The organism is Rhodocyclus tenuis, from assembly GCF_014197755.1.
In the GTDB taxonomy this organism is placed as follows: domain Bacteria; phylum Pseudomonadota; class Gammaproteobacteria; order Burkholderiales; family Rhodocyclaceae; genus Rhodocyclus; species Rhodocyclus tenuis.
The window spans coordinates 1-56,573 of sequence record NZ_JACIGE010000013.1; the positions used below are offsets into that span (position 1 = coordinate 1).

The following is a 56,573-nucleotide window of genomic DNA, read 5'->3' on the forward strand; positions in this document are numbered from 1 at the left end:
GTGGTGCTGGCGGTGATCACCGTCGCCCAGTTCCCGGAACTGAAACTCTTGATGCCGCTGACGGCGTGGGTGGTGATCTGGACGCTGACCCTGCTACCAGCCATCACCCCATGGTGGGCGAGGAAACTCGGCGTCGTGCAGTAGGCTTTCTTTTGGCGGGCAGGCGCGTGAATCCTAGGGCAATCCCGGCGCGCTCAGTAGGGCACGTCGGCTGCGGCACAAAGAAACGCCATCAGCGGCACGGCCGCGGCAAAGCGGCCGCTGGCGAGCGCGACCAGATCGCCGCCGACGATTTCGCCGCGCGAAAGCGGCGCCAGCGCGATGAAGTCCTTGCGCTTCAGGTCATCGATCGCCGGATGGTCGGCGGCATAACCGCGCGGCGGCCGCGCCAGGCTGTCGCCCGCCAACGCCCAGGCGGCGCGGAATTCCGGCTGGTCGCGCACGGCAAACCAGCGCTCGGGCTTGGCCACGATCCAGTCGCGAATCCTGCCCAGCGCAGCCGCTTCCGGACGCCAGCAGCCGGCGCCGAGAAAACATTCGTCGCCGGCGACATGCAGATAGAAGCCCGGCGCGTGCACGTCCTTGCCGAGCGAATGGCGAAACTGGATGCCGATGTTGGTCTTGTAAGGCGTCTTGTCGCGCGCAAAGCGCGTGTCGCGGAAGACGCGCATCAGCGAGCCACCCATGCGCCGCGGATCGGCCCTGAAATTCGGCGCGATTCCGGTCAATGGCGCCTGCATCGCACAAATGAAATCTAGCGCAGGGTCACGCACCAGATCTTCGTAGCGATCACGGTTCGCCGCGAACCAGGCCCGATCATTGTTCGCCGCCAGTTCGTCGAGAAACGCGAAGGTCGCGCTGGAAAACATCTTTCACTCCGCCGTCAGCCGGCCGGACAGCGGCCGTGCCGACGATTCTGCGCGAATTCATCGCCCACGTGAACGGAAGTCACCGGAAGAACCGGTACTTCGTCGGCCATCCGGCCGCTGTCACTGACAGCCTTACTCTTCCTCTTCACCGGCAAGGTCGCGCCGCGGCACGGTCTGCGGATCGCAGATGATCGGGCGGTAGATTTCAACGCGGTCGCCGGCACGCAGCGAGGCGTCGAGCGTCGTCGCCCGGCTGAAGATGCCGACGCGCTGCGTCTCCAGATCGATGTGCGGGAACATGCGCAGCACGCCCGATTTTTCGATCGCCTGCAGCACGGTCGCGTCGTCGGCAACCTCGATATTCAGCCAGACCTGGTTGCCCGGCTCGGAATAGGCCACTCCTACTTGCATCAGACTTCCTCCTTCGCTGCTTCGCTCGCTGCCGCCGCAGCTGCTGCAGCGGCAGCCTTCGCCGCCGCGCGTTCGGCCTTGCGCCGCGCCGCGGCTTCAGCCTTCTCGCGTGCCTCGCGCTCAAGCCGCTCGGCGCGCGCCTTGACCAGCGCCCGCGAGGCGTCGCTGCGCAGCTGCGCCCGCTGCTTGGTCTGCAGTTCGCCCTTGGCATGCGCAAAATACTGCACCAGCCGGATCGCCGACGGACAGGTCCAGGCACAACAGGCGCAGGAGATGCAGTCCTTCAGCCCGAGCGCAGTTGCGCCGTCGAGATCGCCAACGCGGATGTGCGCCGCCATTTCCAGCGGCAACAGCCCCATCGGGCAGGCCTTGACGCAGGAACCGCAGCGGATGCACGGGCCTTCGTCAGGGCGCGCCACTTCGGCGGCGGCCAGCGCGAGAATGCCGCTCGTTCCCTTGATCACCGGCACCCGCGCATGCGGCAGCTGCGTGCCCATCATCGGGCCGCCCATGACCAGTCGCGCCGGCGCGGACTTGAGAGCGCAGAAGGCGAGCACGTCTTCGACCAGCGTACCGATGCGCACGCGGATGTTGCCCGGTTGGCCGACGGCTGCACCATTGACGGTGAGCAGGCGCTCGACCAGCGGTTCGCCGAAGCGGATGGCGCGATGCACGGCAGCGGCGGTACCGACGTTGTGCACCAGCACGCCACAGTCCGACGACAGCCCGTCGGCCGGCACTTCGCGCCCGGTGAGTACCTTGATCAGCTGCTTTTCCGAGCCCATCGGGTAGCGCGCCGGCAGCGAACGCACGCTGAGGCCGGCCACACCGGCGATGGCCGCGCGCATCGCGGCGATCGCCTCGGGCTTGTTTTCCTCGATGCCGATCACTGCATCGCTGGCGCCGGTGGCGTGCAGCAGGATGCGCACGCCGTCGACGATGTCGGCGGCGCAATCGCGCATCAGCCGGTCGTCGCAGGACAGATACGGTTCGCATTCGCCACCGTTCAAGATCAGCGTCTTGACTTCGGTGCGCTGGCCGAGCGCCAGTTTCACTGCCGCCGGGAAGGTGGCGCCACCGAGGCCGACGATGCCGGCTGCCGCAACGCGGTTGGCAATCTCGGTCGGCGACAAGGCGAAAGGATCGTCACAGCCGGTGAATTCGGCGGGACGATCCTCGCCATCGGACTCGATGGTGATCGCCGGATAAGCGAGTCCGGAAGGATGCGGCGCGGCAATCTCGCCGATCGCGGCGACGACGCCCGAAGTCGGCGCATGGATCGGTGCCGAGACCTTGCCCTGCGCCTCGGCAATCAGCTGGCCGCGCAGCACGCGCTGACCGACCACCACCGCCGGCCGCGCCGGTGCTCCGATGTGCTGCTGCAGCGGCACGTAAAGTTTCGCCGGCAGCGGCAGCGTGCGCACCGCGAGATCGGCAGCGGGCCGCTTGTGTTCGTCGTCGGGGTGAATCCCCCAGCCCGGCGCAGCCAACAGTTTGTCGATGAATCCCATGGTCTCTCCGTCGTGATCGAGCTTGCCGTTCAGGCTTGGGCGGAAATCGAGCAGTTTTTATGCCACGCTGAATCCCGGCGCCTTGAACCCGGCCGCCGACCGCCGCCGCCGCGCGATTGTTGTTGCCCACGCCGCCGCAGGCTATGCTTGCCGCCGATTTACCGGCATGCGGCCGCAGCAGGGCACGACAGACATGGATGTCGCAGTGCTTGGGCAGGCTTGTTTCAAGTGCGACAGCCTTGGAGCAATCACGACACTCAGCCGATTGCGGCAGTGCCAGCAGTTCCCCGGCGTACAATGTTCCTGGCGTGAAAACTGCTTTTGCGTGCAGTCGCCCGGAATTCCATCGGCAGGAGCCCCAGATGAATCCAGAATCCAAACCTTCGGCGGCGCCGGAGGCCATGCAGCAGACCGCACTCGATTCGAGCGTTTTCCGGGAAACGCTTGAACAGGCCGACGTTGCCGTATCGATCACCGACGGCAAGGCCAACATCCTCTACGTCAATCCCGCGTTTACCCGCGTCACCGGCTATTCGGCGGAGGATGCGGTCGGTCGCAACCAGTCGCTGATCTCCAACAAGACGACGCCGCGCACGGTCTATACCTCGCTCTGGCGCAAGATCACCAACGGCCAGAGCTGGTCGGGGCGGCTGGTCAACCGCCGGCGCGACGGCACCCCCTACCTCGCCGACCTGACCATCACGCCGGTACAGGACGCCAGCGGCGTCACCGTCAATTACCTCGGCATGCACCGCGACATCACCCTGCTGCATGAACTCGAGTGCCAGGTGCGCAACCAGAAGGCATTGATCGAATCGGTGGTCGACACGGCACCGGTGCTGATCGCCCTGCTCGACGCGAATCGTCGCGTCGTTCTCGACAACCACGCCTACAAGAAACTGATGGCCGACCTCGGCATGCAGGAACCGGCGCAGCAGATCCTCGCCGCCGCCGGCTTTGCGTCGACCACGCTGATCGAGGAAGAGCCCGGCGAATTCATTTTCCACGACCGCGAAGTCTGCCTTGAGCGCAGCGGCTGGGCGACACCGCGCTGGTTCTCGTGCTCGCTGGTCAGCGTCGAGGAAGACGATGCGACCGCCGACGCTTTCTTTGTCCGCCAGCGTCGGCGTTACCTGTTGCTGACCGCAATCGAAATCACCAATCTGCGCGCCGAACAGGAAAAGTCGCGCATGGCCGCGCTGCGCGCTGTTCTTGCCGAAGCCGAACGTATCGACGGCTTGCGCGAAAGCCTGTCGGCAGCGATCTACCAACTGGAAGGACCGATCAACGTGATCTCCTCTGCGGTGGCGATGCTCGCCCGGCGCAGCCAGAGCGAGCCGATGGCGCAGGCACTCGCCGACGCCGTCGCCGCCGGTCAGGCGGCACTGGAGAACCTGCGCAGCGAAATTCCGCCGGCGCGCTTTGAAGAGCGCGAGGCGGTGAGCGTCAACGAACTGCTGCGTGACGTCCTCGAACTGTCGACGCGCTCGCTGCTCGCCGCCGGCATCGTCGTGAACTGGACGCCGGCCTCGCGCCTGCCGTCGCTGCTCGGCTACCCGAACCGCCTGCGCACGATGTTCAAGGCACTCGTCGACAATGCGCTCGAAGCAATGAACGTCAAGGGCTGGCGCGAACGCGAACTGCATCTGTCGACGCGCGCGACACGCGGCGGCATCGAAGTGCTGATCGAAGACAGCGGCCCGGGAATTCCGGCCGAACTGCGCCTGCGCGCCTTCGAACCTTTCTTCTCGACCAAGAAGGGCGGCGGCCGTCATCTCGGCACCGGCCTGTCGGCGGCGCAGCAGACCGCCAACGACCACGGCGGGCTGATTGAAATCGACGAGGCCGCTGGCCGCGGCTGTCGCATCCGTCTGAGTTTTCCGCTGCGCAACAGCGATGGAGGGCTGGCATGACTGGCGGCCACGCAGACAGCGCGCTCTCGCATGTCCAGCTCGACGCGCTCTACCGCGTCAGCCAGATCCTCTCGCGCTCGCTCGACTATCGGCGAACGCTGCAGCAGGTACTCGAGGCGCTCGACGACCATGCCGGACTGACGCGCGGCTCGGTCAGCGTCGTCGACCCGCAGAGCGGCGACCTTTTCGTCAATTCGGTACATGGCATCGACGTCGGCAGCGAGCCGGTGCGTTACCAGTCCGGCGAAGGCATCCTCGGACTGATTCTCGAGAACGACCAGACCATCGCCCTTGCCAGCGTCGACTCGGAGCCGCGCTTTCTCAACCGGCTTGGCATCTACGACACCGCGCTGCCCTTCATCGCCGCACCGATCCGCGCCGGCGGCGCGCTGCACGGCGTGCTCGCGGTGCAGCCGGGAGAGGCCGACGACGGACGACTGAAGGATCGGGCGCGCTTTGTCGAAATGGTGGCCAACCTGATCGGCCTGTCGGTGCGCCTGTCGCTGGAAAACGAGCAGGAAAAACAGAGCCTCGCCGAAGAGCGCGACAGCCTGCGGCGGACGGTGCGCAGCCAGCACGGCTTCGAGAACATCGTCGGCCGCTCGATGGCGATGCGCCGCGTCTTCGACCAGATCCGCATGGTGTCGAAGTGGAACACGACGGTGCTCATCCGCGGCGAAACCGGCACCGGCAAGGAACTGATCGCCAACGCCATCCATTACAACTCGCCGCGCGCGCGCGGCGCCTACGTGCGCCTCAACTGCGCGGCGCTGCCGGAAACCCTGCTCGAGAGCGAACTCTTCGGCCATGAGCGCGGCGCCTTCACCGGTGCCGTCGCGGCACGGCGCGGCCGCTTCGAGCAGGCCGACGGCGGCACCATTTTCCTCGACGAAATCGGCGAAATCTCGCCGGCTTTCCAGGCCAAGCTGCTGCGCGTGCTGCAGGAAGGCGAGCTTGAGCGCGTCGGCGGTACGCGTACGGTCAAGATCGACGTTCGCGTCATCACCGCGACGCACCGCGATCTCGAAGCTGCGGTGCAGGCCGGGCAGTTCCGCGAGGACTTGTACTACCGCCTCAACGTCATGCCGATCTCGCTGCCGCCCTTGCGCCAGCGCACCGAAGACATCGCCGAAATCGCCCGTCACCTGGCCACGCGCATCGGCACGGCGCAGGGACGGCCGGTGTCGCTGGCCGAATCAGCACTGCGCCGGCTGATCGAGTATCCGTGGCCGGGCAATGTGCGCGAGCTGGAAAATTGCCTCGAACGTGCGGCGGTGATGTCGGAATCGGGCGTCATCGACGCCAGCCTGATCCAGGTCGACCGTCACCGCGACGGTGGCGGCATGCGCAGCGAAGCGCCACGCACAGCGCCACCGGCTGAGGCAGCGGCGGCGCCGTCGGCCGCGCCGGCGCACAGTACCGGCGCACTCAACGATCCGGGGCTCGACGAGCGCGAACGCGTCATCGCCGCGCTCGAACAGGCCGGCTGGGTGCAGGCCAAGGCGGCCCGTCTGCTCGGCATGACACCGCGACAGATCGCCTACCGCATCCAGACGCTGAACATCCCGGTCAAGCAGTTCTGATCCGTGGAAAGCGTGGCACCGGCGCACGCAGCGAGTGCGTGCGACCGGCGCGTTCGCCGGGTATGAAGCCAGCTTCGCCCGGCGTACGCCGGCGGGTGAAGCTCAGCGCGAGCGCGTCGCGTCGATGGAAAAAAGCACCTGCACGTCGCGCGGCGCGGCGGTATACGGCGCCGAACTGACCAGCAGATCGGCACCGGCCGCGGCGTAGGCCGCCGCATTGTCGGCGCGGACGCCGCCGGCGGCGGCGAGCAGCGGGCGGCGCACCGCCCCGCCTGCGGCAGCCAGCTTGTTCACACCGGCGCGACACGCCGCCACCTGCGCCGGCGAGAACTTCTCGAGCTGCAGCACGTCGGCGCCAGCGGCCGCCCAGAGCAGTGCCTCCTCGACCGAGCCGACCTCGACCACTACCTTCTTTTCCGGCTCGCGCCGTTGCAGGCGCTGTACCGTCGCCGCCGGCGCTTCGCTGAGGAACAGCCGATGCTCGGCGAACAGCAGCAGCGTTTCCGACAGGCCAAGCCGGTGCATCGTCGCGCCACCGGCGCGCACCGCCTTCACCGACAAGGTCTTGGTTCCCGGTACGTTCTTGCGCGTGCACGCCACCGGCACGTCGCCGGCGGCGGCTACCAGCGCCGAAGCGGCGCTGGCAATACCGCTGGCCCACTCGACCAGCACCTGCGCCGTCTTCCATACCCGATGCAGGCTTTCCGCCGACCCGCTTACTTCGAGAAAGCGGTCGCCGGGTGCCAGCAGCTGGCCGGAGACCGCTGCACCCGCGGCCACCCGCGCGCCGGCCAGCGCGAACAGGCGCGCCGCCTCTTCGACGGCGCAAACGGTCATCGCCTGCCGCGCGTAAAAGCCCAGACTGCCGCGCTGGCCGCCGATGGCGAGTGCTTCTGTGCTGAGATCGCCACCGCCAACGTCGTCTTCAAGCAGGCGCAGCAGCGCGTCGTCGCCGAGGACGGGAGCTCTCACAGCGCGTAGCCGTAGGACTTGATTACCGCTTTCGCCTTGTCACCCTTGAGATACTTGACCAGTGCTTCGGCAGCAGCCTTGCCCTTGCCCTTTTCGAGGATCACCGCGTCCTGGCGAATCGGCGAATAGAGCTTCTCCGGAACCAGCCAGGCCGAACCTTCGATCTTGCCATCCTTGATCACCTGCGACAGGGCAACGAAGCCGAGCAGCGCATTGCCGCTGGCAACGAACTGGTGCGCCTGCGAGATGTTCTCGCCGGTGACGAACTTCGGCTGCAGGCTGTCATAAACGCCGAGCGCCTTCATCGCTTCGACGGCGGCAGCACCGTAGGGCGCGAGTTTCGGATTGGCCAGCGAGATGTGATCGAAGCCGCCCTTCTTCAGCACGGCACCTTCACCGTCAACGATGGCCGATTTCGGCGACCACAGCACCAGTTTGCCAATGGCGTAAGTGAACTGGCTGCCGGCAAGGGCAGCGTTTTCCTTGACCAGACGCGTCGGCGTTTCGTCGTCGGCGGCGAGCAGCACTTCAAACGGCGCGCCGTTCTTGATCTGCGCGTAGAACTTGCCGGTCGAGCCGTAGGAAGCGACCAGCTTGTGGCCAGTATCCTTCTCGAAATCAGGGGCGATCTTCTGCATCGGCGCGGTGAAATTGGCGGCGACGGCGACGGAGACCTCGTCGGCCAGCGCCAGCGAGGAAACGCCGGGAAGAGCGAGCAGCAGAGCAACCAGCAAGCGCGAAACTTTCATTTGCAACTCCTTGTTTATTTTAAATAAATTAATCGACCGGAATTACTCGGTCGCAACCAGGAAAACACTGGATGCCTTGAAGACCGCCGTCACCGGCTGGCCGACCGCCAGACCCAGACGACCGACGCTGGCGTCGGTGATGACCGCGGTGATGACGTGCCGCCCGCCGGGCAGATTGATCGTCACCTCGGCGTTCACCGGTCCTTCATGGATATCGGCAATCGTGCCGCGGAAACGGTTGCGCGCCGAGATGCGCGCATCTTCCTCGACGACCAGCACGATCGACGATGCCTTGACGAAAGCCAGCACATCGCGGCCTTCGGCGAGGCCGAGCCCCTCGGCCGACTCGCGCGTGACGATCGCGGTCAGCGTCAGATCGGCATCGAGACGGATGCTGACCTCGGTATCGACAGCGCCTTCCTTGAGCGCGACGACCGGACCGGCAAACTGGTTGCGGGCACTGCTCTTCATCGACATCCTCCTCAAGATCTGACGGAAGCCGGCAGTGTCGACGGCGACATCCTGCTCCAGATTGCCGGTCAGCTTTTCCAATGCAAGTTGGTATTCCTGTTCCAGCGCGCGATAGAAAGCGATCAGCCGCCGCCCGAAGGGCGTCAGCTCGGTGCCGCCGCCGTGACGGCCGCCGGCCGCGCGCGACACCAGCGGCTCGGGTGCCAGGTTGTTCATCGCATCGACCGCGTCCCAGGCAGCCTTGTACGAAAAAGGCACGGCCTTGGCCGCCTGCGAGATCGAGCCGTGTTCGTCAATGGCTTCGAGCAGGCGGATGCGCTTGTCGCCGAGGAAGTTGCCGACCGCCGTTTCGATCAGCAACTTGCCGGTGAGTTTGGTGGCTTCTGATGTCATCTATCTTTCTCTCCGGGCAGGCCGCAGACCGCCCGATCGGTCAACTAGCGTTAGATACACAAGGATACAGCGCTTTTCCGATCATGGCTCGCTCCGGCAGCCAGCAACGCGAGCGCTGTTCCCGGCAGCAAACCATCTGCCCTGCGCATCATCGTGGCATCGAGCCGCTGAAACTCAGCGAGCGCCGCGCTTTTTCGGCGTAAGCAACGACATTGCGCAACACCAGCCAGCGCCGGTCGCGCAGGCGCCATGCCGCCAGCGTTTCGGCATAGACCGGCATCTCGAAAAACAGGTCGTCCTCGTCGGCAACGAGCTGCGTCAGGATGTAGCGACAGGCGCAAAAACAGGGCTCGTCGTGTTCGTCGTGACCGATGGTGCGCTCGGCCGACATCTCGTATTCACGAAAGACGTCGAAGCGCACTGGCTCGATCGCCAGATCAGACCACGATGCGGGCAACTCCTGTCGCCAGCGGACGTCCTGCACATCGCGGCAGGAGCGACGGAGCTTGCCTGCGCTGCGCGCCTCAATGTTGAGCGATGTACGCATTTCTTCTCTCCTCGACTGTTCTTTGCGATCCGCCGTCGGCGAGGACGTCGCAACCGGCCGGAGCGATTTTCCGGGGCACCTGCGCGGCGTCCTGTGCGGAACCGAAGCCCGGGCGAAAGCTGCTTTCGCTATGTAGTCGAGCAAACAACGTACCACCCCGGCCGGTGCTGCGACCGGGAAGCGCGTCAAAGCATGCTTGCAGCGCCGTCGCGCCTGCCGCGGGAACGCTATCGGTCAACGCCCTGCCAGGCGCGCAAGTCAACAAGACAGGGCTGCGAGCCACAGTTGCCATCTGTAAATTTTCCTACAGCGTTGTGTCGTTAACTACATAACGTAACAATCCGGCCTGTGCCTTCGCCATGCCAGCGGCGTTGAAAACTGTCGCCGCTCCGCGCCAATCGGGATGTTGAAGCCATGCGCTCCGGAATGCCCGCCACCTACCGTTATGGTGGCACATATATTGCGCTCACCAGAGCATCGCCACGTCACCCCGGCCAATGGGGTTGGCCGAAAAAGGGTGGCCGGCGTCACATTCGTCCTGATCCAGCTCACCAAGAAAGAGTGCAGATGAAACTGAAAAACTATCCCGTTCCATGCCTGCTTAGCCTCGCGGTATCGCTGGCACTGCAGGGGCTGGCGCACGCCGGCGACAGCGCAAGCTCCGACAGCAAGGTGTTCACCCTTGGCCAGATCTCGGTAACGGCGGCGCGCATCGACGAGAACCCGGTCGGCACGGCAACGCTCGACGCCGAGCAGTTGCGCGACTTCGACAAGGACGGCCTCGCCGACGCAGTCAATCTCGTTCCCGGCGTCGCCTCGACCGCCGGCGCCGGCAACCGCAACGAGGCGCTGATCAGCGTGCGCGGTTTCGATCGCTGGCAGGTGCCGCTGCTGATGGACGGCATCCGCCTCTATCTGCCGGCCGACAACCGCATCGACTTTGACCGCTTCCTGACGCCTGACCTCTCCGAAATCCAGATTTCCAAGGGCTACGTGTCGGTACTCAACGGCCCGGACGGCATGGGCGGCGCGATCAATCTGGTGACGCGCAAGCCGGTCAAACCGTTCGAAGGCGAAGTGCGGGCTTCGATGGCGCTCGGCAACGATGGTCGCTACAACGGCAACACGCTCTATACCAATCTCGGTGGGCGCAGCGACATCGGCTACTACCAGGTCAGCGTCGAGCAGCGCGACGTGGACCACTGGCAGCTATCCCGGGATTTCAAGCCGACCGTCGCCGAGGACGGTGGCAACCGCGACCACACCAGCAAGAACGACTGGCGCGTCAACCTCAAGGCCGGCATCACGCCCAACGCCACCGACGAGTACTCGCTCAACTTCGTCAAGCAGAGCGGTGAGAAGCACGGTATCGGCGCGGTAACCGGCATGTCGACGATAAGCACCTGGGACTGGCCGAAATGGGACACCTGGAGCCTGTACTGGCTGTCGCACACGCAGATCACCGACAAGACCTACGTCAAGACCAAGGCCTACTACAACACCTTCGAGAATGACCTGGTCGCCTACACCAATGTCACGCTGAACACGAAGAACTGGACAAGCTCCTACGACGACAACGCCAAGGGCGCCAGCGTCGAACTCGGTACCGATCACTTCGCGCAGCAGACGCTGAAGACGGCGCTGCACTTCCGCCGCGACGAGCACACCGAATGGCAGCTGACACACGCCAGCGGTTTCACCGAGCCGAAACAGACGACGATCGAGGACACGCTATCGCTGGCCGTCGAGGACACCTGGCATGTCACGCCGAAACTCGATCTGGTCGGCGGCATCAGCCGCGACGCGCGCTTCTCCAGGCAGGCGCAGGAATACGCGAGCAATGTGCTGTTCAACCAGCCGATCGCCGACAGTTTCGCCACCAACTACCAGGCGGCGGCGATCTACCGCTATCGCGACAGCGGCAAGCTGCACCTGTCGGCATCGAACCGCACGCGCTTCCCGACCATGTTCGAGCGCTTCAGTTCGCGCTTCGGCGGTGCCATCTCCAATCCCGGACTCAAACCGGAACGCGCGCTCAATCTCGAACTCGGTGTCGCCGACGAGCTGCTGCCGGGTCTGCGCGGCGAGGCGGCGCTGTTCCACAGCCGTGTCGACGATGCCATCCAGTCGGTGCAGGTTCTCTACAACGGCAACTATTACGGGCAGAACCAGAACGTCGGCGAAGCGACGTTCAAAGGCATCGAACTCGGGCTGAAGGCGCGTTTCTCCGACTCGCTCGAGGTCGGCGGCAACTACACCTACATCCACACGCACATCAACAACCCCAACGACTCGAGCGCACGGCTGACGACGACGCCGCAGAACAAGGCCTTCCTCTATGCCAAGTGGCGGCCGCTCGCGGCACTCAGCGTCATCCCCAATCTTGAGTACGCGAGCCCGCGCTGGTCGTCCACGGCGGTCGGGACTGGCTACGTGCAGACCGGCGAATACGCGCTGCTCAACGTCAAGCTTGAATACAAGCTGCGCCGCGACTGGGATGTCTCGCTCTCCGCACGCAACCTGCTCGACAAGAATTATCAGCTCGTCGACGGCTATCCGCAGGAAGGCCGCAACTTCCTCATCGCCACCCGCTTCCAGTTCTGAACCCAAGGGAAAATCATGATCAAGACATTTCGCGCCGCACTCCTCATCCCCGCCTTTGCCGCCATCGCCTTCGCCTTCTCCGGCAACGCCATGGCACACAGCAAGGCCGCCGATCCCTCGAAGTACGTCACGCAAAGCATCGCCGTTGCCGGCGCCGTCGAGCACAAGCTCAGGCTCAGCGTCGACGACCTGAAGGCCTTCCCGCCATCGCAGGTAAGCGACACACCGCTCGTCTGCCAGTCGGGCGCCAAGGTCGGACAGCTGGAGAACATCAAGGGCGTCCTCCTGCGCGACGTTCTCGAAAAAGCCAGCGTCGTCTCGAAAAACCACAACGACGTCAAGAAGACGGTCGTCATCGCCAAGGCATCCGACGGCTACAAGGTCGTATTTTCCTGGAGCGAGCTCTTCAACTCGCCGCTTGGCGAAGGCGTCATCGTCTTCTTCGAGAAGGACGGCAAGGCGCTTGAAGACGACGAAGGCCGGATCGCCCTGGTATCGACCAAGGACATCCGTACCGGCCCGCGCCACGTCAAATGGCTCAAGGCTATCGAGGTGAAGAAGATCGTCGACTGAGCCGGCCCGCGCCGCCAGGCGCAGTACGCAAAAAGGGAGAAATAATGAACAAGGCACCTCGCCGCGCGGCATTCCGTCGCCGGCTTATCGCCACGCTGGTGGCGTCACTCTGTGGCGCTATCGCGCACGCCGAAGACACACTGCTCGGCACGGTCGAAGTCTCGGCCGATGCCGAAAAAGTGTCAGCAGCCGGCATGCAGCCAGACCGTAGCAGCCCGTCGACGGCGTATGTCGTCGATCAGGAAGCGATGCGCCTCTACGACACGCCGGGCGGCACCAATCCCTATACGGCGCTCGCCGAGATTCCTGGCGTCAAGGTAAGCACGGTCGACGCCTACGGACTGAACAACACGCAGGGCGGGCAGAAGGGCCTGCGCGTACGCGGCGAGGTGAGCACGCACGGTGTCGCCGGCACGTTCGAGGGCCTGCCGCTCGGCGGCCCCGGCCCCGGACCGGGCTATCTGTTCCTGTTCGACAAGGAGAACATCGAGAGCATCCGCTTCGCGCAAGGCGCCATTTCGGCCGACCAGACGGCCTTGTTCACGTCCTTCGGCGCCATCGACACCCGCCTGCTCTGGCCGCGCGAAGAAGCCCGCCGCCAGATCAGCTCGAGCATCGGCAGCGAGGGTTTCCACCGCAACTTCGTGCGTCTCGACAGCGGCCGTCTCGCCAGTGGCACGGCGCTTTTCTTCTCGGCATCCGATACCAAGGCCAACAAATGGCGCGGCTACGGCGACGCGCCCGCCAACCGCGCCAATTACGAGTTCGCGCTCGACCAGCGCGTGGGCGATCTGCGCGTCAAGCTTGCACTGGCGCAGAACGACCAGTCGCAGAACAACTACAAGGCGCTGACCTACGCGCAGGCGACCGACCTCAATCGTTTCCGCAACTACGACTACGTCAACAATCCGGCCAACTCCGACCACTACAACTACAACCGGCAGGACTTCCGCAATCAGGTGGCACTCGCCGAGATCGAATACGCCTTCTCGCCGCAGACGACACTGACGTTCAAGCCCTATTACGCGAAGGAAGAAGGCTATTACCTCTATGCCAGCGTTCCAGCTAGCCAGCCCAACAACACCACTCAGGTGCAGAAGTGGCTCTTCGACCACACGACTTACGGCCTCAGCAGCGAGTTGCGCACCGTACTCGCCGACACCGACCTCAAGTTCGGCTATTCGTGGACTTCGACCGAGCCGCCGGGGCCGCCAACGACGCGCAAGCAATACCGGATCGTCAACGGCAATCTCGTCTTCCAGCAGTGGTCGCTGCTGTCAAAGGTCGTCGACCGGCACGAGTTCGAGAATTTCTATGCGACGGCGAAGCACAGTTTCGGCGATCTGACGCTGCGCGGCGGCCTGCGTTACGCGGTCGAGACGCTGCCTGGCATCAATGCCTACAACACCAATGGCATCGGCGATGTCTCGGCTGACGAGGCGATCTCCAGCGCCACGCTCAACGCGACGCGCAGCGTGAAAAGCCGCAGTTTCGGCAACTGGTTGCCGGAAGTCGGCGTCTCCTACGACCTGCGTCCGGGCGTCGAGGTGCACGCCAGCCTCGGCCGCAACATCGGCGCACCGTCGTTCGACGCCTTCAACCAGGCGCCGGCCGGCGGCATCACCACCAGCCAGCAGTACTGGGACCGGATCGAACCCGAACTGTCGACCAACCTCGACATCGGCGCCCGCCTGCGCTTCGACAAGGTCTACATCGACCCGACGATTTACTTCTCGCGCACGCGCAACAAGGCGGTCAGCGTCTTCAGCTCGACCACCAACACGGTGTACGGGCAGAACGTCGGCAAGACACAGGGCAGCGGCTTCCAGCTCGCCGCCGGCTGGTCGGCGACGAACACGCTGCAGCTGTTCACCGCGCTGTCGTACAGCCTGTCGTCGTTCACCGAGGATGTGCGCACCACCGGTGGCGCCATCCTGCCGGTCGAAGGCAAACAGCTGCCCGACGTGCCGAAGTGGATGGGCAACGTCGGCGCCGCGTGGCGGCAGAACGGTTTCACCGTCGCGCCGATCGTCCAGTACGTCGGTCCGCGCTGGGCGACGACCGACTACACCCAACGTGTGCCCGGCTATTTCACCGCCGACCTGACGCTCGGCTACGGCGAGAAGAGTCACTGGGGCAAATGGGACGTCTCGCTGGCGATCCTGAACGTCTTTGACCGCAAGTACATCGGCCAGATCAGCACCAGCGAAGTCAACACCTCGGCCACCGGCGCCATCTACTACCCCGGTGCACCGCGCACGGCGGTGGCCTCCGTCAGCCTCACTTTCTAAGGAGTCCAGCATGAACCGATTGCTTGTTACCCTGCTCGCCGCATTGACGCTGAGTCTCGGCGCGCAGGCGCGCGAAATCACCGACATGGCCGGGCGCCACGTCGTCATTCCCGATCGCATCGAACGCGTTTTCGGCGCCGCGCCGCCGCTCAACGTGCTGCTGCACGCCGTTGCCCCGGAAACGATGCTCGGGCTGTCCTTCCCGGTACCGCCCGAAGCGCGCCCGTACTTCCCCGAACGCCTGCGCGGTCTGCCGGTGGTCGGCGGCGTGTTCGGCATGGGCCAGCAGATGAATCCGGAAAGCGTGCTGATGCAGAAGCCGGATGTGGCGCTGGCGTGGAAGAGCCCGTTCATCGACCAGGCGCGCATCGAGTCGGCCTTTGCCCGCATCGGTCTGCCGGTGGTTTTCGTCCAGCTCGACACCACGGCCGAATGGCCGGCAGCCTTGCGCTTTACCGGCCGCCTGCTCGGCCACGAGGCCAAGGCGGAAGAGGAAGCGCGTGCCGTCGAGCAGGTGCTGGCACGCGTCGGCAAGGTGGTCAACGCGGTCCCGGAAGCGCAGCGGCCACGCGTCTACTACGCCGAAGGCCCGGACGGTCTGGCCACCGACTGTCACCGCTCATTCCACACCGAAGCGATTGAACTCGCCGGCGGCTATAACGTTTTCCGCTGCGAGCCCAAGGACCACATGGGTATGGAGCGGGTCAGCATCGAACAGGTGCTGGCCTTCGCGCCGGACATCATCATCGCGCAGGACCGCAATTTCGTCGCCAGCGTCGGCAAGGACGCGCGCTGGCGCGGCGTCAAGGCGGTACAGGCCGGACGCGTGCTGGTGGTGCCGCGCTGGCCGCACAACTGGATCGACCGGCCGCCATCAATCATGCGCGTCCTCGGCATCCAGTGGCTGGCCAACCAGTTCTATCCGCAGGCCTATCCCTTCGAGTTGCGCCGCGAAACACGTGAGTTCTACCAGCGTTTCCTCGGCGTCAGCCTGAGCGATGCCGAGATTGACGCGCTCTTCCGCTGAAGCACTGCCGCCGCCACGGCCGCTGCCCGGCTTCTCCTGGCCGGGACCGCTCCTGCTCATGGTGGCGGCGGCGATGCTGCTGGCGCTGGCCTACGGACGCTATCCGCTGGCGCCGAGCGAGGTAGTGCAGTACTTCCTCGCCGCCGGCGGCTTTGCCGAAATGGAGCCGGAACGACAGGCGCTGCTGCACAACCTGATCGTCGACATCCGCCTGCCGCGTGTGCTCGCGGCGGTTTTGGTCGGTGCCGGGCTGGCGGTTTCCGGTGCCGCCTTCCAGTCGGTATTCCGCAATCCGCTGGTTTCACCCGGGCTGCTCGGCGTTCTCGCCGGCGCAGCGGCCGGCGCCGCGCTCGGCATGCTGCTCTCGGGCAACTGGTGGGTGATGCAGCTGGCGGCGTTCGCCATGGGCGTCGCGGCGGTCGGCGTCGGCGTCGGTATCGCCGCGCTGTTCGGACACTCGCTGGTCATGCTGGTGCTCGGCGGCATCATCAGCGGCTCGCTGTTCACGGCCATCCTGTCGCTGATCAAGTATCTCGCCGACCCGTACAACCAGCTGCCGGCGATCGTGTACTGGCTGATGGGCAGCCTGGCGATGGCCGAGCTTGGCGACATCGGCCGGCTGGCGGTGCCGATGCTGGTCGGCATCGTTTTCCTCGCCAGCCTCGGCCGCGCGCTCGACGCGCTGGCGATGGGCGACGACGAGGCGCGCGCGCTCGGCGTGCCGGTCACCGCCGTGCGCTACGGCGTCATCGCCGCGGCAACGCTGGTGTCGGCGCTGACCGTGTCGCTCTCCGGAATCATCGGCTGGGTCGGCCTGCTGGTGCCGCACGTCGCGCGCCTGCTCACCGGTCCGGGCAACGTCCGCCTGCTGCCGGCCAGCGCCTGCTTGGGCGCGATCTTCCTGCTGCTCGCCGATGGCATTGCGCGCAACCTGTCGGAAACCGAAATCCCGATCGGCATCGTCACCGAGCTGCTCGGCATCCCCGCCTTCCTGCTCGTGCTGCACCGCGCCCGGCGCAGCTGGGTGACGTGATGCTGCAAGCCCGCCAACTGCATTTCCACTACGGTCGCAAGATCATCCTCGCCGGCGTCGACCTCGATCTGGCGCCAGGCGAACTCGTCTGCCTGCTCGGCAGCAACGGCGCCGGCAAGAGCACCCTGCTGCGCCTGCTGCTCGGCCTGATCAAGCCGTCAGTCGGCGAGGTGCTGCTTGCCGGCCGCCCGATCGGCGCCTTTACCCGACGCGCAGTGGCGACGCAAATCGCCTACGTGCCGCAAGGCCACGCCGCGCCCTTTCCCTACACGGTGCGCGAAGTGGTTCTGCTCGGCCGCCTGCCGAGCGGCAGCCTGTTCCGCGCACCGGGCGCCGAAGACCACGCGCACGTTACCGAGGTGCTCGCCCGGATGGGCATCAGCCGGCTGGCCGACCGCCCATACACCGAGGTTTCCGGCGGCGAACGGCAGCTGGCGCTGATCGCGCGCGCACTGGCGCAGGGCGCCCGCCTGCTGATCATGGACGAGCCGGGCAACGGACTCGATTTCGGCCACCAGCTGCGTCTGCTCGACTGCCTGCTCGAACTGAGCGAAGCCGGTTTCGGCATTCTCATGACCACGCACAACCCGGCGCATGTCGTCATGGGCTCGAACCGCGTCGTCGTTCTCGAAAACGGCGCCATCACCGCCGATGGCGCGGCCGCACAGGTGCTGACGCCGGCCGCCGTTGCCGCGCTCTACCGCATCGACCCCGAGCGGCTGACGCAGGACCCGCTCAGCGGCACGATCAGCGTGCGCGCAAAACCCAGGATGAACGATGCGCACGCACACTGATCGACGGCAAATGCCGGCGCCCGCCGGCCCCCCCCGCCGACTCGCCCGGCAGTTGCTAGCGCTGCTGCTGGCAACGCTGCTGCTGGCGCAGATCGCCGCGGCGGCGACCGCCAGCGTCGAATCGCCAGCCGCGACACCGGCTGCCACGCCCCCGGTGCGCGTCGCCGTGGTCGGCGGTCTGGTGCTGTGCGGCGTCTGGCCGGCGCTTGCCGCGCTGGCCGAACAGGCCACGGGGCTGAGCATCGAAACCGTCGGCGCCGCGCCGAAGGAAGGCGTCGTTCCGCTGTTCCGCGCTGGCGAAGCCGACCTGCTGATCATCCACGGCAGCGACGAAGCCTACGCCCTACTCGCTGCCGGCGACGCAGCACCGCTGCGCGCCTGGGCATTCAACGAACACGTCATCGTCGGCCCGCTGGCGGACCCGGCCGGCGTGCGCGGCGTCGCCAACGGCGCCGAGGCGATCCGGCGTATCGTCGCCGCCGACGCGCCGCTGATGGGCTTCCGCGATCCGGGCAGTTTCACCATCACGCACGCGCTGTTCCGCACTGCCGGCCGCAAACCCGGCCCGCGGCAGCAGCTTTTCGACGACGGCGAGCGGCCGCAGGACGTGCTCGTCGCCGCTGCGCGCCACGGCGCCTACGCCGTCGTCGGCCACATTCCCGTCGCCTTCGGCAAGATGCCGTCGACCGGCACGCGCGTGCTGCTCGCCGGCGATCCGGCGATGCGCCGCGTCTATGTTGTCGTCGAACCGGGACCACGCCACCCGGCCGACACCGCCCGACGCGAACGCGCGCACCGGCTGGCCGACTACCTGCTCGGCAGCGCAGGCCAGCGCGATCTGCTGGCGGCCGATCACGCCGCTGGCGGGCCGTGGATATTCCCGCTGCCGGCAGCGGCAGTTGCCGGCAGCGCAGAGGATTCGCGATGAGCAGTCTGGTCGATTCAGCCCGGGCTGTCGCCGCAGAACGCCAGCCGACTGCGCCGCGAAAACGCTCGCCGGCTTCGCTGAACCGGCTGATTGGCGTGCTCGTCGTCGCTGGCCACGCCTCGCTGCTGGCCCTGTTGCCGACCGGGCTGATCTCGCCGGCCAGCGGATCAACGCCGGCAGTGCTCGTTGCCGAGTGGATCGACGCTGCGGCCACCGCCCCCGCCGAGAAAGCCATCCGGCCACTGCCGCCGATGCCGGTGCCGACGCCGAAAACGCAAGCGGTGCCGAAAAGGCCGGCAGCGGAAAGCCCGAGCCCACCGCTGACCAGCACGGCTGCGCCGGCGCCAGCGGCCGCGACCGTCGCGGCGAGCGTCAGCAACGCGGCGGCTACGGAAAGCGCCGCCGCGACGGCAAGCGCCGAAGCCGCCCCCGCCGGCAAAGTGTCGCCGCCGCGCTTTGACGCCGATTACCTGAAAAACCCGCCGCCGGCCTATCCGCGCACGGCGCGCGAACGCGGCGAGGCCGGGCTGGTCGTCCTGCGCGTCCTCGTCTCGCGCGATGGCCTGCCGCTGGACATTGACGTGCAGCGCAGCAGCGGCTACGAGCGGCTCGACGACGCCGCGCTCGCCGCCGTTCGTCATTGGCAGTTCCTGCCGGCGCGGCAAGGCGGCGAGGCGGTCGCCGCGCGCGTTCTGGTCCCCATTTCCTTCAACTTGCGGAGCTAAGCATGGCAGATTCCGGCCTTCTTCATTTTCTTGCCGGCGCCGACACGCTGGCCCGTGTCGTCCTCGCACTGCTGCTGCTGATGTCGTTGCTGTCCTGGTATCAGATCCTCGGCAAGGGCCTGCGCACGCTGCTCGATACCCGCCGACAGGGCCGCTTCCTGGCGGTTTTCCGGCAGTGCCGCACGGTGGGCGAGTGCGAGCGGCAACTGCCGGCCGACACCGATGACAGCAGCCCGGCCGCTGCCAGGGTCGCCGCCGCGGCCTTTGCCGCTGGCCGGCGCTGGCGTCTGGGCGGCGGTGATCTCGCCTCGGCAGCGGGTGGCGAATTCATCGAGCGCGCCGTCTATCGCGAAACGGCAAAAGCCCGCGTCGCGCTGGAGAGCGGCCTCAGCACGCTGGCGGCAATTGCCTCGACCGCGCCCTTCGTCGGCCTGTTCGGCACAGTCTGCAGCATCTACCACGCGCTGCTGGCGATCGGCCAGAGCGGACAGGGAGGCATCGAACGTGTCGCCGGGCCGGTCGCCGAGAGTCTGATCATGACCGCCATCGGCCTCGCCGTCGCCATCCCGGCCGCGTTGGCGCACAACGCCTTCGTGCGTAGCGGCCGCCTCGCCACGGCCGAACTTGAGGATTTCGGCGAGGAACTGCAGAGCCTGCTGGCGAGCGGCGTGGCGGCACCGCAAGCCGGTCAGGGCGCTCCCGCCTGGCCGCTTGGCGTCAGCCGGGAGGCGACATGACGCGACGCTACCGGCAGCACGAAGACAGCTTCGGCCCGGCGCGCGCCGAGCTCAATCTGGTGCCACTGATCGACGTCATGCTGGTGCTGCTGGTAATCGTGATGATCGCCTCGCCCTGGCTGACACACGCCGTCACCATCGAACTGCCGCGCGTCAGCAGCGCGACGAAACCGCCGCCACCGGCGCACGTTGAACTCGATATCGGCGCCAAGGGCGAACTCTACTGGCAGAACAATCCACTGGCGGCGTCGGAGCTGGCCGACTACGTCGCGCAGGCGGTGGCGCGCGATGCCGAGGTCGAGCTGCGCATCCACGCCGACCGCCGCGCCGCTTACGAACATGTGGCGCGGGCAATGGCCATTGCTTCGCGCGGCGGCATCGGCCGCATCGGCTTCGTCAGCGACCCGGAACGCTGAGCGGCGCACGATCATTAGCCGCGATCGCCACGCCCTGCCTGCACGCGCCGTACATTTCTGTCGCGAGCCGCACAAAAGCGTTACGGCGGCGCTGTACGGTTAGCGACAGGTGTTTTGGCGGCGACCGGCACATCATCAAATACCTTATACGGATCAAACGCTTAATGAATCTCCGGAAAGCAGGCACGGGCATTGCTAAATCACTCCCGACATCCTTGCATGCGGGAGAGCAATATGGATCATCACCTCACCGGCCAGTCTGGTTCGGGCAGCTGTAGTGGTAGCGGCGGCGGCTGTGGCAGCGGCGCCCCCGGCCTTGATGCCCTCGGCGAAGACGTCCGGCGCAAGGTCGCCGAACACCCCTGCTATTCCGAAGGCGCGCATCACCACTTCGCGCGCATGCACGCGGCCGTCGCGCCGGCCTGCAACATCCAGTGCAATTACTGTAATCGCAAGTTCGACTGTTCCAACGAATCGCGTCCGGGTGTCGTTTCCGAAGTGCTGACGCCCGATCAGGCGGTGCTGAAGACGCTCGCCGTCGCTGCCGCCATCCCGCAGATGTCGGTGCTCGGCATCGCCGGCCCCGGCGACCCCCTGGCCAACCCGGAACGCACTTTCGCCGTCTTCCGCGAACTCGCCGTCAAGGCGCCCGACCTCAAGCTGTGTGTGTCGACCAACGGCCTCGCCCTGCCCGAGCATGTCGAGGAACTCGCTCGCCTCAAGGTCGATCACGTCACCATCACCATCAACTGCCTCGACCCCGACATCGGCGCCAAAATCTACCCGTGGATCTTCTGGAACCACCGCCGCGTGCGCGGCCGCGAAGCCGCAGAAATCCTCATCGCCCAGCAACAGAAGGGCCTCGAGATGCTGGTCGAGCGCGGCATCCTGGTGAAGGTCAATTCGGTGATGATTCCGGGAATCAATGACCAGCATCTGGCCGAAGTCTCGCGTCACGTACGTGCCAAGGGTGCCTTCCTGCACAACGTCATGCCGCTGATCGCGGCGCCCGAGCACGGCACCTATTTCGGCCTGACCGGCCAGCGCAGCCCGTCGCCGCAGGAGCTGCAAGCCCTGCAGGACGAGTGCGCCGGCGACATGAACATGATGCGGCACTGCCGCCAGTGCCGCGCCGACGCCGTCGGCCTGCTTGGCGAGGACCGCAGCAGCGAATTCTCGCTGGCGAAGATCGCCGGCATGGAAATCGACCATGAAGCAGCGCTGGCACGCCGCGTCGCCTACCGCGCGAAGATCGAGGCCGAGGCCGCCGAGAAGAAGGCGCGCGCCCACGCCGTGCCACCGGCAGCGAAGATCAAGCAGGTGATCGCGCTGCACCCGCGGCCGGCGAACGGCAAGGAAACGGCGCCGGCAACGAGCAGCGACGCGCCGGTCACCAGCATCGCGCTGGCGGCTGCCACAACGCCCTCGGCGCCGCCGGCGCAGCCGCGCCCGGCGCTGATCGCCGTCGCCACCGAAGGCGGCGGCATCATCAACCAGCACTTCGGCCACGCACGCGAATTCCTCGTCTATGAAGCCTCGGCAGCCGGCGTGCGCTTCATCGGCCGGCGCGGCGTCGACCTCTATTGCGCCGGCGAAGACAGCTGTGGCGACGACGGCGAGAGCAAGCTCACGAAAACCCTGCGCGCACTGGCCGGCTGCGAAGTCATTCTCTGCTCGCGCATCGGCATCGACCCCTGGCGCGCGCTCGAAGAGGCCGGCATCACGCCGAACAGCGAACGCGCGCTCGAACCGATCGAGGAAGCCGTTCTCGCCACCTGGCAGGAACTCGCCGCCAGCGGCCGGCTCAACGCGCCGGCGCCGCAACTGCGCCGCGCCTGAGCGGAGATCGTTCATGGCACTGGAAATCATCGACAGCTGCACGAGTTGCCAGGCCTGTCTGCCGCTGTGCCCGAACAAGGCGATCGTCGCCGCGGCGCCACATTTCCTGATCGTCGCCGACCTCTGCAACGAGTGCGCCGGTGACTACGACGATCCGCAGTGCGCGTCGATCTGCCCGGTTGAAGGCGCGATCCTCGACGAGCTTGGCCGCGAACTCAACCCGCCCGGTTCGCTGACCGGTCTGCCGCCAGCGCTCGCCGCGCTGGTTGCCGCGGCGAGCCCGAGCGAAGTTGTCGGCAAATAGGAAAGGTCCCGATGGCGCATATCGTTTTTCTCGAAAAGACCGGCTGCAAAGGCAACGCCAGGCAGAAAGTGCTGCTCAGCGCTGCCGGCCACACCCTGAGCGTGCGCGATATCCGTCACGAGCCGTGGACGCGCGAGCAACTGCTCGCTTTCCTCGGCCCGCTGCCGGTCGCCGAGTGGTTCAACCGCAGCGCGCCAGCGGTCAAGGAAGGGCGCATCGTTCCCGAGGCGCTGTCGGCCGATGAGGCGCTCACCGCGCTGCTGGCCGAACCCTTGCTGATCCGGCGGCCGCTGCTGCAGGTTGGCGACGAGCGGCGCGTCGGTTTCGACGCCGCGGCGATCGACGCCTGGATCGGCCTGCCGGGCATCGAGGTTCCGTCCAACATCGACCGCTGCCAACACGACCATGAACCTGATGCTCTCCGCTGCGGCGACTGACAGCGCCATCGAGATCGGCAACGATGTGCACTGGATCGGTGCCTTCGACCCCGACCTGCGCGCTTTCGACCTGATCCTGCGCACGGCCAACGGCACCACCTACAACGCCTACGTGGTGCGCGGCAGCGAGGGTGTGGCGGTGATCGACACGGTCAAGGAAGCTTTCGCCGGGCAGTTCTTCTCGCGCTTCGAATCGGTCGCCGACTACGAGGAAATCCGCTACATCGTCCTCAACCACCTCGAACCCGACCACTCGGGCGCGCTGCCTGAACTGATGCGCCGGGCGCCGCAAGCGAGGCTGGTGATCTCGACGCGCGCGCCGATGATGCTCAAGGGCTTGCTCAAGGGCAGCAGCAATGAAGACGACCAGCACAGCGGTTCGCGCGTGCTCGACTATCTCGCCGTCGGCGGTGGCGACCGCATCTCGCTCGGCAAGCGCTCGCTCTCCTTCCTGCATACGCCCTTCCTGCACTGGCCGGACACGCAGTGCACCTGGGTCGAAGATGAAGGCATCCTCTTCTCGGGCGACGTTTTCGGCTGCCATTTCTGCGACACGCGCCTCTTTAACGACGCCGTCGGCGACTTCCGTTTCTCGTTCGAGAGCTATTACGGCTCGATCATGCGCCCCTTCCGCGAGCACATGCGCGACGCGCTCGACCAGATCGAGCCGCTGCCGTTCAAGGTGATCGCGCCGGCGCACGGACCGATCCTGCGCCATACGCCGCGCCACTACGTGCGCCGCTACCGCGAGATGTGCGGCAGCACGCTGACCAACGAGGCGGCAGCGACACGCACCCTGCTCGTCTTCTATCTCTCGGCCTACGGCAACACGCGGCGCATGGCCGAATCGATCGCCGCCGGCGCCGAGGAAGTCGACGACGTGCGCGTCTCGCTCTACGACATCGAAGGCGGCGACATCCTGCCTTTCGTCGACCTGATCGAGGAAGCCGACGGCCTCGTCTTCGGCAGCCCGACGATCAACGGCGACGCAGTGAAGCCGGTGTGGGACCTGCTCTCCTCGCTGACGCGCGTCAATGTGCGCGGCAAGCTGGCCGCCGCCTTCGGCTCCTACGGCTGGAGCGGTGAAGCGATGCCGCTGATCGAGGACCGACTGCGCGGCCTGAAGCTGCGCGTGCCCGTCAAGGGCCTGCGCGTCAAGCTGATTCCGACCGAAGACGAACTCGAAGTCTGCCGCCGTTTCGGCCGCGACCTCGCGCTGCATCTCACCGGCCGGCAGGAAAAGAAACCGGTGATCGACCTCGCCGAACTCAGCTAGCCCCCACTTCCCACTTCCCGATCACCACCACTCCCCCGGAAGCCCACATGCCCAAAGCAAAAGTCACCTTCGAAGACGTTGGCGTCACCGTCATCGTCCCCGCCGGTACGCGCCTGATCGAAGTTTCGGAAAAGGTCGGTGCCGGCATCACCTACGGCTGCCGCGAAGGCGAATGCTGCACCTGCCTGACGCGCGTCGTCTCCGGTGGTGAACACCTTGCCGCGCCTTCGGTCCTCGAAGACCAGGTGCTCAAGGACAATATGGCGCCGCGCAATCACCGTCTGGCCTGCCAGGCGCAGGTACTTGGTGGTGAAATCGTCGTCAAGCCCGCGTAACAAGCCCGCAGTAAATTTCACCCACCTACAAATCAGGGGAGCATCAGCATGGCCAATATCACCTTCAGCAGCCCGCTGCACAAAGACAAGACGGTCTATGCCGTCGCCGGCAGCCACAAGCAGACGATTCTCGAAATCGCCAAGGAAAACCACATCCCGATCGACTTCGGCTGCGGCAACGGCGAATGTGGCACCTGTCTGGTCAAGGTTTTCAGCATCGACCGCAAGAAGCGCATGGCGCACCCGCTGACCGAACATGAAACCAAGGTACTCAAGGAAATGGGCAAGATCACGCAGGCGCAGATCGACCAGATGCGTGTCGATGACCTGATGCCGACCGAATGGCGTCTGGCCTGCCAGATGGTCATGCGCGACGAGGACATCATCGTCGAATACCCCAGCCGCTGATGTGAAAAAAGAACGCGTCGCACGCGCCGAAGCAGTCTATCTCGGCCTCGCGCTCGGCGACGCGCTCGGCGCGACGGTTGAGTTCATGACGCCGCGAGAAATCGCGGCGCAGTACCGTGTACATCGCGAAATCCGCGGTGGCGGCTGGTTGCATCTGCGTTCCGGCAGCGTCACCGACGACACGACGATGTCGCTGGCGCTCGGTGAGGCGATCATCGCCAGCAGCGGCGAGGTTGAGCCGCTGGCTTGCGCGCAGGCGCTCGACGGCTGGATGCGCGCGAAGCCGGTCGACATCGGCAATACCGTACGCCGCAACCTGATCCAGTTCCGCCAGACCGGCAGGCCGGAAGCCCCGCCGTCAGCGAACGACGCCGGTAATGGCGCAGCGATGCGCGTACTGCCGGTGGCACTGGTCACCTTCGGCGCCAGTGACGACGAAGTACGCGCCGCCGTGCGCGCGCAGGCGCACGTCACGCACAACAACCCGCAGTCGGACGCCGCTGCCGAACTGATCGCCTTCGTCATCCAGGAAGGCATGCGCGGTTGCCCGCTGCAGACGATCTATCGCCGCCGCATCGCGCCTTTTCTCGCAGCGTGGCCGGAATTCACCCTGCGCGCGAAGCATCTCGAGAACCCCAGCGGCTGGATCGTCGAGACGATGCAGGCGGTGCTGCAGGCACTGCTCGACACGGCCAACATCGAGGAATGCCTGGTCGATGTCGTCAACCGCGGCGGCGACGCCGACACCACCGGCGCTATCGCCGGCATGATGGCCTGCGCCCTGCACTACCCCTCGCTGCCGCCAACGCGCTGGCTGGCGGCGCTCGACCCGAAAATCTTCACCGCCGTGCGCACGCAGGCGCGCACGCTTATCGCACTGGCCGGCGAACGCTACGGCGAGGCTGTTGCCGATTAGCTCGCAGCACGGGTAGCGGCGGCGAGGCCCGCCGTGGGCCAGTGACCGCCCTGGCTTACTGCTCGACGAATGCGCGTTCGATGACGTAATCGCCGGTGGCACCGATGTGCGGCGAAATGGCGAAACCGCGCGCATCGAGCAGCGCCGAGATTTCCTTGAGCATCGCCGGGCCGCCGCAGATCATGGCGCGGTCGCTGGCCGGGTCGAGCGGCGCTTCGCCGATGTCGGCGAAAAGCTTGCCGGAGACGATCAACTCGGTCTGCCGGCCCTGATTGCGGAAAGGCTCGCGTGTCACCGTCGGGTAGTAGATCAGCTTGTCGCGGATTTCCTCGCCCAGGTATTCGTGCTCGCGCAGATCGTTCGCGATGTAGTCGTGGTAAGCCAGTTCATTGGTCCGGCGCACGCCATGGATGAGGATGATCTTCTCGAAACGCTCATAGGTTTCGGGATCGTGGATCAGGCTCATGAACGGCGCCAGGCCGGTGCCGGTGGCAAACAGGAACAGGCGCTTGCCGGGCTTGAGGTCGCGCAGCACCAGCGTGCCGGTCGGCTTGCGGCTGATCAGCAATTGATCGTCGGGTTTGAGGTGCTGCAGGCGTGAAGTGAGCGGGCCATCGGGCACCTTGATGCTGAAGAACTCGAGGTGCTCTTCGTAATTAGGGCTGGCGATGCTGTAGGCGCGCAGCAGCGGGCGGCCATTCACTTCCAGCCCGATCATCACGAACTGGCCGTTGATGAAACGCATTCCCGGATCGCGCGTCGTGCGGAAGCTGAACAGATTGTCGTTCCAGTGATGGACGGACAGAACGGTGGCTGGCGCGAGCGTGCTCATGGGTGTCTCCGGACGATTGACGATGGCCGCATGCTAGCGCTCGCCTTTTACTTGCAGAAGCGGATAATTTCTCTATCGATAAGCGACTGAGCCGATATGAAGATCACCCTGCGCCAACTCGAAATATTCGGCGCGATTGCGCGCACCGAAAACGTCTCGCGCGCCGCCAAGCACCTGCACATGTCGCAATCGGCGGCGAGCAGCGCGCTGGTCGAGCTGGAAAGGCTGTTCGACTGCCCGCTTTTCGACCGCATCGGCAAGTCGCTGCATCTCAACTTGACCGGCCGCGGACTGCTGCCGGCGGTCGATGCACTGCTGGCGCAGGCGCAGGATGTCGAAACCCGGCTGGCCGGTGGCCGGCTGGGGCCGCTCAATGTCGGCGCGACGCTGACCATCGGCAACTATCTCGCCACCCTGCTGCTCGCCGAATACATGCAGCAGCACCCGGAATCGGCCGTCGAACTGCACGTCGCCAATACCGACGCGATCGTCGAGCGCCTGCTGCGCTTCGACTGCGACGTCGGCCTGATCGAGGGCGACGTCAGCCACCCCGAGCTGCTCGTCGAACGCTGGCTCGAAGACGAACTGGTGGTCTTCTGCGCCCCCGGCCATGCGCTGGCCACGGCGGGCAGCGCCGACAACGAGACGCTGGCACGGCAGGACTGGATCCTGCGCGAGCGCGGTTCGGGAACGCGCAGCCAGTTCGACCGCATCGTCGCGCCGCAACTCGCGACCCTGAAGCTGCGCCTGGAACTCGAGCACACCGAGGCGATCAAGCGCGCCGTCGAGGCCGGCCTCGGCATCGCCTGCCTGTCGCGGCTGGCGCTGCGCGAAGCCCTGCGGCGCCGCAGCCTCATCGAAATCGCCACGCCGCAGTTCGATATGCGCCGCAGCTTCCACTTCGCGCGCCACCGGCAACGGCATCAGAGCGCAGCGGTGGCAGGCTTTCTGCAGCTATGCCGCGAACTCACCCGCCAGGCGGCGAGCACCAAACAGCTGCCGATGCCGTTCACCCTCTGAGCTGAGGCAGTTCCGCCTCTGCCACGCCGCAACATCCAGGACAGGCGCGCCGCATCTGCAAACTTGCTGCGCGCTGCCGTTCACTTTTTTGTTGCGAATGATTATCATTAGCACTAGTCCATGCAGTTGTTCAATCATCCCGAGCCTCATTCCCTCGACAACAGGAGTCTGAAATGCCTCGCATCGGAATTTTCTACGGCAGCAATACCGGTAACACCCGCCGCGTCGCAAAAATGATCAGGAAACGCTTCGACGAGACGACGATGGCCGATCCGGTCAACATCAACAAGGCCAGCCGCGAAGACCTTGAGGCTTACCCGCTCCTGATCCTTGGCACGCCGACGCTGGGTGAAGGGCAGTTACCCGGCATGTCTGCCGATTGCAACGACGAAAGCTGGGAAGAGGCCATCGAGCGACTCGACGACATCGACCTTTCGGGCAAGACCGTTGCCCTGTTTGGCCTGGGCGATCAGGTGGCGTACCGCACCGAGTTTGTCGACGCGTTGTTCGAACTCTACGAATTCGCGATCGACAAGGGAGCGCGCGTGGTCGGCTCATGGCCCGTTACCGGCTACGACTTCAAGCACTCGAATGCGGTCGTCGACGGACGTTTCGTCGGCCTCGCACTGGACCTTGACAACCAGAAGGACCTCACCGAAGCACGCATCGACGACTGGTTGAAGTCGATCGCCGCCGATTTCCAGCTTTCACTTTAAAGGGAACCACCACCATGAACACGACAAACGCCAGCACCAATGACGAACAGGTACTCGTCCGCACCTTTTACCTGCTGTCGCGCGCCGCGACCATCGGCGTCTGCCGTGGCCGCATGCGCGCCGTCATCCAGCACCTGACTGAGTTGCGCAGCGCCACGGGCGTCTCCGCTGCCGTACGTGAAATGTCGGAAAAGCTGCTCGTCGACTGGCGCGCGGCGCAGGCCGAACACTTCGCGCAGGATGCCGCACCCGCCGAGAAAGCCTGTCACTGCTTGCACTAGGCAGTTTTCTGCGGTGCTTCCGCGTCTCGCTCGCCCAGGAGATCAAACGACGCGGAAACATTCGCAGAACTTGCTGTTCCGCCCAGCATTAAATGCGAATATTTCTCGTTGACACAAATTCAAACGACTTCTAATATGAGAACCGTTATCACTTACAGCGAGCACCATCATGAATAGCATCATCGGCAATCTCGTGCTTGTCGGCGCTCTGCTGTGGTGCGTTCTGCTCGGCAGCGTCGGTGACGGCCTTGCCCTGTAAGCCGACAAAACCACGATTCATCAACCGAGCGAAAGGAAAGCAAAAGCGTGGAAGCAAGCACCCGGTCACCATCACTCATGGCTGCTAACGCTACCGTGCTTGCCAAGCTGAACGATCTCTACAACGAAGCTTTTGCGCACGACGGCTATGCCGAAATCAGGGTTGAAATGCGCATCCTGCGACGCGGACAGAAAGAAGTCATTCTGCATTGTGGCAAGCAGTACCGTTATGTAGTGGATTACGCGCTCTAGGCAATCTGGAGCGCACAAGATTCCGACCGGGGTGGGCCTGGCGGATGGAAGAAAACGCCGGCGACGGGGGGTCGCGGCGAAATCACCCGGACTTGTCCGGAATTTCGTTAAGCAACTGGCGCAGGAGTTCCCAGCGGCTGGGAATCCGTAACCATCCAGATCAGGAAGCCCAACATGAAAATCACGCTCAGCAAACTCATGGCCATGCCGATGGCCGAACTGAAGTCCAGAATCGAGTCGATCGACGCCGCCGCCGTACGCGGCCGTGCGCTGCGCCGTCAGCTCAACGGCCTGAAGAAGAAGTCGGGCGGCTTCACGCTGCTCGAACTGCTCGTCGTCGTCGCCATCCTGGCAGCGATCGCCGGCACCGCAACGATCATGCTGCAGGACACCGACCGCAAGGCCTCGGCCGCCGCGCACGTGGCGATGATGGACGAGCTGTCGAAGGGCATCCAGACCTTCCGCGTGCTCAACCAGGGCATGTATCCGGACAACTTCGACTCGCTGCTCGGAAACGGGACCGCTACTCTGACCGGAGCAACCCCTCTGACGGGCTTCCTGAGCGAAGACCTCATCGGCGACGGAACGGCTGGCAGCGGCAGCATCGAGCCGACCACGCTCACCGCCGCCGACGTTGCGGCACTTGACAGCGTCGGCATCAAGAACGCCAGGGTTGTCGATACCACCCAGGATCCGAACGCCGGCACCGAAGGCAGTTGCGCCACGGGCGCTCTCATCCAGACGATGCTGAAGAGCAAGTCGACCGACATCACGGCGCAGAACATCTTCAAGGATGCCACGGCTGGCAATGGTTGCGGCTTTGCGGCGAGCGCCCCGCTCATCGCCGACGGCGCTGCCTATCGCTGGCGCGCGAGTGGCAACGTGCGCGTCAACGCCGCCGCGACCGACCGCCTGATCGCCTTCGGCGTCGGCCCGGACAGCACGCTGTTCGCGCCGAGCACCATCGGCGCGCTGTCGAACGTGCCGGTCTACCGCCATGTGCAGCCGACCGAGTACAACCGCTTCATCGTCCTCTGGAACGTGTCGACCACCGGTGGCCAGGCCAGCTTCCAGGCCATCGTCGATGGCGCGGGCGACACCAAGGACGAAGAACTCGGCGAGTTCGACAACGTCCGCAAGACCTAAGTCGATCGTCTGACCGACTGGCGGCCGGGCCTCTTGCCCGCCGCCGCCGCGCGGCGCCGGAAGCAGCTCTCCGGCGCCGCCCCCCTCTGTCCGCACTACCCTCTGCAGTCGCCCAATGACCCAGCCAGCTTCCGTCGCCAGCGTCGTCGAGGCGTTTTTCGTTCGCCACCGCGAGCGCTTCGTCTATGTGCATCTGGTCTTCTTCGTCTTCTTCCTGATCCTGCTGTTTGCGCCGCTGTTCTCGGCCGAGGCAAAGGTTGGTGACACGCAGTGGACGAATTTTGCGCTGTTCGCCAACTACGTCATGTGGGGCCTGTGGTTCCCGCTGACGCTCGCGTCGGTGATCTTCACCGGGCGCAGCTGGTGCGGACTGTTCTGCCCGATGGGCGCCGCCTCCGAATGGTCCAGCCGCGTCGGCCTGAAGCGGCCGATTCCGGCGTGGCTGCGCTGGGAAGGTACGCCGATCGTCAGCTTCGTCGTCATCACCGTACTCGGCCAGACCGTCGGCGTGCGCGAACACCCCGAAGGGGTCGCCATCATCTTCGGCGGCACCATGCTCTGCGCCATTGTCTTCGGCCTGCTGTTCACCAACGGCAAGCGCCCCTGGTGCCGGCACGCCTGCCCGGTCGGACTGCTGCTCGGGCTGTTTTCGCGGCTCGGCATCGTGCATTTCCAGCAGAAGAAGATCATCTACTTCGAAAAGACCAGCAGCGCCGAGCGCTACGCCGAACGCGGCCTCTGCCCGACGCTGATTGACATCAAGCGCAAGGACGAATCGCGCCACTGCATCGAGTGCTTCAAGTGCGTGCATCCGCAGAACAGCGGCGGCCTGCAGATGCGCTTCCGCCATCCAGGCGCCGAGGTCGAGAAAATCCGCACGCACCATCCCAACATCACCGAGGTCGTCTTCTTCTTTGTCGCCATCGGCACCGCGCTCGGCGGCTTCCTCTGGCTGACGCTCGAGTCCTACCAGAATTTGCGCCGCAGCGTCGGCGAGTGGGCGCTGGCGCAGGACTGGAGCTGGATCGGCAACAGCGGTCCGGGCTGGCTGATGAGCGTGCACCCGGCGCGCGGCGAGGTATTCAGCTGGCTCGACTTCTTCATGATTGCCGGCTTCATGCTCGCCTGCGCCGCCGCCACCGCGCTGGTGCTCGGGCTGATGACACTGGCGGCGGCCTTCCTCGCCGGCGAGGAAGGCGGCGACGGCACGCTCGCCTCGCGCTTCCTCGAACTCGGCTACCAGTTCGCACCGGTGTCGCTGGTGTCGCTGATCATCGGCCTCGGTTCCAAGCTGTTCATGCCGCTCGATGCCTTCGGCGCCGACGCGCCCGGCATCGCCAAGGAAGGGCTCTTCGCCATCGGTTTCCTGTGGAGCCTGCTGCTCGGCTACCGGCTGCTCGGTGAGCAGGGTATCGCCCCCGCGAAGCGCTGGCTGCCGCTCATGCCCGGCGTCGTCGGCAGCTGCATGATCGGCATCGCCTGGTGGGTCGCCATCTTCGGGGCGATTGAACTGTGACCGACCCACGCCCGCGGCACGTCTGTCCGTTCGGCCCGCATTCGATGCAGGCCCCGGCCGTCGACTTTATCGCATCGCAAAGGAGCATCCCGTCGTGACCGAACAACATGTCAGACACGCAATCTTTCCGGCAATCCTCCTCGCTCTGGCGCTGCTGCCTCTGCCAGCGCAGGCGACTCAGGAAAAGATCACCGAGATGGAAGGCGAACGCATCGTCCGCAACAGCATGACGATCGAAGCCGAGTACATCCAGCCGGTCGAACTGCAGAACGGCAAGGTCGCACGCAAGGATGCCGACATCTACCTGCAGGCGCACATCAAGGCTGCCAGCGCCAATCCGCTCGGCTTTTCGAAGTTCGCCTGGATTCCTTTCCTCGACGTGCGCTACACGCTGAAGAAAACCGGCACCCGCTGGCAGAGCGAAGGGCGTCTCGATCCGGCGATTGCCCAGTACGGACCGCACTACGGCGCCAACGTCAAGCTCGACGGCTTCGGCAAGTACCACCTGACGCTGCATGTCGCCCCGCCGGCGGAAGGCATCTATCGGCACATCGGCGTCGATACGGGAATGGTCTTCTGGAAACCTTTCGACGTCGACTGGAACTTCAGCTACCTCGGTGTCGGCAAGCGTACCGCTGTTGGTGGTTCGGGCGGGTACTAGGCCGTGTCACGCGCATCAGACGCCCTCCGCCAATCGGCCCGCTGCGCCTGCGTGGCGGCAGCCGGCACGCCAGCCCGGCACGCGCCAGGGGTCGGGCGAGGCGTCGATTCGCGCGGTTTCACGCTGATCGAACTGCTGGTCGTCTGCGCCATTCTTGCGGCACTGTCGTTCGTCTCGTGGAGCGGCTACGCGGGCGTTCAGGAAAGTGCCGAGGACGAGGTCGCACGCGCCGAAATGCAGCGCCTCGCCGACGCGCTCCGCCGCTTCAAGGCAGATACGGGCTTCTATCCCGGCCAGGGGCCGTTTGCGCTGGCGACATCAGGGACGAGCGAATCCGGCAGCGCCGGCAGCGTCAGCTGCAATCCACTCGGCGGCGTCCTGCGCAGCTGGGCCGCCCCCGACCTCGATATCAACAAGGACGCGTGGTTCGCCTCGCCGGCCAATCTGGCACTGCTCTTTGACGCGCCGGCGCTGTGCGCCAACCATCCGCTGGCCTTTCTCAAGCGCTGGAACGCCGAAACGCGGCGCGGCTGGCACGGTCCTTACCTGCCGAGCGCTTCCCGGCTATGGGTCGACCACGGCGCCGACCTCAACGCCAGCACGCTGGTTGCCGGCGCGCCCGACGGCACCGGCACACCGCTCGCCGGCAGCAAGATTCTCGACATCCCGGCCTTTGGCGCCGGCCCGCGCTATCGCGCCGCCGGCCCGAGCGGCAGCAGCTGCAGCGGGCAATCCGCCGAGAACGGCAACTGCATGCTCGGTTGGCGAACGATGCCGCGCGAAACGATCGGCTATTCCGACGCGCAGCAGGAACTGATCGCGCACGCCCGCCCGTTCACGGTTTTCGGTCTGGCCAATAACGACCATCCCCGGATCGTCTACTGGGGACGCGACGGGCGTTACGGCGGCCGCAACACGCTCGACGCCTGCCTCCCCAACCTGATTGCCGACGACGGCGCCGACGACCAGGTGCTCTGCCTCGATCACTGATCCACCACGAGACCCACATGAAAGCACAAGCACTTCCCCGCCTGAGCGCAAGGCTGCTGCACAGCGCGATTCTTGGCCTGGCGCTTGCCGCGCTGGCGCCAGCCGTCAGCGCGGCAGGATCAACCAACGGCGCGAAAGCCCCCGAGATCAGCGAACAGGCACTCGATGCGGATACCACCTACAAGCAGGTCGACCTGAAAACCCTGGTTGCCGCGTCGCGAACCGAGGTGCCCGGCCAGCGCATCATTTTTGCACCGTCACCGATCCGCTTTCGCGCCACCCTGGGCGCGCTGCCCTCACCACAGAAGTCGGAATACCTGATGAGCGCGCTGGGCATGATGAAGATCAGCAACCCGCCCAAGGTCAGCCAGCGCATCGCACTCGATTACGGTGGCGAAAGGCCACTCGCCGCCTATATCGAAGACGCCGCGGCGGCGCGTCTCGCGCGCGAGGTGAAGCCCGGCGACGCGCGCACCTTCTACGCCTTTCACGTCTACAACTCGACCCGCGGCCCGGCGCTGCTGGTCATGTCCTTCGCCGACTGATGCCGAAAGCACACGCCAGACAGGCCGCGCGTTCGCTGTGGCAAGCTCCCGGGCAGGCGCCATGGCGCGCCGCCGGCGGCTTCACGCTGATCGAGTTGCTGGTCGTCGTCGCCATTCTCACCTCGGTATCTCTGCTCGCCTTCGGCGTCAGCAGCGAAGACCGCGCGCAGATCCGCTACGACGACACACGCGAACGCCTCAAGCAGCTACGCAGCGCCATCCTCGGTCAGCTCGGCCCGGCGCCGGGCAAGGCCATCGGCGGTTTTGTCGCCGACAACGGCGACCTGCCGGGCGACCTGGCCACGCTCCTGCAACGCGGCAGTCTGGTCGAACAGGCGGTCGTCAGCCCGCAGTTCGACCCGCAGCCGGTCGCCGCAAGCTGCGCCGGCAGCGGCAGCGATGTCATTGCGCTCTCTGACAACGCCGCGCTGCTGGTCAAGGGACACCGCGGCGACTACCTCGGCGGACTGGCCTTCAACGGCCGTTTTCGCGACGGCTGGGGCAACGAAAGCGCAGATGCCAGCGACGACGCCCGGAACTTCGGCTGGTCGCTGGCCATCGACAGCAGCGCGCGCAGCCTTGCCGTCAGCAGCCTCGGCGCCGACAACGCCGTCGGTGGCGACGACTATGCGAGCGACCATGTACTGAATGTGACAAAGACTGACTGGCTGGTGCCGCTGCAGGGGATCAGCGTGACGGTCGTCAACTTCACGCAGCAGGACATCGCCGCCAGAAACCTTTCGGTCAGCCTGCTCGTCTTCCGCAACAACAGCAGCGGCGGCGAGTGGCTGCGCTATTCGACGCCGATCGCCGCCAGCACCTGTCTCGACGGCACCGGCGACGGACTGGTCAATGGCATCAGTTGTTCGCAGAGCCTGGTGTTCAGCTTCGACGCCAACTGCAAGGCCGGTGACAGCAGCAGCGGCCCAAGCTGGGTGCCGCAGGGGCAGCACCTGTTGCTGCTGACTGCCCATAGCAGCGCAAACCTCTGGGACGGCAGCGACGCGATCGAACACGATCGCGCCGGCACCAGTACGAAGTACAGGTACTTCACCCGCGTCAATCTCGTTCCCGGCCAGCGACCGGCCGACATCAGGATGGAACTGCGATGAAGCGGCTACTCGGCAAACTTCGCCGCGGCAAGCCGGCACGCTCGGTCGCCGGCAAGGCACGCACCGGCACCTGGCGCGAACGTCTGTCCGGCCTGCGCCGCCGCCTGACACCGGGCGAAAAGCCCCGCCTGCTGCTGGCGTGGGACTTCGGCCAGCTCGAGGCGGCGCTATTAAGCGGCAAGGGAGAAAGCGGCGAGGTGCTGGCCACCGCCAGTTCGCGACAGGCAAGCTTCGCCGCCGCCCTCGACGAAGTGCTCGCCGCGCTGGCCAGGCAGACGCTGCTCGAGCCGCGCCGCGTCGTCCTCGCCGCGCGGGCGCTGCAACCGGCAATTGCCAGACTGCCGGTATCGCCGGAGAAACCTAGACCCGCAGCGCAGATGCGCGAGCTGCTCCAGTCCGAACTGGAACCGGTGCTCGCCGAATTCGGCGCCATCTGGTCGGTTGGTGCGCTACTCGAAGCGAACGGATACATCTCGCCACAGCAGCGGCAACAGATCCTCGCGCACGAAGTCGCGCGCCGTGAACAGCGACTGCCGCCGCTGCGTTTTGGCGAGCTCGCGCTCGACATGGAACTGATCGAGCGCGAGACGCTCGACCGCTGCATCGAAGAACAGCAGGCCTTGCAACACCTGGACGCGACGATCGTCTCCGGCTGGTGCGGCCGAATCGTCGAGGAACGCCCGCTGTGGCTGGCGTGCGGCGTCGGCAGCAGCAGCTATCGCGAATGGCAGGAGGCACTTGCCGAACACAAGCTGAGGCTTGAAGCCTGCCTGCCGCTCGCCTGGCTGGTCAGCGAAGCGGCGAGCCCCGGCAGCGCGAGCGAACCGGGCGCGGCCGCAACGATTGCCCTGGAACTGCACCGCGAAGAGGTCGTCGCCGTGCATCGTCAGGCGGGTCAGGTGCTCGAAACACGCAACGAAGGTCGCATGGAGCGCGCGCTGCAGACCGACTGGTTGTGCCGGCTGATCGCCGACTGGGGTGGCGATACGCGCACGCAACTCGAACTCGTCTGCGTTTATCCCGAAGACGCCGGTGCCGCGGCGCTGTGCGACGAACTGCTGCTGTGCACCGGCCACCCCACACGCCTGCGCCAGCCGCAGGAAGTCTGGCGGGACTTCTGGCCGGCGCTGGCGAGAGCAGCCTTCAGCCGGACGCCGCAACTGCCACGCATTGTCGACCGTGAACTGCGCGGCTCGCCATGGAAAGACCACGACGTACGTCGCCTTGCCGCGCTCGGACTGGTCGTCGTCGTTCTCGCCGGTATTGAAGGCGTTCAGCAGTTCAGCTTGCAGCGTCTCGATGCGCAGCTGGAGGAACGCGCCCGCGTGGACCGGGAAAAGTCCCTGAACAGCCAGCGTGAAGCCACTTTCAACAGTGAGCTCAAGGCGCTGGCGAGCGATCTGGAAAGCAGTCGGAAACAGCTCGAACCCTTGCTCAACGACCGCGAACGCCTGAGCACGATCACCGCCATGCGCCACAACCTGCCCGACCTGCTGCTGGCACTGGCACAGGCAGTCGGCGGCGACGCCGTGCTCGAGGGCCTGCGCAACAGCAAACAGAGCAGTAACGCGTCGTCGATGCAGGTCGTCGCCTGGTCACCGAGCTATACGGCGGCGCAGGATTTCGTCAATCGCACTGCGGAACTGACCGGAGCGCTTGGCTATGGCGTCGCACAGACGGAAATCGTCGAGCGCAAGGGGCGCAACGGGCGTTCCGGCCACGAAGTGAGCTTCTGGCTGGTGCTTGACGGCGACGACCTCGAAGGCGAAGCGCGTACGCCCGAAGCTTCGCGCCGCGCCGCGCCACCCGCGCCCAGTACCGGCATTTCCGCCGTCACCCCGGCCAGCCGACCATGAACGCCATACGTCCCCGTCGCAAGTCCGGCGCAAGACCATCGCGTCTGCGCACCCTGCTTTCTTTCTGGCAAGGGCTGCCGGCAAAGGAAAAGAACACCTACACGGCGATCAGCATCGCCCTCTGTATTGCCATCTACTTCGGCCTGATCTGGCCGCTTGGCCACACGCGGCTGGGAAAGATCGAATACGCGATGGAAAAGCAGGGGGCACGCGAAAAGAGCCTTGCCAAAACGCCAAACACGCCCGAGCCGCCACCCCCAAGCCTCGGTGGCAAGAACCTGACCGAAGCCCGGCACGAGCTCGAAGCACTGCGCCAGCAACTGGAAGTCACGCAAAAGGAAGTGACGCGCCTGAACGGCAGCTTCGTTCCGCTCGACGACACGCTCGCCTTGAACGTGCTCAAGACCGGCCTGACCAACCTCGCCGAGTCCGGCGACATGGAAGTGCTGGCGCTCGAACACGTCTACCTGCGCGTCGAGGACAAGGACCGTCCGCCAACGCCGCAGATGATCAAGGAAGCGGCGCAGGCCAACCCGTTCAAGCGGCCGCTGATCGTCATGCGCGCACGCGCCAGCTATCGCGGCCTGATGCAGTTTCTCGACGGACTGGCCGACCTGCCCTACGTCGCGGCACCGGTGAGCAGCGACATTTCGGTACAGGTCGACCGCAATCCGCAGACCGGCGCCCCGCTACGGCAATGGCTGGAAGTGCAGATCAGGTTTGCCGTATGAGCGCGATTTCCTTCAGCCTGAACGGCGCTCCGGCGCGCGCGGTGTTTGACGCCCTGCTCGATGCCATGGTCGAAAACAGTGCCTCCGACCTGCACCTGAGCGCTGATCGCCCACCCTCCTGGCGCGTACATGGCGAGATTTCGACGCTCAGCGAAGAAATCTGGTCGCCCGAACGCATGCGCGAACTGCTGACGAGCCTGCTCGCTGCCGGACAGCACGCTGATCTGGTGCAGAAGGGCTCGGTCGACCTCGGCCACAGCTCGGGCTGCGGCGAGCGTTTCCGCATCAACGTCTTCCGCAGCCTGGGTCAGACGGCGCTGGTTGCACGCCATCTGCCCTCGCGCTTTGCCAGCTTCGCCGAACTGCGCCTGCCGAAGAGCCTGCGCGATCTTGCCTATTTGCCGGCCGGCATGGTGCTGGTGACCGGCGTCACCGGCAGCGGCAAGAGCACGACGCTGGCGACGATCATCAACGAGATCAACAGCAACAATCAGGCTCATATCCTGACCATCGAGGATCCGGTCGAATTCGTTCATACGCCGAAGAAGGCGATCATCAGCCATCGCGAGCTGCACACCGACGTTCCCGATTTCGCCAGCGCCGTCAAATCCTCGCTGCGTGAAGACCCGGACGTGATCCTCGTCGGCGAATTGCGCGACACCGAGACGATGCGCGCCGCGCTGACCGCAGCCGAAACCGGCCACCTCGTCTTTTCGACGCTGCACACCGCCGACGCCACCGGCGCCATCGAACGCTTTGTCGGCGCCTTTCCCGGACAGGAACAGTCGGTCGCCCGGCACCGCCTGTCGCTGGTGCTGAAAGCCGTCGTCGCACAGCAACTGCTGCCCTCGGCCGAACACGCCGGGCGTACTGCTGCCGTCGAGGTGCTGCAGGTGACCTCGGCGGTCGCCAACCTGATCGCCTCGGGGCGAACCGCGCAGATCTACTCGGCGATCGAATCGGGACGCGAAGCGGGAATGCAGACCTTCGACCACTCGCTGTCCTCGCTTGCCCGCGACAAGCTGATCAGCGTCGAAGAAGGCCGCCGCCGCGCGCGCGATGTGCAGAACTTCGACCGGCTGCTGCGTGCCGGGAGGAGCGACTGATGATCCTCAACGAAGCGGCGCTGATCAGCGCCGGCGTCCAGGCCGGGCTGTTCGACCGCGAAACGGTAAACCGCCTCCGCAGTCAGGCCAGGATTTCGCGCCAGCCGCTGTTGAGCGCCCTGTCGGTTGAGCTCGGCCTGCCGATCACCGCCCTGTACATGGCACTGGCCCAAGTCAACGAGCTGCCCTACGCCCGGCTCGACAGCTGGCAGCTCGACGCAGCTGCCGCGCGTCTGCCGGCGACGCTGCTCAAGCGGCATCCGATGGTGCCGCTGCGCACGCCGGAAGGAAAGCTCTACCTCGCCGTCAGCGATCCTGCCGATCAGCTCGGCATCGAGACCGCGCGCCGCATTTTCGGTGCGAATACGCCGCTGGCGGTGGTCGAACCCGATGCCATCGCGCCGCTGATCGCGCGCTTCGCGCCCGGCGAGGCGCGCGACACGGCGGCCGAAGAACCGGTCGCGCTGTTCGAGCGGCTGGTCCGCGAAACGCTGCTGCGCCGCGCCTCCGACATCCACATCGAAAGCGTCAAGGACGGCGTGCGCGTCCGCCTGCGCATCGACGGCCGCCTGCAGGCCTGGGGCAGCCTGCTGCCGTCCAGCCTCGGCGAAGGGATGATCTCGCGGGTGAAGGTGCTTGCGGGAATGGACATTGCCGAGTCGCGCGCCACGCAGGACGGCGGCCTCAGCTACCCGCTCGGCGAAGGCGTCGATCCGGTCGAGATGCGCTGCGCCTCGGCGCCGGTGAAGTTCGGCGAACGGCTGACGCTGCGCGTGATGAAAAGCGATCCGGGCCGGCAGACGCTCGACGCGCTCGGCATGCCCGGTTTCATGGTCAGCCGCGTGCGCGAAGCGCTGTCGCACCCGCACGGCATCGTCCTCGTCACCGGGCCGACCGGTAGCGGCAAAAGCACGACGCTCTACGCCGTGCTGCGCGAACTCGACGCCAACGCGCTCAACATCCTCACCGCCGAAGACCCGGTCGAACAGGTGATTGCCGGCATCTCGCAGGTGCAGGTCAACAGCAAGGTGGGCTTTGCCGACGCCTTGCGCAGCTTCCTGCGCCACGACCCCGACATCATCCTGGTCGGCGAGATTCGCGACTTCGACACCGCCGATGTCGCGCTCAAGGCCGCCGCCACCGGCCACATGGTGCTGTCGACGCTGCACACCAACACATCGGTCGGCGCAATTACCCGTCTCGCTGACATCGGCTGCGAACGCTTCCTGATCGGCGCGACGCTGCACGGCGTCATCGCGCAGCGGCTGGTACGCATGCTCTGCCCGCACTGCCGCAAGGAACGCGCCGCATCGCCCGAGGAAAGGCTGCTGCTCGGCTGCGGCGATGGCGATGGCGATGGCAATGGCGCACAGGATTGCCTGATCCACGAGCCGGCGGGCTGCCCGCGCTGTCTCGGCAGCGGCTACCGCGGCCGGGTCGGCCTGTTCGAAGCGCTGTGGCTCGATGCCGATCTCACCGAACACATCGCCAACGGCGCCGGCGAGCGCGAGCTGTCGCGCGCGGCTGGCAATTTCTGGCGACTGCGCGACGACGCGCGCGACAAGGTACTGCGCGGTGTGACCAGCTTGGCCGAAGTTCGCCCCTTCCTGAACCTGGCCAGCTGAGGAGCAAAAGCGCATGCCGACCTTCAGTTACGCCGGATTGAACGCGCAGGGCAAGGAACTGCGCGGCCAGATCGAGGCCGTCGACCTCGGCGAAGCGCGTGCCGCACTGCGCCGGCAGGGACTGCGCATCCTTGAGCTGGTTGCCGGAGACGCTCGCCAGCGTTCGCTGCTGCAGCTCGGCAGCTACCTCCTCCATCAGTTCAAGGCCGGACTGTCGGTACGCAACGCCGACCTGACCATGTTCTACCGGCAGATGCAGCTGATGCTGCGCGCCGGCCATACCATCGTCGAGGCACTCGAGGTGTCGGCGCGTCTCGCCTCGCGGCCGCGGCTGGCGCGCGCGCTCGAGCGCTGCTCGGCGCGAATCAGCGGCGGCAAGAGCTTCTCGGCGGCGCTGTCGCAGGAGAGGGCGATTTTCCCGCAGATTGCCGTGAAGCTCGCCGAAGCCGGCGAGGCCAGCGGCGAGCTCGATCTGGTCTTCGAGCGTCTGAGCGCGCTGACCGAGCGCCGCAGCGACATCCGCCGGCAGCTGATCACCGCGCTGACCTACCCGGCGATCGTCACGCTGGCGTCGATCGGCGTCATCACCTTTCTGGTCGGCTCGGTCGTACCGCGCTTCGCGGTTTTCCTGCAGTCGCGCGGCAAGTCGGTGCCTTGGGCGGCGCAGACGATGATGGATATGGCCGAATGGCTGCAGCGCTGGGGCTTCGTCCTGGCGGTGGCTTTTGCCGCACTGATCGTCGGCAACTTCCTGCTGCAGCGGATCCCGCGCGTGCGCCTGGTCAGCGACCGCTTCCTGCTGCGCCTGCCGGTTCTCGGCAGCACGATGATGGCCGCGGCGATGGCGCAGGTGGCGTGGACTTTCGGGCTGATGCTGAGAAGTGGCCTGACGGTGCTCGAGGCGCTGCGCTCGGTCAGCCAGATCGCCGGCAACCAGGCGCTCGCCCGCGCCCTGCAATTGGCAGCAGAACAGGTACTCGAGGGCCGGGCAATGGCGGTAGCGCTGGCGCGCGACCCGATCCCGTCTCTGGTCCAGCACATGGCGGCGATCGGCGAGCGCAGCGGCGAGATCGAGTCGGTGATGGAAGCGCTCGGCAATCACTACCAGAAGGAGCTGGACTCCCGCGTCAAGCTCCTTTCCACCTTGATCGAACCCGTGCTGACGCTGGTCATCGGCGGCATCGTCGGCTTTGTTTACTACGCCTTCTTCCAGGCGGTTCTTGCCGTGTCAACCGGAGGCGGCTAAGCCGATGAGCTCCCTGATGTTCCCGCTATCCCGGCCGATCGCAGCCGTACTCCTGAGCGTGGTCGTGATGACCCCGGCTGCGCAGGCGCAAACGCCTGCCGCCGAAAAACCGCCAGCCAGCAGTCGACCGGCAGGCGCCGCTGCGGCACCCGCTGCCGCCGCAACGGCAGCACCCGGCCTGCCCGCGCGGCAGGCGCTGCTGCCACGAACGGCCGCCCGTCGCTTCGACAGCACCAATGACCCCTTTGAGGTCTCGCCGCAGTTGCGCGAAGGGCGTACCGGCAACCGCTACCAGAGTGGCGGCGGCGCCAGCGTTCTCGAGCTCAATCGCTTCATCCGCCTGAAGGCGGTGTTGCTGATCCGCGGTCACTCAGCCGCCCAACTGCAAATCAGAAATCAGGAAACGATTACCGTGATGGACAAGGAACTGATCGACCTCGGCGACCTCGGCACTTATCAGGTCACGATCGACCACGACGGCGTCGCGCTCGCCAATCCCGGCTTGCCACAAGGCCGGAAGGTGCTGCGATGAAGCACTCGCGCACGCTGCTTGCCCTGCTCCTGCCGTCGCTGCTGCTCGTGCCGGCCTCGGCGCAGGAGTCCGCCACCCCGCGCGAGGCAGCGACGAGCAGCGCGCCTGCAGCAGCGAAAGCAGTGCGCGCAGCCAAGGCAGCAAAGAACACTGCCGAGCCGGTAAAGCCCGCAGGTTCTCTCGGCGACATCCAGCTGACGCAGGTTCGCCTCGACGAGGCGGCGCGACTGCTGTCGCAGATCGCCCGGGCCAATATCGTCGTCACCGGCAGCGTCGCCGACAAGGTCGTCTCGCTCTACCTGCACGACGCCACCGTCGAAGACATGCTGCGCAACCTCTGTCGTGCGGCGGGCGTCTGGTACCGCTTCGACCCCTCGTCGAAAACCCACGTCGTGATGAGTGGCGCCGAATACCAGAAGGATCTGGCGATCGTCCGCGACGAACAGACTTCGGTATTCACGCTGCGCCACCACAATGTCGTCGCCGCCGCCAACGCCATCCGTGCGCTCTATGGCAGCCGCGTCGCGCTCGCCATCCCGATCGAGGAAACGCCGCCGGTCAGCCTCGGCAGCGGCAACCGGGTGAGCACCGGCGGCAATCGCACGGGAACATCGGGGAGCGGCTCGGGGAGCACTTCGGGAAGTGGCAGCAACACCGGCAACAACATGGGCAACAACAGCAACCTCATGGGCGGCAGCTTCAACCAGAGCGCCATGGGCAATGCGCTGCTGAACCGTTCGGGTGTGGCGGGTGGTGCCGCCACCAATTACGACCCGCGCAGCGACCTCGGCCGCCTCGGCCAGGAGCGGATCGACCAGCAGATCAAGCTCGATGAAGACGGGCGTCCCGTCGTCGGCATCACCGACATCCAGGACGCAGCCGCCCGTCAGGGGCCGACGATCTACGTCACCTACAACAAGCTGAACAATCTGCTGCTGGTGCGTAGCGGCGACGACGAGGCGTTGCGCCAGATCGCCCGTCTGATCCAGGACATGGACAAACCGCCGCGGCAGGTGTTGCTCGAAATGAAGATCCTCGAAGTGACGCTCGACGACGGTTTCCGTTCGGTCTTCGACATCGGCAGCTCAGGCAAATCGAAAACCAGCGGCCCACTGACGACCGGTGCGCTCGGCAGCACCTCGACTTACGCCCGCAACTCGCTGCAGACCGGCCTGTTCGACGTCGAGCAGGACGCGACGGCGATCTGGCAGATCATGAGCGACAAACTCAGCCTGCGCTTCCAGCTCTTGGCGCAGGAGAACAAGCTCAAGGTGCTGTCCTCGCCGATGCTCGTTGCCGCCAACAACCAGCTGGCGCGGCTGTTCATCGGCGACGAACGCGTGCTCACCGTCGGCGCCTCGTCGGCAAGCACCACCGGCACGACTGGCGCGACCAACACCACAATCACCGTCGAGACCGAAAAACGCGACGTCGGCCAGACGCTGTCGATCCTGCCGCGCATCAACGGCGACCGCTCGGTCAGCCTGACCATCGACCAGGACAGTTCGACGGTCAAGCTCAAGGACGCGACGATTCCGATCGCCACGGCCAACGGCGACATCTATTACTTCCCGATCGACACGGTCAATACCGCCAACCTGCAAGTGACCGCGCACGCCATGGACGGCATGACTGTCGCCGTCGGCGGCATGATCCGCGATAGCATCGAACGCGACGAGGAGAAGGTGCCGGTGCTCGGCGATATCCCTATCGTCGGCACCTTCTTCAAGCGCGACGTGCGCGCCTCGGTGCGCTCGCAGATCGTCCTGCTGATCACCCCGCGCGTACTCGAAAAGCCCGAAGACGCCGACCGCGTCGCGCAAAAAAAGACTCAGGACTTCAACGCCTTGGGGGCGACGATCCCGACTACGCCGATCCTGCCGAAACTGAGCAACACCCCGTCCGCGCTTCCCGCCTCCGGCATTGCCAGCGGCCGCGACGGCGATACCAGCTTCGCGGCACTGGCGCGCGCGGCAGCGAGCACGGTCCGGCAGAAAGACCCGACCGCGGCGCCGCAGGAAGGACTGAGTGCCGTCCCCTTGCCCGACCACCAGCGGATTGCACTGGCCGACGGGATCGAAGCCCGCCCGAGTGCCAGCTGGCAGCGCGACGGGCTCTACGTGACCGCGCTGCAACTGATCAATCTCGGCAGCCAGCCCAAACCGCTGGCGGCGACGCTGATTCGCGGCAGGTGGGCAGCGATCGTGCTCGAGAAATCAAGGCTGGAAGCGAGTGGCAGTGCCGGCTCGTGGGCCTGGGCTTATGCCATCTCCCGGCAACCCTTTGAACAATCGGTGGAACGTCAATGAGCTTGCGCGAACGCATCGCAGCGCTGGCGATCCTGAGCTTGCTCATCAGCCAGCCGGTACTCGCCGACCCTTTTGCCGAGGGCTCGATGACTGTCTTCGCAGGAGGAGACGCACGGGAAACGCGCCTGGCGATCGCCGAGGCGCCGACGCTGACCGTATTCGACGACGACGGACCACGCGCGGTCAATGTCGATGCCAACTGGCCGAAGGTGCAGGGCGAAGGCCATTTCAAGCTGTCGCTTGGCCAACGCCATGAGACGACCCGCTGGAACATCGGCGTCGACGGTGGTCCGAACGTCCTGTCGGAACTGCGCTGGCAGGTTCCGGCCAGCGAAGTCCGCGTCGACGGCGTGTGGACCCATACCTCAGGCTTTACCGTGAAGAGCTTTCTCGCCTACGCGCAAAGCTTCGCCGGCGGAGAAGTCCAGGACTCTGACTATCTTCTGGACAACCGTCAGGCAGAGTTTTCGCGTTCGTATGCGAGCCCGACGGGCAGCCGCATGCTCGACATCTCGATCGGCGCGGGGTGGAAACTGCCGCTCGGGCGTACGGCCTCGCTCACCCCGATGCTCGGCTTTGCCCGCTACGACAGCCGCTACCGCATGCGCGACGGACGGCAGGTGCTGTCCGACTACGGTCTCGCCCCTCCACTGGGAACGATCGGCGGCCTCGACAGCAAGTACAACCCGGTCTGGAACAGCGTCTGGTTCGGTATCGATGGCCAGCTCCAGGCGACCGGGAAGCTCGCCCTGCGCAGCGAAATCAAGAAGCACTACTTCCGCTACGAAGCCGAGGCCAACTGGAATCTGCGCAGCAGCTACGCGCATCCGGTCAGTTTCGTGCACCAGGGAGACGGCAGCGGCTGGTCGGCCGTAGTCGGCGCCGACTGGCAGCTCGCCCGGGACCAGCGGCTGACGCTGGATCTGAGCAAGCGCGATTTCAGGCTCAGGAATGGCACCGACACGACCTACCTTTCCGACGGTTCAAGCAGTTCGACCCGTCTCAACGAAGTCATCTCGGACAGCTGGTCGGCCCACCTGGGCTACCGGGTCGAGTACTGAGTTCCGGATCGTCGCCGCCTCGCCCGTATGAAGCTCTCGATCAAATTGCCCGGCCAGCGCTGGCTACCACGCTGGCTACCACGCCGGCTAACAATCTCCCTCGCCATCCTTGCGCTGGCGCTTGCCGTACTCGGCTGGAGCATCTGGCAGACGCACTGGGCCTGGCAGTCGGGCTACGGTGACGAAGACATGAGCGCTTTCGCGCTCGCCGACCCGCGTAGTCTCTCGGGCGGCGACCTGACGAGTTTCCACAAAGGCTTCAAACCCTTCGGGCAGGCCGCAGCAAATCTGCCCTGGCAGTACGCGAAGATATTCGAGGACGGCGACGGCCTGTTCGAACACGCGTTCGTCCCCGCCGTTTCGCCGCGCATCGACGGCGAACGCGCCGGCCTTGGCCCGCTCTACAACGCCAATGCCTGCGGCGCCTGCCATTTCCGCGACGGCCCAGTGGAATCGCCCTATCAGACCGGCGGGCAGATGAACGGCATCTTCCTGCGCCTGAGCGTTGCCGACGGCAAGGGCGGCTGGCAGGCGCCGACCGGCTACCACAGTCAGTTGCGCGACAAGTCGATCGCCGGCGTTCCCGCCGAAGGACTGGGCGTCATCGAATGGGAGGAGCTACCCGGCACTTTCCCCGACGGCGAGCCCTATCGTCTGCGCCGGCCGCACTTCCGTGTCGACCATCCGGGCTATGGTCCCTTGCCGGAAAACCTGATCATCGAAGCGCGCAGCGCGCCACGACTGGTCGGCATGGGGCTGCTTGAAGCGGTGGACGACAGCACTTTGCTGGCGATGGCAAGCTCGATCGCGGCGCACGCCGACGGCGTTTCGGGGCGCGTCAACCGGGTGAGCGATCCCGCAACCGGCAAGACCGTCATCGGCCGCTTTTCGCTCAAGGCGAACGAGCCCAATCTGCGCGCACAGACCGCCGGCGCTGCCTTCAACGACATGGGGATCACCTCGCCGCTGCATCCGCGCGAGTTATGCCTGCCGGGCCAGCAAGCCTGCCAACTGGCCGTTGCCGCGATGCCCACGGATCGCCCCGATTTAGCTGAAGAGCAGTTGCAGGCGCTGACCGTCTACCTGCAACTACTGGCCGTGCCGGCGCGGCGCGACGTCAACGAGCCGCAGGTCATGCGCGGCGAACGCCTGTTTGCGCAGGCCGGCTGCGCCGCCTGCCACCGCGAGACGCTGCAGACCGGCGACAGCCACCCGATCAAACGCCTGCGTCGGCAAACCATCCATCCCTACACCGACCTGCTGCTGCACGACATGGGGCCGGGCTTGTCCGGCCGACCCGACGGCGAAGCCGGCGCACAGGAGTGGCGAACAGCGCCGCTGTGGGGAATCGGTCTGACCGAACGCAGCAATCACCACTCGCACTTCCTGCACGACCAGCGCGCGCGCAGTCTGCAGGAGGCGATCCTGTGGCACGACGGGGAGGCGGCCGTTGCGCAACAGCGCTTCGTGAAGCTGCCACGCGCCGACCGGCAGGCGCTGATCCGCTTCCTGGAGTCCTTATGAGGACAAACCGGATAAACCCTTCGCGGCAGGGCGGCGAGCAGGGGCAGGGAGGCAGACGCGCTCGTGCCGCCCTCGCGTTCTGGCTGGCGACGCTGACGGGACCACTCGCGATGGCGGGGCCGATCACGACCGACCGTCCCGATTTCGTCGAATCTGCGGAAACCGTCGGCGCCGGCCGGGCGCAGATCGAAACCAGCGCGCTCTGGGAGCGCAGCGAAAGTGACGGCAGCACGACCCGCCAGCGTTCGACGCCGACGCTGCTGCGCCTGGGTGTTGGCGAGGACTGGGAAGTACGCCTCGAAAGCGAGGGACGCCTGCGTACACAGAGCAGCTCCAGCGGCGGCAACGCGGCAAGTGCGGGCTGGGCCGATGCGTCCGTCGGGCTCAAGTGGCACATGCTCGACGCCAATGGCCTGCAGCCGAGCCTCGGCTGGCTGCTGCACGCCGACCTTGCCAGCGGCAGCCACAATTTCCGCGGTCAGGGAACGCGCCCATCGCTGCGCGCGGTCATGGAATGGGAACTGGCCGAGCGCTGGTCGTTTGGCGCGATGCCGGGGCTGGCAGTCGAGCGCGCAGACGGAGAGCGCCATGTATCCGGCAGCCTTGGGCTGATGCTTGGCCGGCAGCTGAGCGAGCGCTGGCGCGTCCTCGGCGAATTGGCCTTACCGCGAATTGCCACAGCACGCAACGGCGGCAACGAAGCCTTCCTCAATTTTGCTGTCGCCTGGCTGCTCAGCAACGACACCCAGCTCGACCTGTCGGCGCAACGCGGACTGAACGAACGCAGTGTCGGCCGCGGCGGCGGCGTCGGCCTGTCAATGCGCTTCTGACGCGCTTCTGCAGCGCCGCCACCTTCCGTCATGAATCCACACTGCCGCCCTGGCGGCCCCGAATCCCCCTGAAAGGAAATCCATGCAACAGCCAACCGATCCCGCACTTTCCAGCGCCATCGCCGCAGTCAACAGCGTCCTGCTCGGCAAACCCCACGCCGTCAAGCTGTCGATGGCCTGCCTGATCGCGCGCGGCCACCTGCTGATCGAAGACCTGCCCGGAATGGGCAAGACGGTCCTCGCGCACGCGCTCGCCAGGACGCTCGGCCTGTCATTCAACCGCGTGCAGTTCACCAACGACATGCTGCCCGGCGACCTCACCGGCGCGGCGATTTTCAACAAGGAGAAAGGCGAGTTCGTCTTTCATCCCGGCCCGATCTTCACGCAGCTGCTGCTCGCCGACGAAATCAACCGCGCCTCGCCAAAAACGCAGTCGGCGCTGCTCGAAGCCATGGAAGAACGGCAGGTATCGAGCGACGGCACAACGCGGGCGCTGCCCGAACCCTTTTTCGTCATCGCCACGCAGAACCCGGTCGACCAGCTGTCGACCAATCCCTTGCCCGAGGCACAGCTCGACCGCTTCCTGATGCGCATCTCGCTCGGCTATCCGGACGCGTCGGCAGAAATGGAAGTGCTGCGTGGCGAAGATCGCCGCGACCTGCTCGAGCGCCTCGCGCCCAGCCTCGACGGCGCGGCGCTGCTCGCGCTGCAACGGGCGGCGCGCGCCGTGCATGCCAGCGACGCGCTGCTCGCCTATGTGCGCGCGCTCGCCGAACACACGCGGCACGGTGCCGGGCTGGTCTATGGACTGTCGCCGCGCGGCGCGCTGGCGCTGCTCGCCGCCGGCCGCGCCTGGGCCTTGCTTGACGGCCGGGAGCACGTACTGCCGGCAGACATCCAGGCGATCTTCCCGGCCGTCGCCATCCACCGCCTGGGGATGGGCAACGCGCTCGGCGCCGAAACCTGCGCCAAGAGCATTGTGGACGCCGTGGCACTGCCATGAGGCGAGCGCACGCCCTTCGTCCGGCTTGCCGGCTGGCGCCGACCGGGGCGGGCGCCATGTGGCTGGCCACAGCGCTGGCGCTGATCGCCACCGGTATCAACTACGGCAACAATCTGGTCTTTGCGCTGGCCTTCATGCTGCTCGCCATCTGGCTGCAATCGGCCTGGCTCTGCTGGCGCAACGTCTCCGGTCTTGTCTGGCAGCCGGGAGTGCCGATGCCGGTTTTCGCCGGCGAGGCAGTTCGCATCGAGGGCCGACTGCGCGAGAACAGTGGCCGCCAGCGCTTCGCGCTCGAGCTCGCGACGGATGCGGAGTCGGGCGAGCGCAGCGGTGTCGCCAGCGACAGCGACGCGCCCCTCGCGCTGGCACTGCCGACGCAGCGCCGCGGCCTGCTCACGACAGAGCGCCTGCTGCTGCAGTCGCGTTATCCGCTCGGCCTCTGGCAATGCCGACGCCGGCTGCCGACGCTGCAGGCACTCGTTTATCCGGGGCCGGCCGGCGAGGCGCGGCTGCCTGTCGCCAGTCCGCTGCCGGCGCACCGGCAGACGGCAGCGGACGACTTCCAGGGGGTTCGCGCCTATGCCCCAGGCGACTCACCACGGCGCATCAACTGGCGCGCTTTCGGACGCAGCGAGCAACTGCTGGTCAATCGTTTCGACGGCGGTCGCGGCGGCGAGGCGCTGTGGCTCGACTGGGAAAGCTGCGCCGGTCACGGCGAACGGCGTCTCGGCCAACTGACACGCTGGGTGATCGAGGCCGAGCGCGAAGGCCGCGAGTACGGCCTGCGTCTGCCCGGCGGCGCACTGCCACCCGCCCGTGGCCGCGCGCAACGTGAAGCGACGCTGGCCCGGCTGGCGCTGTTCGAAGGCATTGGCGGAGTCGAAATGGCATGAGAAACAGCATGAAAGCCTTCGCCTCCCCCACCCTTTCGCTGAACACGCCGGATGGCGCGGCCCGCCTCTGGTCGCTGGCGCTGCTGCTGCTGGCACTCGCCGCGCAGGCGCCGGCACTGCCGCTGGCCGGCTGGCTGCCGCTCGGCCTGGCACTGGCCAGCCGTCTGCTGCCGGCAAGCCCCTGGAGCAATGCCTTGCGCCTGCTCTCTCTGGCGCTGTGCGTCGGCGCTGCCGGACTGGCCTTCGGCTGGCTCGAAAGCACGACGTTACGCCTTTCCCTGTTGCTGGTGCTCGCGCTGAAGTGGGCCGAAAGCCGGCGCGTGCAGGAATACGCACTGGTCTCGGCGGCGGCACTCGTCGCCGTCGCCATCGGCATGCTGCAATGGGGCGACGGCGCTGGCGTGCTGTTCGTGTGCACGGGGGTCGCTCTCCTGCTCGCCAGCTTCGGTACGCTGACCTGCGCCGGCGCGCCAACCCGGCCGGCCGGCAAGGCGCTTGGCGTCGCCTTGCGCGACGCTTTCCGCCAACTGCTGCCGGCGCTGCCGCTGGCGGCGCTGCTCTTCCTGTTCTTTCCGCGCATCCCCGGACCGCTGTGGGACATCGGCCTCAGTTTCGGGCTGCCGCTGCCGGCGGGCATCGAACAATCGCAGCAAGGGCTTGGCGCCTCGAGCCGGCTCAAGCCCGGCCAGACGCAAACGGGAGCCAGCGATGGCGAACCGGTGCTGGTCGCCGAGTTCAGGAACTGGGTGCCGCCGACCAACATGCTCTACTGGCGCGGCCCGGTTTTCTACGATTTCGATGGCAGCGAGTGGCAGCTTGACGCCGAGTACGCGAGCGGCAGCGGACGCCGGCTGATGCAGAAGGGCTGGCGCAGCGCCGCCGACTTCAGGCAGGAGCTCCGCTCTTCGGCGCAGGAAATCCGCTACAAGGTCCGCCTCAGCGCGCACAACGGGCTCTGGCTGTACGCGCTCGAGTTGCCTGCGCAGCTGACCAGCGAATCCTTCATCGGCCCGGACTGGCAGTTGCTCTCGCACCTGCCGGTGCGCGAGGAAATGAGCTACGAGCTGTCGTCGTGGCTGGAATGGAGCGCCGGCAGTTCACTCACAGCGGAGCTGCGCCAGCGCGCGCTGGCGCTGCCGGCGACCGGCAACCCGCAGCTGCGCGCACTGGGCAGCGAACTCGCGCAGCAGGGCGATGCCGACGCGATCATGCGCGCGGGGCTGGCGCAACTGGCCCGCGGCGGCTACCGGCTACGCGACCGGTTCACGCCGCCCGAGGGCGAGAACGCGCTCGACACCTTCTGGTTCGAGACGCGCGAGGGCAACGCCGAATTCTTCGCTGCGTCCTTCGTCATCCTGATGCGCGCCGCCGGTGTGCCGGCGCGTCTCGTTACCGGCTACCGCGGCGGCAAGCTGATGGCGCTGACCGACTACGTCGTCGTCAAACGCAATCACGCGCACGCCTGGGTCGAGATATGGGACGACGCCAAAGGCTGGCGACGCGTCGATCCGGCTGACCTGATCGCCCCCGACAAATACGCCGGGACGCCAGCACAGCCGCGTCAGGAAAAGAAGGAGGCGCCGAAAGCACAGGAGAAGCCGACGCAATCGTCTGGCGGCGCGTCGGCGCCGGCAGGTGGCAGCTTTGCCGCGGTCGTCGCCGAACGGCCCAAGCCGGGTGAGGGCTGGACGCTGCCCGACGTTTCCGACTGGCTGGGGCGCTGGGTCTTCCGCCTCGACGCCGAGCGGCAGCAGAAGCTGCTCGGCGGACAGGGCGGCGGCTTTGCCTGGATCTGGCTGCTGGTTCTCGCCGCCGCCGGCAGTGCGCTGCTCTTTGCCGGCAAGTTGCTGTTCGGCCGCTGGCGCGAGAGCCGCCGCCTGCCGCCAGCACAGCGCGCCTGGCACAAGGCCTGCCGTCTGCTTGCCCGGAAGGGGCTGACGGGCAGAACCGGCGAATGCCCGAGCGAGTTCGCGCGGCGGGTGAGCGAGGAACGCCCGCAGTGGGCCGAAGCGATGCGGCAACTCGGCGACAGCTATGCCGAATGGCGCTACGGCCGCTCGCCCGCTGCTGCTGCACCGGCCGTGAGCCAGGCCTCGCGTTTGCTGATCAACCGCATCCTTTCGGAATGAAAACCATGTCCCACCTGCGCAGCCTTGCCTGTCTTCTTGTCTTGCTCGGCCAACTGGCCTTTGCCGGAGCCGCCGGCGCGGCGACCGACGGCGCCGCCGTCGTCGCCGAAATCAGCCGTCGTGGCGATGCGGCGGTCGCGGCCTACTCGCCGACGAAACCGCTGCCGACAGCGAGCGAGTTCTCCAGCCTCTACTTCGACGTGTTTGAAGGCGCCGGCATGGAACTCGACCTCGGCATGAAATCGCCACGCCTGAAAACGGAAATCGAGGTGCTCTTCGGCTCGGTCAACAGCCAGTCGATGCGCGGCGTTCCGGCAACAGAACTCGCCGCCTCGTGGAACGAACTGCGCAGCAAGCTGGCCGAGGCCGGCACACTTTACGACGAACCGCAGTCCACCGGCTTCCTCGCGGTTTTTCTCAAGTCGCTGCTGATCCTGGTGCGTGAGGGCGTCGAGGCGATGCTCGTTGTCGGCGCACTGGCGGCGTATCTGCGCCGTGCCGGCGGTGCCGATCGGGTCTGGGTGATCTACGCCGGCGCCGGCGTCGCCATCCCGCTGTCGCTGCTGACCGGCTGGGCACTGACCGGCGCCCTGCAGGCCGCGGGCGCGTCGCGTTCGGTACTGGAAGGCGTGACCATGCTGCTGGCGGCGGCGGTGCTCTTCTACCTGAGTTTCTGGATGTTCTCCAAACGCGAGGCGCAGCGCTGGCAGGCCTGGGTTGCCGGAAAGGTCGACAGCGCCCTGACGCAAGGCTCGCTGCTCGCGCTGGCGGGGGCTGCGTGCCTTGCGGTCTATCGCGAAGGCGCCGAGACGGTGCTCTTCTACGGCGCGCTGCTGGCCGGCAGCGCCGGGCAGGAAAGTGCGGTCGCTGCGGGGATCGCCGTGGCCGCCGCCGTTCTCGTCGGCGCCTTCTTCGTCCTGCGCCTGGTGAGCCTGCGCCTGCCCTTCGCCGCGTTCTTCGGTGGCACGGCCGTTCTGCTGTACGGACTCGCCGTCGTTTTTGTCGGACAGGGGATTGTTGAACTGCAGGCCGCCGGATTACTGGGGAGCAGCCCGCTGGCGTGGGCGCCGCAGGTCAGCTCGCTGGGAATCGCGCCAACCGCGCAGGGAATCGGCGCGCAGGGCAGCATGCTGCTGCTGCCGCTGCTGCTCTGGAGCGGTAGCCAGTGGCGACGCGCGCGCGCATGAACGCCGCGAGCGCGAGCCAGACGACAGCAGCGGCGGGCGACCCGGCCGATGGTCTGATCGCCGCCGCTCCCGTCGTTCTCGACGTTCAGGCGGGGAAGCGCATGCTGTTTGCAATTGTCGCCGCCGGCGTCTTTTCTCTGCTGGCGTGTACGGCCTTCTACCTGTTCGAAATCGAACGGCTGACGCGGCAGCAGCTCGCTGCGCTGGCACATCACGCGGGGCAAACGATCAATGCGACCGACCTCGACTGGCAGCGTCAGGCACGTGCCCGGATCGGCCCGCTGGCGACGGCAGACGGTACAAGGACGAGCCTGTCCTGGCACTACGATGCGGGCGACGGCAGCATCGCACGCGTCGTCGGCTTCCGCCTCGCCGACGGCCATGCGGCAAGCTACCGCTATCCGCTCGACACCGCCTGGCTGATCGCCAGCGGCCGTTCCGATCTGCGCATTTTCCTGGCCTGGCGCGGGCGTGTGCTGGGATCGTCACTCGGAGAAGCCGGCGCTGGCGAGGCCGCCGCGCTCGATACGCTGTTGAGCGGGCGCATCGCGCGCCACGATGAACTTGTCGTCCAGGCGCCGATGCGCTGGGACGAGTTGCCGGACAGCCCCGTGCTGGTCTTCCAGCAGCGCCTGTTTCTGCCGTTCTCGCTGGCCGAGATCGCGCTGGCCGGGCTCTTCCTGTGGGCACTTCTCGCCGCCACCGTCTGGATGAGCGTCGGCATCTGGCTCAACAAGGCGCTGCAGCAGATCCAGTTCATGGCCTATCACGATCCGCTCACCGGTTTGATCAACCGCGCCGGACTTCGCGTCGGTCTCGCCCACATGCTCGCCGAGAGCCGGCGCAACCAGCAGTTGCTGGTCGTTTTCTATCTCGATCTCGACCGCTTCAAGACGATCAACGACTCGCTCGGCCATGCCGCCGGCGATCTGGTGCTGAAGGAAGCGGCGCGGCGCCTGCTCGCCTGCGTACGTGATTCCGACTTTGTCGCTCGCGTTGGCGGCGACGAATTCGTCGTCGTCGTCGGCGAACTCGTCGACCCGAACGACGCCGCGGCGATCGCCCGCAAGATCATCGCCAGCCTGGCTGAACCCGTCGCAGCGAATGGACTTCGCCTGCAGACGGGTTGCTCGATCGGCATTGCCACCTTCAGCGGATCGCCGTCCGATCCGGACAGTCTGATCAAGCAGGCCGACAGCGCCATGTACGCCGCCAAACAGGAAGGTCGCGGCCGCTATCACTACTACGATGAGAGCCTCGGCGCCAAAGCCGACCAGCGCCTGTCGCTGGAAATGAAGATGCGCCAGGCGATGCATGCCGGCGCATTCGCGCTGCACTACCAACCGGTCGTTTCACGCGCCGGCACAACGCAGTTGATCGGCTTCGAAGCCCTGCTCCGCTGGCGCGACGATGATCGCGACATGGCGCCCGACGAGTTCATCCCGGTCGCCGAGGAAAGCGGCCTCATCGTCGAGCTCGGCGACTGGGTGCTGCGCACCGCCTGCCGGCAGATGCAGTCATGGCGTCTGCGTTTCGCGCACGCGCAGACGCTCTCGGTGTCGGTCAATGTGTCGATACGGCAGCTGCATGCCGGCGATTTCGCCGCACGTGTCGAACACGCGCTGGCCGACAGCGGCCTGCCGGCCAGCGCGCTGATTCTCGAACTGACCGAGAGCCTCTACGTGGACAGCCACACGGCGGTGCCGAAAACCCTGCTGCGGCTGCGCGAGATCGGCGTCAGGCTGGCCATGGACGATTTCGGCACCGGCTATTCGGCGCTGTTGAGCCTTTCGCGTCTGCCGATCAACCGGCTGAAAATTGATCGTTCATTCGTTGAGCACATCACCGACGCCCTGGAAGAGCTGGCGATCGCGCGCTCGATCATCGTCATCGCCAGACAGCTGGGACTTGAGGTCGTCGCCGAAGGCGTCGAAACCGAAGCACAGGCGAAGCTGCTCGCTGCCAACGGCTGCCATGTCCTGCAGGGCTGGTTGTTCGACCACGCGCTGTGCGCAAACGATGCCGAGCGCTGGATCGCGCTGCCTGAAACAAGCGCGCATGAAAATGCGGCCAACGCCCACCTGTCGCGCACAGCGACTATCCCCGAAGCATCGGGAGCTTGACCAGCGCCCCCATACAATTGATAATCATTCGCATCGCACAAGGTCAGGATTCGCCGACCGAGGAGACTGCGCATGTGTTCCCCACCCTTTCCCACAGCATTTCCCCTGACAGCAAGCCCCGCGAAAATCGAATCGTGGACCGCTCTCGGCCCCCAGGCCGGCGCGCGCTTGCCGCCGCCGGCCATCGCCAACCGGAGTTCGCGCCGGCGCAAGCTGTGGGAGCTTGAGCAGCAATTCCACTGTCCGCTGATCGGCGTCTGTTTTGACGTCGACCATCTGCGCAAGCTGCTGTCCAGGCACTTCCACTGTCCGCGCGAACTCAGTGATTTCAAGCTGCACACGAGTGCGGTCGCCGCCTGTGGCGAACGCAGCCAGCTGGCCGAGGTGCTGCAGAAGGACCTCGAAAAACGTCTGCAGCTGAGCATCGGCCGCTTTGCCGGCGCCAAGAGCAGCGCTGCGCTGCGCGAGCTGTGGCGCACCGCCGTGCTCAGCGGCAGCGAGCTTCCCGGCGCGCTCTGGGCGTGCTGGACGCATCCGGCCTGCGACCGCGAACTCAGCCTAGACATCTATGGCGAGATTCACATGATCCAGCATCAGGTCGGCGGCAGCACCCGCGCCGACCTCGGCACGCTGACTGCCTTGCGCGCCGAGAACCAGCGCTTGCGCGAACAAGTCGAGACGGCGCGCGGCGAGAGCGAGCTGCTGCGCAGCGAAAAGGTCAGCGCAACGCAGACGATGTCGCGCCAGATCGCCGAGCAGCGCGCCGAGCTGGCCGGCAAGGAAGCGTCGATCGAAAGCCTGCGCAACGAAATCGACTCGCTGCGCCAGGAGATTCCCGAACTGCGCGACCGGCAAGCGCTCGCCCGGCGCGTGCACGAGAGCGAAAGCAGACTGGCGAGCGCCGGCGCACGCAACGCCGAGCTGGAAAGACAAGTAGCCGAACTTGAGCACCAGCTCCGGCAGGCGCTGGCACTGCGCGAGCGAGCCGTGCCGGAAAGCGACGAGAGCGACGAGAGCGCGCTTGACG

General features: G+C 66.2%; 53 protein-coding genes (1 of these 53 running past the window's edge). 45 read left to right on the forward strand and 8 right to left on the reverse strand.

Annotated features, from left to right (window positions below):
- Positions 1–194 precede the first annotated feature (194 nt).
- The 3 genes from GGD90_RS15165 to rsxC form a co-directional block, all read right to left on the reverse strand.
- Complete coding sequence (locus tag GGD90_RS15165; protein WP_153117650.1) at positions 195–869, reverse strand: DUF2461 domain-containing protein; 675 nt, start codon at positions 867–869, stop codon at positions 195–197.
- 132 nt (positions 870–1,001) lie between these two features.
- Positions 1,002–1,280 carry an RnfH family protein gene (locus tag GGD90_RS15170; protein WP_153117649.1) on the reverse strand — a complete coding sequence of 93 codons (279 nt, stop codon included), beginning with the start codon at positions 1,278–1,280 and terminating at the stop codon, positions 1,002–1,004.
- Positions 1,280–2,791 carry an electron transport complex subunit RsxC gene (gene rsxC, locus GGD90_RS15175; protein WP_153117648.1) on the reverse strand — a complete coding sequence of 504 codons (1,512 nt, stop codon included), beginning with the start codon at positions 2,789–2,791 and terminating at the stop codon, positions 1,280–1,282. The genes GGD90_RS15170 and rsxC overlap by 1 nt, the downstream gene beginning before the upstream one ends.
- A 362-nt stretch (positions 2,792–3,153) precedes the next feature.
- Here rsxC and nifL point away from each other — a divergent pair, with 362 nt between their 5' ends.
- Both nifL and nifA read left to right on the forward strand, forming a co-directional pair.
- Positions 3,154–4,704 (forward strand): nitrogen fixation negative regulator NifL, encoded by a 1,551-nt coding sequence (gene nifL, locus GGD90_RS15180; RefSeq protein ID WP_153117647.1) that lies wholly within the window; start codon positions 3,154–3,156, stop codon positions 4,702–4,704.
- A complete protein-coding gene (gene nifA / locus GGD90_RS15185) occupies positions 4,701–6,287 on the forward strand; it encodes a nif-specific transcriptional activator NifA (protein WP_153117646.1) in 1,587 nt (528 codons plus the stop codon). The genes nifL and nifA overlap by 4 nt, the downstream gene beginning before the upstream one ends.
- 102 nt (positions 6,288–6,389) lie before the next feature.
- Here nifA and modD read toward each other — a convergent pair whose 3' ends face one another.
- From modD to GGD90_RS15205, 4 genes are all read right to left on the reverse strand, one after another.
- Positions 6,390–7,259 carry a ModD protein gene (gene modD, locus GGD90_RS15190; protein WP_153117645.1) on the reverse strand — a complete coding sequence of 290 codons (870 nt, stop codon included), beginning with the start codon at positions 7,257–7,259 and terminating at the stop codon, positions 6,390–6,392.
- Positions 7,256–8,008: a molybdate ABC transporter substrate-binding protein gene (gene modA, locus GGD90_RS15195; RefSeq protein ID WP_153117644.1), complete on the reverse strand. Its 753-nt coding sequence runs from the start codon at positions 8,006–8,008 to the stop codon at positions 7,256–7,258. The genes modD and modA overlap by 4 nt, the downstream gene beginning before the upstream one ends.
- A 42-nt stretch (positions 8,009–8,050) precedes the next feature.
- The gene (locus GGD90_RS15200; protein ID WP_153117643.1) at positions 8,051–8,872 is read right to left on the reverse strand and encodes a TOBE domain-containing protein; all 822 of its coding nucleotides are present in this window, start codon (positions 8,870–8,872) and stop codon (positions 8,051–8,053) included.
- A gap of 148 nt (positions 8,873–9,020) precedes the next feature.
- Complete coding sequence (locus GGD90_RS15205; RefSeq protein WP_153117642.1) at positions 9,021–9,419, reverse strand: hypothetical protein; 399 nt, start codon at positions 9,417–9,419, stop codon at positions 9,021–9,023.
- Positions 9,420–9,986: 567 nt separating this feature from the next.
- Between GGD90_RS15205 and GGD90_RS15210 the strand changes: the two genes are divergently transcribed.
- The 17 genes from GGD90_RS15210 (at position 9,987) to draG (ending at position 26,062) form a co-directional block, all read left to right on the forward strand.
- The gene (locus tag GGD90_RS15210) at positions 9,987–12,023 is read left to right on the forward strand and encodes a TonB-dependent receptor plug domain-containing protein (protein WP_153117641.1); all 2,037 of its coding nucleotides are present in this window, start codon (positions 9,987–9,989) and stop codon (positions 12,021–12,023) included.
- 15 nt (positions 12,024–12,038) lie between these two features.
- Positions 12,039–12,596, forward strand: coding sequence for a molybdopterin-dependent oxidoreductase (locus GGD90_RS15215; protein WP_153117640.1), 558 nt, complete (start codon positions 12,039–12,041; stop codon positions 12,594–12,596).
- A gap of 44 nt (positions 12,597–12,640) precedes the next feature.
- Complete coding sequence (locus tag GGD90_RS15220; RefSeq protein WP_184415231.1) at positions 12,641–14,887, forward strand: TonB-dependent receptor domain-containing protein; 2,247 nt, start codon at positions 12,641–12,643, stop codon at positions 14,885–14,887.
- Between the two features lie 10 nt (positions 14,888–14,897).
- On the forward strand, positions 14,898–15,914 hold the full coding sequence (locus GGD90_RS15225; protein ID WP_153117638.1) for an ABC transporter substrate-binding protein: 1,017 nt from the start codon (positions 14,898–14,900) through the stop codon (positions 15,912–15,914).
- The gene (locus tag GGD90_RS15230) at positions 15,895–16,947 is read left to right on the forward strand and encodes a FecCD family ABC transporter permease (protein ID WP_228273787.1); all 1,053 of its coding nucleotides are present in this window, start codon (positions 15,895–15,897) and stop codon (positions 16,945–16,947) included. The genes GGD90_RS15225 and GGD90_RS15230 overlap by 20 nt, the downstream gene beginning before the upstream one ends.
- The gene (locus GGD90_RS15235; RefSeq protein ID WP_153117636.1) at positions 16,947–17,741 is read left to right on the forward strand and encodes an ABC transporter ATP-binding protein; all 795 of its coding nucleotides are present in this window, start codon (positions 16,947–16,949) and stop codon (positions 17,739–17,741) included. Before GGD90_RS15230 ends, GGD90_RS15235 begins: the two co-directional genes overlap by 1 nt.
- Positions 17,725–18,669: a substrate-binding domain-containing protein gene (locus GGD90_RS15240; protein ID WP_228273786.1), complete on the forward strand. Its 945-nt coding sequence runs from the start codon at positions 17,725–17,727 to the stop codon at positions 18,667–18,669. The genes GGD90_RS15235 and GGD90_RS15240 overlap by 17 nt, the downstream gene beginning before the upstream one ends.
- Positions 18,666–19,394 carry an energy transducer TonB gene (locus GGD90_RS15245; RefSeq protein ID WP_153117635.1) on the forward strand — a complete coding sequence of 243 codons (729 nt, stop codon included), beginning with the start codon at positions 18,666–18,668 and terminating at the stop codon, positions 19,392–19,394. The genes GGD90_RS15240 and GGD90_RS15245 overlap by 4 nt, the downstream gene beginning before the upstream one ends.
- Positions 19,395–19,396: 2 nt before the next feature.
- Positions 19,397–20,131, forward strand: coding sequence for a MotA/TolQ/ExbB proton channel family protein (locus GGD90_RS15250; RefSeq protein WP_153117634.1), 735 nt, complete (start codon positions 19,397–19,399; stop codon positions 20,129–20,131).
- Positions 20,128–20,547 carry an ExbD/TolR family protein gene (locus GGD90_RS15255; RefSeq protein WP_153117633.1) on the forward strand — a complete coding sequence of 140 codons (420 nt, stop codon included), beginning with the start codon at positions 20,128–20,130 and terminating at the stop codon, positions 20,545–20,547. The genes GGD90_RS15250 and GGD90_RS15255 overlap by 4 nt, the downstream gene beginning before the upstream one ends.
- 234 nt (positions 20,548–20,781) lie before the next feature.
- On the forward strand, positions 20,782–22,386 hold the full coding sequence (nifB, locus tag GGD90_RS15260; protein WP_153117632.1) for a nitrogenase cofactor biosynthesis protein NifB: 1,605 nt from the start codon (positions 20,782–20,784) through the stop codon (positions 22,384–22,386).
- A 13-nt stretch (positions 22,387–22,399) separates the two neighbouring features.
- Positions 22,400–22,690 (forward strand): 4Fe-4S dicluster domain-containing protein, encoded by a 291-nt coding sequence (locus GGD90_RS15265; protein WP_153117631.1) that lies wholly within the window; start codon positions 22,400–22,402, stop codon positions 22,688–22,690.
- Between the two features lie 11 nt (positions 22,691–22,701).
- The gene (locus tag GGD90_RS15270; RefSeq protein WP_153117630.1) at positions 22,702–23,127 is read left to right on the forward strand and encodes an ArsC/Spx/MgsR family protein; all 426 of its coding nucleotides are present in this window, start codon (positions 22,702–22,704) and stop codon (positions 23,125–23,127) included.
- Complete coding sequence (locus GGD90_RS15275) at positions 23,096–24,403, forward strand: FprA family A-type flavoprotein (protein WP_228273785.1); 1,308 nt, start codon at positions 23,096–23,098, stop codon at positions 24,401–24,403. Before GGD90_RS15270 ends, GGD90_RS15275 begins: the two co-directional genes overlap by 32 nt.
- 47 nt (positions 24,404–24,450) lie before the next feature.
- On the forward strand, positions 24,451–24,738 hold the full coding sequence (locus GGD90_RS15280; protein ID WP_153117629.1) for a 2Fe-2S iron-sulfur cluster-binding protein: 288 nt from the start codon (positions 24,451–24,453) through the stop codon (positions 24,736–24,738).
- Between the two features lie 48 nt (positions 24,739–24,786).
- Positions 24,787–25,146 carry a 2Fe-2S iron-sulfur cluster-binding protein gene (locus tag GGD90_RS15285; protein WP_153117628.1) on the forward strand — a complete coding sequence of 120 codons (360 nt, stop codon included), beginning with the start codon at positions 24,787–24,789 and terminating at the stop codon, positions 25,144–25,146.
- Between the two features lies 1 nt (position 25,147).
- Positions 25,148–26,062, forward strand: coding sequence for an ADP-ribosyl-[dinitrogen reductase] hydrolase (draG, locus tag GGD90_RS15290; RefSeq protein ID WP_153117627.1), 915 nt, complete (start codon positions 25,148–25,150; stop codon positions 26,060–26,062).
- A gap of 55 nt (positions 26,063–26,117) precedes the next feature.
- Here the strand turns inward: draG and GGD90_RS15295 are convergent, their stop codons facing one another.
- Positions 26,118–26,894 carry a ferredoxin--NADP reductase gene (locus GGD90_RS15295; protein WP_153117626.1) on the reverse strand — a complete coding sequence of 259 codons (777 nt, stop codon included), beginning with the start codon at positions 26,892–26,894 and terminating at the stop codon, positions 26,118–26,120.
- A gap of 96 nt (positions 26,895–26,990) precedes the next feature.
- On the opposite strand from GGD90_RS15295, the gene GGD90_RS15300 reads away from it, so the two are divergent.
- The 26 genes from GGD90_RS15300 to GGD90_RS15425 all read left to right on the forward strand — a co-directional run.
- Positions 26,991–27,914 (forward strand): LysR family transcriptional regulator, encoded by a 924-nt coding sequence (locus GGD90_RS15300; protein WP_153117625.1) that lies wholly within the window; start codon positions 26,991–26,993, stop codon positions 27,912–27,914.
- A gap of 173 nt (positions 27,915–28,087) precedes the next feature.
- Positions 28,088–28,630 (forward strand): flavodoxin, encoded by a 543-nt coding sequence (locus tag GGD90_RS15305; protein ID WP_153117624.1) that lies wholly within the window; start codon positions 28,088–28,090, stop codon positions 28,628–28,630.
- Positions 28,631–28,644: 14 nt separating this feature from the next.
- Positions 28,645–28,911 carry a hypothetical protein gene (locus GGD90_RS15310; protein ID WP_153117623.1) on the forward strand — a complete coding sequence of 89 codons (267 nt, stop codon included), beginning with the start codon at positions 28,645–28,647 and terminating at the stop codon, positions 28,909–28,911.
- 306 nt (positions 28,912–29,217) lie between these two features.
- Positions 29,218–29,421, forward strand: coding sequence for a hypothetical protein (locus GGD90_RS15315; RefSeq protein WP_153117622.1), 204 nt, complete (start codon positions 29,218–29,220; stop codon positions 29,419–29,421).
- A gap of 174 nt (positions 29,422–29,595) precedes the next feature.
- Positions 29,596–30,567, forward strand: coding sequence for a type II secretion system protein (locus tag GGD90_RS15320; RefSeq protein ID WP_153117621.1), 972 nt, complete (start codon positions 29,596–29,598; stop codon positions 30,565–30,567).
- Positions 30,568–30,682: 115 nt separating this feature from the next.
- Entirely contained in the window at positions 30,683–32,083 is a 1,401-nt protein-coding gene (locus tag GGD90_RS15325) for a 4Fe-4S binding protein (RefSeq protein ID WP_153117620.1), read from the forward strand.
- Positions 32,084–32,177: 94 nt separating this feature from the next.
- Positions 32,178–32,744, forward strand: coding sequence for an iron transporter (locus GGD90_RS15330; protein WP_153117619.1), 567 nt, complete (start codon positions 32,178–32,180; stop codon positions 32,742–32,744).
- A 51-nt stretch (positions 32,745–32,795) separates the two neighbouring features.
- Positions 32,796–33,734 carry a type IV pilin protein gene (locus tag GGD90_RS15335; protein WP_184415233.1) on the forward strand — a complete coding sequence of 313 codons (939 nt, stop codon included), beginning with the start codon at positions 32,796–32,798 and terminating at the stop codon, positions 33,732–33,734.
- A 17-nt stretch (positions 33,735–33,751) separates the two neighbouring features.
- Positions 33,752–34,279, forward strand: a complete 528-nt coding sequence (locus GGD90_RS15340; protein ID WP_153117617.1) for a hypothetical protein — start codon at positions 33,752–33,754, stop codon at positions 34,277–34,279.
- On the forward strand, positions 34,279–35,391 hold the full coding sequence (locus GGD90_RS15345; RefSeq protein ID WP_153117616.1) for a type II secretion system protein: 1,113 nt from the start codon (positions 34,279–34,281) through the stop codon (positions 35,389–35,391). Before GGD90_RS15340 ends, GGD90_RS15345 begins: the two co-directional genes overlap by 1 nt.
- Positions 35,388–37,247 (forward strand): hypothetical protein, encoded by a 1,860-nt coding sequence (locus tag GGD90_RS15350; RefSeq protein ID WP_153117615.1) that lies wholly within the window; start codon positions 35,388–35,390, stop codon positions 37,245–37,247. Before GGD90_RS15345 ends, GGD90_RS15350 begins: the two co-directional genes overlap by 4 nt.
- Entirely contained in the window at positions 37,244–37,978 is a 735-nt protein-coding gene (locus tag GGD90_RS15355; protein ID WP_153117614.1) for a hypothetical protein, read from the forward strand. Before GGD90_RS15350 ends, GGD90_RS15355 begins: the two co-directional genes overlap by 4 nt.
- The gene (locus tag GGD90_RS15360) at positions 37,975–39,084 is read left to right on the forward strand and encodes a type IV pilus twitching motility protein PilT (RefSeq protein WP_153117613.1); all 1,110 of its coding nucleotides are present in this window, start codon (positions 37,975–37,977) and stop codon (positions 39,082–39,084) included. The genes GGD90_RS15355 and GGD90_RS15360 overlap by 4 nt, the downstream gene beginning before the upstream one ends.
- Positions 39,084–40,709, forward strand: a complete 1,626-nt coding sequence (locus tag GGD90_RS15365; RefSeq protein ID WP_153117612.1) for a GspE/PulE family protein — start codon at positions 39,084–39,086, stop codon at positions 40,707–40,709. Before GGD90_RS15360 ends, GGD90_RS15365 begins: the two co-directional genes overlap by 1 nt.
- A gap of 13 nt (positions 40,710–40,722) precedes the next feature.
- Positions 40,723–41,955, forward strand: coding sequence for a type II secretion system F family protein (locus tag GGD90_RS15370; protein ID WP_153117611.1), 1,233 nt, complete (start codon positions 40,723–40,725; stop codon positions 41,953–41,955).
- Between the two features lie 4 nt (positions 41,956–41,959).
- On the forward strand, positions 41,960–42,487 hold the full coding sequence (locus GGD90_RS15375) for a hypothetical protein (RefSeq protein ID WP_153117610.1): 528 nt from the start codon (positions 41,960–41,962) through the stop codon (positions 42,485–42,487).
- Positions 42,484–44,796 (forward strand): secretin N-terminal domain-containing protein, encoded by a 2,313-nt coding sequence (locus GGD90_RS15380; RefSeq protein ID WP_153117609.1) that lies wholly within the window; start codon positions 42,484–42,486, stop codon positions 44,794–44,796. The genes GGD90_RS15375 and GGD90_RS15380 overlap by 4 nt, the downstream gene beginning before the upstream one ends.
- Positions 44,793–45,857, forward strand: a complete 1,065-nt coding sequence (locus GGD90_RS15385; RefSeq protein WP_153117608.1) for a hypothetical protein — start codon at positions 44,793–44,795, stop codon at positions 45,855–45,857. Before GGD90_RS15380 ends, GGD90_RS15385 begins: the two co-directional genes overlap by 4 nt.
- A gap of 27 nt (positions 45,858–45,884) precedes the next feature.
- Positions 45,885–47,381 (forward strand): di-heme oxidoreductase family protein, encoded by a 1,497-nt coding sequence (locus tag GGD90_RS15390; protein ID WP_153117607.1) that lies wholly within the window; start codon positions 45,885–45,887, stop codon positions 47,379–47,381.
- A gap of 110 nt (positions 47,382–47,491) precedes the next feature.
- Positions 47,492–48,211, forward strand: coding sequence for a transporter (locus GGD90_RS15395; protein ID WP_221227803.1), 720 nt, complete (start codon positions 47,492–47,494; stop codon positions 48,209–48,211).
- A gap of 82 nt (positions 48,212–48,293) precedes the next feature.
- Positions 48,294–49,214: an AAA family ATPase gene (locus tag GGD90_RS15400; RefSeq protein ID WP_153117605.1), complete on the forward strand. Its 921-nt coding sequence runs from the start codon at positions 48,294–48,296 to the stop codon at positions 49,212–49,214.
- Between the two features lie 56 nt (positions 49,215–49,270).
- Positions 49,271–50,107, forward strand: coding sequence for a DUF58 domain-containing protein (locus tag GGD90_RS15405; protein WP_184415235.1), 837 nt, complete (start codon positions 49,271–49,273; stop codon positions 50,105–50,107).
- 8 nt (positions 50,108–50,115) lie between these two features.
- Entirely contained in the window at positions 50,116–52,236 is a 2,121-nt protein-coding gene (locus GGD90_RS15410) for a transglutaminase TgpA family protein (protein WP_184415237.1), read from the forward strand.
- A complete protein-coding gene (locus tag GGD90_RS15415) occupies positions 52,233–53,423 on the forward strand; it encodes an FTR1 family iron permease (protein ID WP_184415239.1) in 1,191 nt (396 codons plus the stop codon). The genes GGD90_RS15410 and GGD90_RS15415 overlap by 4 nt, the downstream gene beginning before the upstream one ends.
- Positions 53,420–55,546: a putative bifunctional diguanylate cyclase/phosphodiesterase gene (locus tag GGD90_RS15420; protein WP_153117601.1), complete on the forward strand. Its 2,127-nt coding sequence runs from the start codon at positions 53,420–53,422 to the stop codon at positions 55,544–55,546. The genes GGD90_RS15415 and GGD90_RS15420 overlap by 4 nt, the downstream gene beginning before the upstream one ends.
- A 168-nt stretch (positions 55,547–55,714) precedes the next feature.
- Positions 55,715–56,573 carry the 5' portion of a DUF2325 domain-containing protein gene (locus GGD90_RS15425; RefSeq protein ID WP_184415241.1) on the forward strand. Its footprint extends 350 nt past the window's final position, so 859 of the gene's 1,209 nt are visible here — the first part of the coding sequence; it begins with the start codon at positions 55,715–55,717; its stop codon lies beyond the right edge, outside the window.

What these genes read in the sequence shown, in the direction of transcription:
- GGD90_RS15165 (WP_153117650.1), bottom strand. Translation starts at nt 869, where the DNA reads ATGTTTTCCAGCGCGACCTTCGCGTTTCTCGACGAACTGGCGGCGAAC.
- GGD90_RS15170 (WP_153117649.1), bottom strand. Translation starts at nt 1,280, where the DNA reads ATGCAAGTAGGAGTGGCCTATTCCGAGCCGGGCAACCAGGTCTGGCTG.
- rsxC (WP_153117648.1), bottom strand. Translation starts at nt 2,791, where the DNA reads ATGGGATTCATCGACAAACTGTTGGCTGCGCCGGGCTGGGGGATTCAC.
- nifL (WP_153117647.1), top strand. Translation starts at nt 3,154, where the DNA reads ATGAATCCAGAATCCAAACCTTCGGCGGCGCCGGAGGCCATGCAGCAG.
- nifA (WP_153117646.1), top strand. Translation starts at nt 4,701, where the DNA reads ATGACTGGCGGCCACGCAGACAGCGCGCTCTCGCATGTCCAGCTCGAC.
- modA (WP_153117644.1), bottom strand. Translation starts at nt 8,008, where the DNA reads ATGAAAGTTTCGCGCTTGCTGGTTGCTCTGCTGCTCGCTCTTCCCGGC.
- GGD90_RS15200 (WP_153117643.1), bottom strand. Translation starts at nt 8,872, where the DNA reads ATGACATCAGAAGCCACCAAACTCACCGGCAAGTTGCTGATCGAAACG.
- GGD90_RS15205 (WP_153117642.1), bottom strand. Translation starts at nt 9,419, where the DNA reads ATGCGTACATCGCTCAACATTGAGGCGCGCAGCGCAGGCAAGCTCCGT.
- GGD90_RS15210 (WP_153117641.1), top strand. Translation starts at nt 9,987, where the DNA reads ATGAAACTGAAAAACTATCCCGTTCCATGCCTGCTTAGCCTCGCGGTA.
- GGD90_RS15215 (WP_153117640.1), top strand. Translation starts at nt 12,039, where the DNA reads ATGATCAAGACATTTCGCGCCGCACTCCTCATCCCCGCCTTTGCCGCC.
- GGD90_RS15220 (WP_184415231.1), top strand. Translation starts at nt 12,641, where the DNA reads ATGAACAAGGCACCTCGCCGCGCGGCATTCCGTCGCCGGCTTATCGCC.
- GGD90_RS15225 (WP_153117638.1), top strand. Translation starts at nt 14,898, where the DNA reads ATGAACCGATTGCTTGTTACCCTGCTCGCCGCATTGACGCTGAGTCTC.
- GGD90_RS15235 (WP_153117636.1), top strand. Translation starts at nt 16,947, where the DNA reads ATGCTGCAAGCCCGCCAACTGCATTTCCACTACGGTCGCAAGATCATC.
- GGD90_RS15240 (WP_228273786.1), top strand. Translation starts at nt 17,725, where the DNA reads ATGCGCACGCACACTGATCGACGGCAAATGCCGGCGCCCGCCGGCCCC.
- GGD90_RS15245 (WP_153117635.1), top strand. Translation starts at nt 18,666, where the DNA reads ATGAGCAGTCTGGTCGATTCAGCCCGGGCTGTCGCCGCAGAACGCCAG.
- GGD90_RS15250 (WP_153117634.1), top strand. Translation starts at nt 19,397, where the DNA reads ATGGCAGATTCCGGCCTTCTTCATTTTCTTGCCGGCGCCGACACGCTG.
- GGD90_RS15255 (WP_153117633.1), top strand. Translation starts at nt 20,128, where the DNA reads ATGACGCGACGCTACCGGCAGCACGAAGACAGCTTCGGCCCGGCGCGC.
- nifB (WP_153117632.1), top strand. Translation starts at nt 20,782, where the DNA reads ATGGATCATCACCTCACCGGCCAGTCTGGTTCGGGCAGCTGTAGTGGT.
- GGD90_RS15265 (WP_153117631.1), top strand. Translation starts at nt 22,400, where the DNA reads ATGGCACTGGAAATCATCGACAGCTGCACGAGTTGCCAGGCCTGTCTG.
- GGD90_RS15270 (WP_153117630.1), top strand. Translation starts at nt 22,702, where the DNA reads ATGGCGCATATCGTTTTTCTCGAAAAGACCGGCTGCAAAGGCAACGCC.
- GGD90_RS15275 (WP_228273785.1), top strand. Translation starts at nt 23,096, where the DNA reads ATGAACCTGATGCTCTCCGCTGCGGCGACTGACAGCGCCATCGAGATC.
- GGD90_RS15280 (WP_153117629.1), top strand. Translation starts at nt 24,451, where the DNA reads ATGCCCAAAGCAAAAGTCACCTTCGAAGACGTTGGCGTCACCGTCATC.
- GGD90_RS15285 (WP_153117628.1), top strand. Translation starts at nt 24,787, where the DNA reads ATGGCCAATATCACCTTCAGCAGCCCGCTGCACAAAGACAAGACGGTC.
- GGD90_RS15295 (WP_153117626.1), bottom strand. Translation starts at nt 26,894, where the DNA reads ATGAGCACGCTCGCGCCAGCCACCGTTCTGTCCGTCCATCACTGGAAC.
- GGD90_RS15300 (WP_153117625.1), top strand. Translation starts at nt 26,991, where the DNA reads ATGAAGATCACCCTGCGCCAACTCGAAATATTCGGCGCGATTGCGCGC.
- GGD90_RS15305 (WP_153117624.1), top strand. Translation starts at nt 28,088, where the DNA reads ATGCCTCGCATCGGAATTTTCTACGGCAGCAATACCGGTAACACCCGC.
- GGD90_RS15310 (WP_153117623.1), top strand. Translation starts at nt 28,645, where the DNA reads ATGAACACGACAAACGCCAGCACCAATGACGAACAGGTACTCGTCCGC.
- GGD90_RS15320 (WP_153117621.1), top strand. Translation starts at nt 29,596, where the DNA reads ATGAAAATCACGCTCAGCAAACTCATGGCCATGCCGATGGCCGAACTG.
- GGD90_RS15325 (WP_153117620.1), top strand. Translation starts at nt 30,683, where the DNA reads ATGACCCAGCCAGCTTCCGTCGCCAGCGTCGTCGAGGCGTTTTTCGTT.
- GGD90_RS15340 (WP_153117617.1), top strand. Translation starts at nt 33,752, where the DNA reads ATGAAAGCACAAGCACTTCCCCGCCTGAGCGCAAGGCTGCTGCACAGC.
- GGD90_RS15345 (WP_153117616.1), top strand. Translation starts at nt 34,279, where the DNA reads ATGCCGAAAGCACACGCCAGACAGGCCGCGCGTTCGCTGTGGCAAGCT.
- GGD90_RS15350 (WP_153117615.1), top strand. Translation starts at nt 35,388, where the DNA reads ATGAAGCGGCTACTCGGCAAACTTCGCCGCGGCAAGCCGGCACGCTCG.
- GGD90_RS15355 (WP_153117614.1), top strand. Translation starts at nt 37,244, where the DNA reads ATGAACGCCATACGTCCCCGTCGCAAGTCCGGCGCAAGACCATCGCGT.
- GGD90_RS15360 (WP_153117613.1), top strand. Translation starts at nt 37,975, where the DNA reads ATGAGCGCGATTTCCTTCAGCCTGAACGGCGCTCCGGCGCGCGCGGTG.
- GGD90_RS15365 (WP_153117612.1), top strand. Translation starts at nt 39,084, where the DNA reads ATGATCCTCAACGAAGCGGCGCTGATCAGCGCCGGCGTCCAGGCCGGG.
- GGD90_RS15370 (WP_153117611.1), top strand. Translation starts at nt 40,723, where the DNA reads ATGCCGACCTTCAGTTACGCCGGATTGAACGCGCAGGGCAAGGAACTG.
- GGD90_RS15375 (WP_153117610.1), top strand. Translation starts at nt 41,960, where the DNA reads ATGAGCTCCCTGATGTTCCCGCTATCCCGGCCGATCGCAGCCGTACTC.
- GGD90_RS15380 (WP_153117609.1), top strand. Translation starts at nt 42,484, where the DNA reads ATGAAGCACTCGCGCACGCTGCTTGCCCTGCTCCTGCCGTCGCTGCTG.
- GGD90_RS15385 (WP_153117608.1), top strand. Translation starts at nt 44,793, where the DNA reads ATGAGCTTGCGCGAACGCATCGCAGCGCTGGCGATCCTGAGCTTGCTC.
- GGD90_RS15390 (WP_153117607.1), top strand. Translation starts at nt 45,885, where the DNA reads ATGAAGCTCTCGATCAAATTGCCCGGCCAGCGCTGGCTACCACGCTGG.
- GGD90_RS15395 (WP_221227803.1), top strand. Translation starts at nt 47,492, where the DNA reads ATGGCGGGGCCGATCACGACCGACCGTCCCGATTTCGTCGAATCTGCG.
- GGD90_RS15400 (WP_153117605.1), top strand. Translation starts at nt 48,294, where the DNA reads ATGCAACAGCCAACCGATCCCGCACTTTCCAGCGCCATCGCCGCAGTC.
- GGD90_RS15405 (WP_184415235.1), top strand. Translation starts at nt 49,271, where the DNA reads ATGTGGCTGGCCACAGCGCTGGCGCTGATCGCCACCGGTATCAACTAC.
- GGD90_RS15410 (WP_184415237.1), top strand. Translation starts at nt 50,116, where the DNA reads ATGAAAGCCTTCGCCTCCCCCACCCTTTCGCTGAACACGCCGGATGGC.
- GGD90_RS15415 (WP_184415239.1), top strand. Translation starts at nt 52,233, where the DNA reads ATGAAAACCATGTCCCACCTGCGCAGCCTTGCCTGTCTTCTTGTCTTG.
- GGD90_RS15420 (WP_153117601.1), top strand. Translation starts at nt 53,420, where the DNA reads ATGAACGCCGCGAGCGCGAGCCAGACGACAGCAGCGGCGGGCGACCCG.